A 57,671-nucleotide genomic window follows, 5' to 3' on the forward strand; every position below is an offset into this window, starting at 1 on the left:
CTAACTGCAAAAGATGGCGAGATTGACAAAGTTATCGGCTTAGAATTGGGTGCTGATGACTACGTTACAAAGCCATTCTCTAATCGTGAATTAGTTGCTCGTGTCAAAGCTCGACTACGTATTCAAATGCCAGCTAAAACTGATGATAATAATAATTCAGAAATTAAAATTGGGGACCTAACTATTCTCCCAGATGCATATACTGTTACAAAAAATGGTAAGGAAATAGAACTTACACATCGTGAGTTTGAACTGTTACATTATTTGGCTCAACATATTGGTCAAGTAATGAAGCGTGAACACTTGCTTCAAACAGTATGGGGATATGATTATTTCGGTGATGTACGTACTGTGGACGTTACAGTTCGTAGATTGAGAGAAAAAATAGAAAATAACCCCAGTCAGCCTGAATGGTTAATGACTCGTCGTGGAGTAGGATATTTCCTACGCGATCCAGAATCAGATAATAATTAAAAGCAGCTAAGTCTATTTAGACTAAACTGCTTTTTTATTATTCTTTCCAACTGAAGTATAATATAAGTAATGTTTATTAAATTTATATGGGTGAATTAATTTGAAAAAAAGATTTGGTTTCTTCAAGTCAATCCATTTCAAAATTGGGTTGTCGTTTATTCTTATTCTTGTTGTCACAATTGAAATTATTGGAGCTTATTTCGTGCGTCAACTGGAAGAGCAAAATGTATCCCAGTTTGAACAAACAATTGTTGTTACACCGTATGTGTTGTCACAATTATCTACCAATCTGACAGACAATGATTCGCATACTAGGGATAATATCAATAAAATTATTCAAGATTATGCTCGCAGTAACTCAGATGTTACGGATATTCAAGTTGTTGATAATAACAATATTATTGTGGGATCAAAAGTCGATGGTGACACGGTGGTTGGAACTAAATCATTACGTGAATCCATCGAAAAAAGTATGAAGAGTAATAAAAAAGTTACACAAATATATTATGACAAAGACCGTGGTAGCTCATATGAATTAATCCAACCTATATCATCAACCGATGATAGTACGGTAGTTGGAGCAGTATATATTCGAGCCAATATGGAATCCGTGTACTCTAGAATTAATAACATCATTGTTATTTTTCTAACCGCTTCATTAATGGCTGGATTACTTGGTGCCATAATTTCTATTTTCATATCAAGGGCAATTACTCGTCCTATTGATGAAATGCGTCAACAAGCTGTTCGTATGGCAGAGGGAGATTATTCAGGGCAGGTTAGAGTTTATTCACCTGATGAATTAGGACAACTCGCCATGTCGGTTAATGATTTATCGGTAAAGGTTGAAGAAGCTACTGAGAACTCAGAATCTGAGCGACGACGTTTGGACAGTGTTCTTTCGCAAATGTCGGATGGTGTTATCGCTACAAATAGATTAGGTAATATCACTGTTATTAATGAAATGGCCATAGAATTCTTGAATATTGAAGAAGATGTTCACAACATGATGTTGACTGATTTACTGAAGATTAGTGATGAAGTTACATTTGAAGAATTGTTAGAAAATCCTGAACCTATGGTTTTGGAAATAAATGATGCCAATGATGAGATAGACTACGCTGAAGATAATTCATTAATATTGAACGCTGAATTCTCTCTTATTCAAAGAAATAGTGGGTTTGTGAGTGGTATGGTCTGTGTTCTTCATGACGTTACAGAACAACAAAAGATTGACCGAGAACGCCGTCAATTTGTTTCCAACGTTTCGCATGAGTTAAGAACGCCATTGACTAGTATTAGTAGTTACATCGATGCTCTTAATAATGGTGCTTGGGAAAATAAAGAACTTGCCCCTCAATTTTTGAGTGTTACAGCAGAAGAAACTGATCGTATGATTCGTATGATACAAGATCTACTAAATCTATCTAGAATGGATCAGGGTAGATCAAAACTAGATAAAGAGTTGGTAAACTTTAACGAATTCTTCTCATATATATTAGATCGATTCGATATGATGCTTAAGAAACAGTTAGCAGATGCTGAGGAAGATAATAATAAAGTAGTCAAAAAATATCGAATCAAGCGAGTTATCACTAATAAAGATTTATGGGTAGAAATTGATACAGATAAAATGACTCAAGTTATAGATAACATTATTAATAATGCTATTAAATATTCACCAGATGGTGGAGTTATTACATGTCGATTGCTAGAAACTAATAAACATATCATAATAAGTATTTCCGATGAGGGATTAGGTATTCCCCGCAAGGATATAAAGAATGTTTTCGAACGTTTCTATCGAGTTGATAAGGCTCGTTCAAGACAACAAGGTGGTACAGGACTTGGATTATCAATTTCTAAGGAAATTGTAGAACAACACAAAGGTCGTATTTGGGTAAATAGTGCTGAAGGTAGAGGATCAACATTCTATATTTCTCTACCATTTAATCCAAATGAGACAGGAGGAGAGTGGGATGAGATTTAGTCGTAGAGTAGTTCAAATTTTGTTAATAATTGCTGTAGTAACTAGTATCGTCCTATCTTTCTTTGTCTGGTCAAATACAGCTAGATACCAACTTGGGAAGGATATTGATTTAACCGAGTCTTCCTCATATGACAAGGATAATATTCCAATTGATCAAATTATTAGTCCCACTCAAGTTATTTGGCATGATGGAAAGAATCAGAAACTTATCTACAATAGTAAAGAAAATATATCTTATACAATTCAAGAATCCATGAAAAAGTGGAAGATTCAAGCACCTGAGTTAGTTTTCAAAAAAGATGGTGCCAAATATCAACAAAAGATCCAGCAAAAAGATACTATCCAGTTGGTTTATCCAACACAGATTTCTGTTAATACGTTGGGTTATATATTGGGTGATAAAATTCTGCAAAAAGCTTCTGACAAAACATTTGATAGAATTATATTTACTACAAATAATGGCAAAGATCCATTTGTATATTTGGCTGACGATGATAGCTATACAGTTTATCGAGCAAAAGTTGGTAATGCATCGTCACTACCTGTATTAGATTTGGCTAAGAAGTCCAATATTAATTATGATGTTCAGTTGAACACAATGAAGCAAGGTATCAGAACATTCTTCAGAGAACCAATTAGTATGCAATCATACTCATATGTTATTACATCCAAGAATGATAGTGAGTATACTTCGCCGCTATTCTCTTCTAGTAAGTATGATATAAGTACATCGCAAAATGGTGATAACTATATTTATGCTTATGGAGATTCACTTAGACTTGAATCTGATCATTCAACAGGAGAACTAACTTTTAACGACTATAGTGACAATAGTGTTCCAAAGAATCGTTTAGACTTTTTCTTGCGTGGATATAACAAAGTTACCAAGATAGAAAGTTCGGTTTCTAATTTACGATTATTCCGTGGAAACTATAAACAAAAGAGTCTTATCTATCGTGAATATGTTGAGGGTTTCCCAATATTTAACAAAACAACATTTGGTTCAGTTAAAATCAACTTTAGTAGAGATGGTTCAACAGAAATGTTTATAAATAGAGTATTAGAAGTTCCAGTGCCATCGGATCAACAAAAGACAGAATTGAAACCTACAAGTGACATACTTACAGGGTTAGTAAATTCAGGATATCTAGCTAATGATATTGAAGATATTGAAGTTGGATATCAATGGAAGAATGAAGAAAATGCGGATAATGTAGTTGATTTAGTTCCAACTTACTACGTTAAGATGCAAGGCAAATGGAAAACATATTCAGAATGGACAAATTTATCAGCTTTGGAGGAGTAGCAAATGGATTTTAGAAGAATAGAAATAATTTTTCTTGTTGTTTTCGTTTCACTAGATGTCTTTTTGCTACTGTCTTTCAGAAGTAGTCAACACTTTTTCAATAGCGGGAGTACTGTAACATCAACATCTGTTGAAATGAAGAAGAGAAATATTTCGACAGGTAAATTAGATAGTGATCAACAATACGGTTACTATTTAGGAGCTAAACCCAGCGGAGTATTAGGTCAAAACTATAATAAATTAAAAAATCAATCTGTTACATACATTGCCAATGATGATAAAATATCAAGTAATTTAATTTCTCCATTGAATGTGAATGGTAAGAAAAAAGTTTCTGTAATAGATAATTTTATGAAGAAAGACTCAAACATATTATTTGGTGAAAAGTACACATATTCACCACAACTTTCTTCAAGTACAAAAATTGTGTATGCTCAAAATGTTTCCTCAGGAGCCATTTTTGATAAAACAGCACAATTGGTATTTACTGTTTCAGGTGACAAGATAGTTAGTTACACACAAACGTATATTCCTTCAGCTAGTGTTTTACATGAAAAATCAGTATTAAAAAGTGAAAAAGACGTAGTGGATAATTTATATACAAATTCTGAAATTCCGAATAATTCTAAGATAACTTATATAAATTTGGCGTATACTAAATTGCTAGAAGCAAACGATAATACTATTTATATACCTGTATGGTTTGTAACTATTAAAAATACAGACAACGATATAAGTAGTACAAAACAGGTCAACGCATTTACTGGTGCGATAATTAAGGATGATTCGTCGTCTATTGGAGATAATTAAATTGGATTCAAAATTAGATAATATGAAGATAAGTGTTCTTGCCAGCAGCAGTACAGGAAATGTTACGTATATCGAAACACCTCAACACAAAATTTTGGTAGATGCAGGGATGTCAGGTAAAAAGATTAAAGAGTTACTTGATTCTGTTGGCAAAAATATTGAAGAAATAGATTCGCTGTTTGTTACTCATGAACACTCCGACCATATAAAAGGAGTTGGAGTGTTAGCACGAAGATACGGCTTAAATGTTTATGCAAATGAAAAAACATGGCAAGCTATGATGCCTAAAATAGGCAAAGTAGATAGCGATCAAATTAACATTTTTGATAAAAATAAAGTTTTGAGTTTAGGTGATTTAGATATCGAGAGTTTTGGAGTATCACATGATGCGGCAGATCCACAATTTTATAAATTTCATCACAATAACAAGGATTTTGTCATTTTGACTGATACAGGTTATATCTCTGATACTGTTGAAAAAAAGATAGAAAATGCTGATGGTTATCTATTCGAATGCAACCATGATGTAGATATGTTGAGAAATGGATCTTACGCATGGTCCCTTAAACAAAGAATACTCAGTGAAAAGGGTCATCTTTCAAATGAAGATGGAGCAAGAGGGTTAATGGATGTAATTGGTGAAAATACTAAGCAAGTATATCTAGGCCACCTTAGTCCTGAAAACAATACAAAATATACAGCTCATGAGACAGTGGCAACATTTTTGAAAAATCATGATATGGCTGTTGATCATGATTTTTATTTGAATGATACTGATCCAATTATTCCAGATGATTTAATAATTCTTTAAAAAAGTATAAATTTTGAATTTATACTTTTTTTTAGTGCATAATAATATTCAAATATGTTTCATAAAAATTTCAAATTTAGATATTATTATGAATATATACTTTAAGGAGAATGTACAAATGGATAATAACAATCCTGAACGTAGATCATCAGATAAGAATCGAGGTAATTTTTTGAATTTTAAAAGTCCTTTATTTAAAACAGCTATTGTAGCTCTTATTTCTGCTATGTTAGGTGTGGGAATTGCTACTTGGGGATTCTCACAATTTTCATCATCAGTTCCTGACACAACTTCATCATCAGGTGGACCAGGTACTACTCAAGTAAGTACGGGTTCTACCAAATCGACGGGTACCATGACAAAAGCCTACAATAAAGTAGATGAAGCAGTTGTTTCCGTTGTTAATTTACAAAAGCAAAGTAAAATACAGGGAGATTCTTCTTCAATTTTCGGAGATCTTTTTGGTGATAGTAGTGACGGTGATAGCTCATCGTCTGATTCATCCGGCTCAGATAATTCGGGATCAGACTCAAATAGCTCAAATTCATCATCATCTTCAGATTCTCTACAAGAGTATAGTGAAGGTTCCGGAGTAATTTACTCTAAGGAAAACGGCAAAGGTTACATTGTTACAAATAACCACGTTGTTGATGGTTCAGATCAAATTGAGATTATTTTAAAAGATGGAACAAAATTAACAGGTAAATTAATTGGTAGTGATGCTACTACTGACTTAGCTGTTATTGAGATTGACGGAGATAAGGTGCCAGCAATTGCATCATTTGGTAATTCAGATAGTGTGCAACCAGCTGATTCAGTTATCGCTATTGGTTCACCATTAGGAAGCGAGTACGCAACTAGTGTTACTCAAGGTATAGTTTCAGCAACAAACAGAACTGTTCAAACACAGGACCAAACAACAGGACAAACAATTGGAGAAGCCACAGTTATTCAAACTGATGCAGCTATTAATCCTGGTAATTCGGGAGGACCTCTTGTTAATTCTAATGGTCAGATTATAGGTATTAATTCTATGAAACTAACATCAGGTACTGATGGTACTTCTGTTGAAGGTATGGGATTTGCCATTCCAAGTAATGAAGTAGTTAAAATTATTAACCAACTTGTTAAGAATGGTAAAGTAGAGAGACCAAGTTTAGGGATTTCAGTAATTGATTTAGACCAAATCTCAGATGATTCTCAGACATCATTGAAGGTTCCGAGTTCAGTTACACAAGGTGTAGTAGTCGCTCAAACAAATAGCGGCTCAGTTGCTAAAAAAGCAGGAATTTCAAAAAATGATATTATCGTTAAATTAGGAAGTAAGAAAATTGCCTCTGTAGCTGATTTGCACAGTGCTTTATATGAAAAATCAGTTGGTGATAAAGTGAAAATTAAGTATTATCATAATGGTAAGTTGAAAACTGCATCGGTGCATTTAACTGAAAAAACATCAGATTAAAGATAAAAGACGTGAACTTATAATAGTTTCACGTCTTTTTTTGAATAATGTTTAAGAAAAGGTTAAGAAAATTCGGGTAAATGTAAAGAATTTCTTAAGACGTTTAACACAGGTGTGAATAACTTGTGTATAACTGTGGAAAAACGTTTTTAAAACAAGGTATAATTTTATACACAGATTAGAATGATCTTGTGCATAACTAAGTAATATAAAATAAATAATAGTAATTAACGCTGATATAATAAGCTTAAAGGGCACTATTGAGAAAAACACAAACATTATTTTAGCTGTTAATAACTAATGAATTACTTTAGATATCGATGCATCACATAGATGTGAATAAGTATTGTTAAAAACTAAGGGGTAGGAGTAGATAGATGAACATTAAGATAATAACTGTTGGAAAACTTAAGGAAAAGTATTTAAAAAATGGAATTGAAGAGTATTCCAAAAGACTTTCTGCATTTTGTAAATTACAAATAGTTGAATGTAGCGATGAAAAAGCACCAGATACGCTAAGTGATGCGCAAGAAAAAATGGTTAAGGAAGCAGAGGGAGTTCGAATTCTTGAGAAGATAAAGGATAAAGAATATGTTATCTTGTTAGATCTTCGAGGCAAAGAACTGACATCTGAAGAGTTAGCAGCAAAAATAGATGATTTATCAACTTATGGAACAAGTGATATTACATTTATAATCGGGGGATCTTTAGGAGTTAGCGATGAAGTCTATCAACGTGCAGATTTTAAACTGTGTTTCGGTAAGATAACTTATCCACATCAATTAATGCGTCTCGTATTAACTGAACAAATATATAGATCTTTTATGATTAATAGTCATCGTACTTATCATAAATAAAAAATATGATCTAAACTAAAGAACACCCTGCTGGGTGTTCTTTTTGCTCTATTAATATTTTAATAATTGCGATACAATGAATTTGTGAAAGAATTCATTATATCGGGGTGATTATTATGTTTCTATTTCAAAATATATCAGGGGCAGACTTTTTAGTTTGGATACTAGTTATAGCTGCATTAATGGGCTTAAATGAACTTGCTAGGATAAATAAATGGATAGCTTTAATTTTGTTTGTTGCTGTACCAGTTATTTTAACTATTTTTGTTTGGCCTACTACTGCCGGACCAGGTAGCAGTACAGGTACCTGGTTCCACTGGGTTAAAGTGTATTCTGCGTTAGCAGGATGTTTAGGATTTATGGCATTAAGATTTATACCATCATTGCAAAATAACAAGTGGTATTTATTATTCCCACCAATTATTTTAAGTGTAAACATTCTTGAAGCAGTTATTCGAGATTTCCAAGTTTATGGTATGCATGGAATGATTGACGGTGTATTTATGAATGGTGGTGCCTGGAATATAATGAACGGTATTGCTGGTATTCTAAACATTATTACAATTACGGGCTGGTTTGGAATATTTATTAGTAAAGATAAGCAAAAAGATATGATTTGGCCTGATCAAATTTGGCCTTGGATAATCGCTTATGATTTATGGAACTTTGCGTACGTTTATAATTGTGTTGGTGATCATTCATTTTATGCAGGAGCAGCATTGCTAATCTCATGTACTCTAGCAGCTTTCTTTGTAAAAAGAGGTACATGGTTACAAGCTCGTGCTCAAACGCTAGCATTCTGGATGATGTTCACAATGTCGGTTCCAGCATTTGTTACAAGTTCTCAATTTGCAGTAAAGAGCAGCCATTCTAATGCAGCATTAATGACAGTTAGTTCGATTGCATTGATTGCAAATATCTTAGTTCTAATTTTAAATCTATATCGTATTTACAAGTTTAAGAAAAATCCTCTTAAGGATGATATTTATAAAGGAACAAAATCATATGACGATGTTGTTGCTAATAATTAAAAAAGCTACCCAATTGGGTAGCTTTTTTAATTTATTTATTATGACTTTGAATTGAATCAAAAATGTATTGAACAAATTTCTCACGATTTACATCTTCTAGTACTTCAATGTTTTTATCATCTGGAGCATATACACGTCTATCAGGATAAGTCATACCACGGAATTGATCATTAGTAAGACTGACTTCAATATTGAATTTTTCGCTCTTGGTGAATAGTTCTGGAGCAACTAGACTTATTACTGCGCATGCATCATGTACCGGAATTTTAGTCATTCCTTTTTCGCGTTCAGCTGATGCGTAGAAGTCTAAAATAGCACTAGCCATTTCACCAGTTTTGCCAAGATTTTTTATTTGTGATATTTCATCCATTGTTAGATAGGCTTTATTTTCAGTTAAGTTAAGACCAGAAAGAGTGATTGGCAATCCTGAGTCAAAAACAATTTTTGCTGCTTCAGGATCAACATAAGCGTTGAATTCAGATGCTAGTGTGATATTTCCTTGTTCAATTGATCCACCCATAACATAGATATGTTCAATTTTTTCAGCAACTTTTGGGAAAGTTTTAAGAAGTAAAGCAACATTTGTAAGAGGACCAGTGGCAACAATATTTACTTTTTCATCTGAATTAGTAATTTCTTCATTCATGAATGTTATAGCGTTGTCACTAGCTATAGGATAGTCCAAGCTATTTTCAGGAAATTGATATCCGTCCATTCCAGTTTTTCCATGAATTTCTCCAGCTGTTTCAATTTCTTTTACTAAGGGATTACTTTGTCCCATAGCAATTTTAGTGTTGGATCCTAGGAAAGTAAGTAGCTTTTGAGCATTCTTTGTCACTTTATCAAGTTGTACATTACCACCGATAGTAGTTACTCCGATTAGATCAGCAGCTTCAGGATGAGCAAGTAAAACAGTCAACGCAATAGCGTCATCAATACCAGGATCGCAGTCCATAATTACTTTAGTCATTACTTCTTACCTCGCAATATTTTTATTTTACTCACTAAGTATATCATTGGAGATTGATAAAATACTAACAAACTAGCTTTTAATGTTATGAGAAATATTTTTTGTAATAAATCAAAAATTGGATTATATTGTATTTATAATTTAATAATTGGGGGCTTTAATTATGACAAAAGTATTGATATTGGGCGCTGGGGGCAAAATAGCACAAATTGCCGAAGAACTATATCTTGATCAAACAGATTTTGATTTACGATTGTATTTAAGACATCCTAACAAATTGTCTATTGAAGAAAGTGATCGCGTAGAAATTGTTGAAGGCGATGCTTCTGATAAGAATAGTTTGTCCAATGCTCTGAATGGAGTAGATATCGTATATGCTAATGTAGCAGGAGATAATATAGAAGAACAAGCTAAATCTGTCGTAGAATCAATGGACAATTCTGGTGTTAAACGTTTGATTTGGATATCAACACTTGGTATATACGATGAAGTTCCAGGTGAATTTGGTAAATGGAATAATAATATTTTGGGATCATATATCACAAAATATGCAGCAGCGGCCAAAGTTATTGAAGAATCGGATCTCGAATATACTATTATTCGTCCTGCATGGTTGACTAATAATGATGAGGTTAACTTTGAAGTTACCCATCGTGAGGATACATTTAAAGGTACAGAAGTATCCCGTAAGTCTATTGCTCAGGTAGTCGTTGATACAACTAAAAATCCTAGTGATTACGTTCGTGATTCAATTGGTGTGAATAAACCTAACACTGACGGAGATAAGCCATCTTGGTATTAAAAATATAAAAAACCCACTCATTAAATTGAGTGGGTTTTATTTTGTAGATTATAAATGATTCCCCAGATTGAAGGGATTAACATGAGTCTAAACGATAGAGCAGCAGTTATTGTCAAAATAATTGGCCAAACCATTGAATAGTTACGATGCAGATTAAAAATTGCAAAGAAGCTAAGAACTTGAAGTGCAATCATAAAAAATCCTATCAAACAAACGACAAAAATTAATACAGACATTTCAGTAGCTGTAAATGTTCCTTTATCACCATTTGCCAGAGCTAATCCTACAATTAATCCTATTAAAATAATAAAAGCAGTTTCAATTCCCCATATAACGTATCCGGTAATCTGAACAGCTGTTGTTTTTGGTTTCATGACCAACCTCGCTAATAAATATTAAACTCATTTTATCATAGTACTTCTAATTTATGATTCTTTTTCAGCAGATAAAGGTTGAGATTTGAAAAATAGAAAGAATATAAAACCTATTAAAATTATTAAACCAAACAATATAATTCCATATAGATTAAAGTTGAATGCTATAAGTGATAACCCTAAAGAGGGTCCTAGAGAATAACCAATATTACCAAATCCATTATTTAATGTGAATGCCGTGGATTTTTGTTCAGGTGAAACAGATTTACCTATCAGTATTTGAATTCTTGGGCCTATCATTGATTCTCCAACACCTAGCAGACTTCCGACAACAATTGAGAGTATTAGAACATTCTTAATTAAAATAAATCCAATAATTGCAAGAAGGTATAGAACTAGACCTATAAAAATTTCCAATTTATATTTCTCGTATTTTGCAAAAGTCATTACAATTAATTGGGAAAGCAACACTGATACAGTAAGTGAAAGCATCATGTATGATAAGTATCTGGCTCCATTGTTACTTATGGCTTGTAAATGAATAGCAAAAGAAGAATCGTATTGAGTTTCTATGATGAAATATAGTAAATAAATTGAAGCTAGTAGTAGGAAAGTATGATTCTTTAGCACACTCCAAAAAGTGTTTTTCAGAATATTTTTATTATCTTTATCAACCTTTATTATTGTGTAATCAATTAGAGATACTGGAATTAGCGCAATAAATAAAAGAACAATGTAAAGTATGAATGGTTTAGAGCTTTTACCACCACCGATTAAACTACCAACCAGAGGACCTATTGCTCCAGCTAGATTGGCTAACCAATAACTGGTCATCATGGCTCTATCTGACTGTTTACCTGGCAGACTTGACAATAGTGTTTGATAAATAGGATTGTAAATACAAAAACCTAGACCTACTAGGCAAGCGCTTAATGCTAATCCGTAAAAACTTTGAAGTAAGGTATAACCTGAGAATCCCACGATTATTAGGAAGAATGAAATAAACATAATTAGTTTAGGGGAATATCTATTTAGTAGATATGAAATCAGAGGACTAGCAATAAATGATATAAATGATGGGATACCTAAAATTATTCCGATAAGCGTTAATTTCATGCCTCTGTGTTGAAGTAGTAACGTTAAAAAAGGAAGTGAAAAGAAATTACCAAAGGTAATAATGAGGTTTAGTGTAAGTGGTAAGGTTACATTCTTATTTGTAAAGTCTTTCATTTTTCTCCCCCTAATAGTTATTCAACTGTAGGCTAACACTATCATACATCATTTCAATTATTAAGACTTCTCTAATAAAATAAACATAATGCTAAATAGCTATTATTTAGCTAATTCAAATGTCCACAAAAAAAGAGTAATTACTAAAAATTAGTAATTACTCTTTTTTATATAATAATATTTATTTATAAGTCTCTATCTTTATTCTGCGGTTTTTTGAACAGAAGCTAAGATTTTTCTTGCGATAGGCCCTACTAAAAGTATTTGTAAAGGTAGAGCAAGAATAAGATTGAAAATCCAGATATGTAGGTATGATAGTAAGATATTGCTACCAAAACTTTGTTGCATAACCATTCCAAATGCTGACATGATAGTTACCATTCCTAGAACCATCATAGTTGAGATAGCTAAAGCAATACGGATTTGTTTTTGTTTCATATAATCAGTAATCATGTGTTTGAAAAATATATGTTTAACTGTTGGTCCAACAATTATCAAATCTACAGCACCAGCAAAAATTAATGCTAGAGGGTATCCCTTCAATACTTCCATGACATATCCATCGCTAAATCCATCATTCAGTGCAATGTTATAACCAGCCATGACTAAAACCATCAAGCCGGCCATCACAAGAGTAAATAGTAATTCTTCTTTTAAATTTCTTGGCATTTTAAAACTCCTTATTTATTACTAGATATCTAGCCTAGCATAAATAAAAAATCCTCGTAAGTTATTTTTTTCATTCTTTTTGAGATCTGTTTTTAATATTATAAATATAAGTGCTAATTGTAATTATGCTATACAATATTTATGCTCAATTCTCGTCATTTTGCTGATCTGTTTTTGTTGATTCAATAGGTTTTTTATGGTAATCATTGTATATCCAACCAGATACACCAATTATTACTAGGGGTATGATTTGAAAAAATGTAATGACACCCCAAACTATTAAAATTATAGGATAAATAAAACTATAGTTTTTATGCAACAAAGTTATTAGAATTAGAGGTACTACAAGTATAACAATGATCATTTCCACCCAAAGCCATAAATATGGATTGGGTGAGGCCGCTACTGACATTAATGATGCAATGAAGCCGATATATAGAGCGGGCCCCCCGATTACTAAAAAATAGATGTAACTCAAATTTTGAATGATTGATCTTTTGCTGTTTTCGATAATTTTGTCCTCGTACATAATATTTTATTTAATATAATTTTTATTATATAACAATATTATTAGTGATAGAATGAAAAAACCAATACTGGAGGTATTATTATGACATTACCAAATTTTGATGAAAAGTTAGACAAGTATGCTAAATTAATTACACAAAATGGTGTAAACGTTCAACCGGGACAAACCATAATACTATATATTAGTGTTAATCAATTGAAATTAGCTAGAAAAATTGTTGATCAAGCTTATCAACTAGGTGCTAATGAGGTTGTAGTTGAGTGGAATGATTCAGAGATTACAAAGGGTTTTTTGAATCACGCTAGTGAAGATCGACTTCAAAATCAACCTGCATATGTTTCTCAAAAGGCAGATCAGTTGATGGAAAAGAAGGCTTCAAGAATATCTGTATTATCGGGTGCACCAGATGAACTTAAGGATGTTGATTCTAAAAGATTATCAATGTATCAGAAGTCACTGGGAGAAGCTTGGAAATCAGTACGTAAATCAACTCAAAATAATGATATTAGCTGGTTAGTTGTAGGAGCAGCTGATCAAGAATGGGCAAAAAAAGTATTTCCAGATCTTTCTTCAGAAGCAGCAGAAGATAAGTTATGGGAAGAAATATTTAAGACAACTAGAGTGGATCAAGACGATCCAGAACTAGCATGGGATAAACAAATCTCTACTTTAAATGAAAAAGCAGATTGGTTAAATAAACATCAATTTAAAGCATTAAAATATAAGTCAGCTAAAACTGATATAACAATCGGTTTACCAAAGAATCATCTTTGGGAGGCTGCTGGAACTAATGATATTTCAGGCAATTTCTTCGTTCCCAATATGCCAACAGAGGAAGTCTTTACCTCGGCTGATAATCGAAATATTAATGGAGTAATTAGTTCTACGTTGCCATTAAGTTATTCTGGAAGTCTGATAGAGGGAATCCAATTAACATTTAAAGATGGTAAAATTATTGATTCCAAAGCTGACACTGGAGAGGAAATTTTAAAAGATCTTATTGAAACTGACGCTGGAACTCATTCATTAGGTGAAATATCACTGGTACCTCAAAAATCTCCAATAGCAGAGTCAGGAATTATTTTTTATAATACTTTATTCGATGAAAATGCATCAGATCATGTGGCGATAGGTGCCGCATATCCATTTAACATTCAAGGTGGTACCAAGATGTCAGATGAAGAGCTCGGCGAGCATGGTATGAATGTATCTCAAACACACGTAGATTTTATGGTAGGGTCTGATGATATGAACATTGATGGTATTTTAGAAGATGGCTCAGCAGTTCCAGTTATGAGAAATGGTAACTGGGCTTAAATAACACTTGAAAAAATAAAGTTATCCATTTATACTATTAAGGTTAGTAACATTCAAGTAAGAAAGGGAGGAGGGATTTTCGATGTCACAAAATAATCATAAAGGTATGACAGGTCACCGCCGTCCCGTAAACGCACAGAACGGTACAGATCGTCAAAAGAAAACTTTAGAAGTTATCAACTTTCTAAAGAGTCGCGATGAAAAAGCTTCAAAATAATTTCCTAATTGGAAAATAAAACACGATGTTTGATTAATTCAAGCATTGTGTTTTTTTATATATTAATCTCATATTTATTAATCTGAAGGTGTGGTATTGTTTTACTTATAAAACAAGACTTTTTGTATTAGAAGGTGTTGTAGATGATTAGTTTTCTAGGTTTATACCACGATATAGTAGGATATTTAGTTTTGTTAAGTATACTTTTGCTCGTAGGGTTTATACTTTATGAGACTATTCCTAGTTTTAGAAGAGTTATTAAGAAATTTGGACCTGATGAAGTTTTCATATTTGTTTTTATATTCCAACATGTTTCGTATATTATTTTAAAGATATTTCATATTATCTAATGAGAGGTAAAAATGATAATTTTTATGGCACTTTTGCTGTCTACTGTTATATCAGTGATTATATATAGATACAATAAAGAAAAAAATCTAAATTTAAATGTTATTTTTTTTGTTGCTATGATAGTGCTTATCATCATTACAAATTTGTTTAAATAAAAGAACTCAACACAATTAAGTGTTGGGTTCTTTTTATTATATTAATAATACCTGTAATAATTGACAAAGTAACGATTACAAATTACGATTTAACTAACAATTCTAATTAATTTCTAATTTTTAGAATGAAAGGTGGAATAATTATGGTAAAAGCAGATGCAAATAAAATAGATTGGAACAACTTAGGTTTTAATTATATGGACTTGCCATATCGTTACTTGGCACATTATAAGGATGGAGAATGGCAAGATGGAGGATTGACTGAAGATAGTACCCTATCTATTAATGAGGGTTCTCCGGCAATTCACTATGGTCAACAGGCGTTTGAGGGATTGAAGGCATATAGAACTAAAGATGATAAAATTCAATTGTTCCGGCCAGACCAAAATGCTAAAAGATTACAAAAATCATGTCAAAGATTGTTAATGCCGGAATATCCTGAAGATAAGTTTGTGGAAGCAGTAAAATCAGTGGTTTCAGCTAATAGAGATTTTGTACCTCCATATGGGACTGGTTCGACTTTGTATATTCGACCATTAATCATTGGTGTAGGTGAAAATATCGGATTAAGTCCAGCTTCTGAATATATTTTTACTGTATTTGCTATGCCGGTTGGAAGTTATTTTCAAGGTGGTTTAAAACCAGTCAATTTTACAACTTCTAAACTGGATCGTGCAGCTCATCGAGGTACTGGTCAAGCTAAAGTTGGTGGTAATTATGCTGCAAGTCTATTGCCTGAGGAAGACGCAAAAGGTAGAGGTTTTGCGGATTGTGTCTATCTAGATCCTCTAGAGCATAGATATATTGAAGAAGTAGGAGCGGCCAACTTTTTTGGTATTACTAAAGACAATGAATTCAAAACTCCTATTTCACCATCTATTCTTCCAAGTATAACTAAGTATTCATTGTTGTGGTTAGCTGAAAATAGACTCGGTATGAAAGTTTCTGAAGAAAAAATTGATATAAATGAATTAGATCAATTCAAAGAAGCAGGTGCCTGTGGGACAGCAGCTGTTATCTCACCAATTGGTGGAATAGAACACGACGGTAATTTCCACGTATTTTATAGTGAGACAGAGGTAGGACCAGTTAGTCAGAAACTATATGATACTTTAACAGGTATTCAATTTGGAGATGTGGAAGCACCTGAAGGTTGGATTCAGACTGTATAGAATAATTTATTTATGATATTATTTTATTAATACATTTGGGCAGGGGATTAATATATGAAAAAATTGAATAGGGTAGTTTTATTAGCTTCATTTTCTACAATATTGTTATTGGGGCAACCAGTATCAACTTACGCACAGAGCACTGAGCAAGATAGTTTTGCATTTACTGAAAGTACTAAGACATTACTGTCATCAGAAAATACAAATTCTAGTGGCTACTTAAGAGTTAAGTCTTGGGGAGCAATGGAATATTCATACTTATCTGATTCTAATGATGTAAACCAATTGGGGACTATTTTACCCAGTGGTTCAGAATGGAAATATTCTAGCACTGTCGTGGTTGATGGTGTTACATATTATCAAATTGCGACTGATATTTGGTTGAACAGTAATGATTCAACTACATATGATCCAAGTCAAAGTCCGGCATATCAGAATCCATCTGGAATGTATCAGATACAGTACACTCAAATACAACCGCAAGGAAATGTAGGATACGATTTATATAGTGGTGTAGAAGGTGTTAAAGTAGCTTTGGTAAGAGGACATTTTGGTTTATCAAACAAGCACACTATTTATGATAGCGCCTGTATTAATGCGGTAAGAAATCTTCAATCTCGAGTAGGTTTACCTGTTACAGGAATTACAGATCTTGCAACATGGAAAGCTATGGGATTTTCCGAATCAGATTGGTATGATATAGATTCTTATGTGGCTCCATTAGCTATAAATAAACAATCAACAAGAAGTGATTATGTGGAAGCAATGATTAATCAAGCAAGACAATACTTAGGACAACCTTGGTATTCAGGTGGTTCAAGCTATCCATATTATGGCGTTGATTGTTCAGGTCTAGTTACTCAATCACTATATGCTGCAGGAATTGATACATCAGGATATTCATCTATCCAACATGCTCAACCAGGAAATGAATGGAATTCTAGGTTGATGTGGCAAGATAATAATTTTCAATCAATTAGATTTGCTGATCGACAAAGAGGAGATTTGATATTCTTCACTGATCCCAGCACTGGTGTGATTTGGCACGTCGGAATTTTATTAGATGGAAATACAATGATTGATTCATGGCCTTCAAAAGTCCAAATTTCAAGTATTTGGTCTAACAGAGGAAACATTGCAGGTGTTAAAAGAGTATTTTATTAATTAAAATAAAAAAGAAGTTGCCATTATGGCAACTTCTTTTTTTGTATTTATTTAGGTTTTACAATATTTTCAGGTTGTTCACCAGAAATTAATTTTTTGCTAGAGTCAAATGCAACAGTAATCATGTTATAAACAGCTGTTTCTGTATAGAATGCATTGTGAGGTGTGATGATAACGTTAATTCGTTCTGCAAGATTCTTGATATCCGGATCAGAAATATTTTCAATACTACCTATTTTTTTACCAAAGACAGTATTTTCATTGTCCAATACATCAAGTCCAACTCCGGCAATTTTACCAGAATCTAGTCCCTTGATAAGAGATTTTGTGTTAATCAGTTCTCCTCTGGCAGCGTTTATAATGAAAACTCCATCCTTCATTTTGGCGATGGATTCGTCATTAATCATATATTTGTTGCTATCAAAAAGAGGAACGTGCAAATCAACAATATCAGAAATTTGATAGAGTTCTTCTAGACTTTCAACATATGTACCATATTTTTTGAAATTGTCTTTTTCAGAAACATCATAACCAATAACTTTGCTACCCATACCGTTAAACATTTGAGCAGCGACTTGTCCAATATGACCTGTACCAATGATACCAACAGTTTGTTCTCTAAGTTCCTTACCAATAGTAGGGGCCCAAGTGAAGTCACCTTCGTCAAATTTTCTGTCCACTTCTGGAACTCTTCTTAATAATCTTCCGGCAAGAAGTAAAGCGTGTTCAGCTATTGCATATGGAGAATAGACAGGAACATTAGTTAATGTCATATCTAAATCAGATAGATCTTGAAGATTAAAATTATCATATCCTACATTTCTAATTGAGATATATTTAATATTAAAACTAGTTAGCTTTTCTAGTGCAGCACGTTCATATGGAGTAGTTTGTAAAGTAACAACTCCATCACTTCCTTCTGCTAAGGCAGCAGTTTCAGGTGTGAGTGTCTTATCCGTGTATTGAACTTCTACATCAGGATTGTTGTCAATCCATTGATTTAATGCATGTAATTCGTCTTCTCTAATTCCATATCCAAATATTTTCATACTTTACCTCCGAAATTATTTATTACCAGTGTCGTATCTACTTAGAATATAAATAGCAAATACAACAATAACAGCACCTAGAATTTCTATAAAGTTAACGTCATAACTTAAGAATAGAATACTTAGAATAAGTGTGACAAATGGTTGAACAGCATCTGTAATACTTACAGTGGCTGCAGTTGTATATTTTGTACTGAATACCATTAGTAAGAAAGCACCAACAGTACCGATTAAAATAACAGCACAAACACCTATAATAGCGTTTGTTTCCATCTTTGGTGGGTTGACCCATATGGGACGAATGCAATTAAATATAATACCAGCAATCAACATACCCCAACCAGTGATTAGCAAACCATTATACTTTGCAATTAGCTTTTGAGGAATAACTACATATAAAGCAGCAGTAGCACCAGATGCGATACCCCAAAGTAGTGAACTAACAGGTATTGAAAGATGACTGATATCTCCTCGAGTAATTAAAAGAACAACCCCAATTAATGCGAGTACAAATGAAATTACGTCTACACGAAGTACTTTTTTGTGGAAAAACAATACAGCTCCAACCATGATAAACAATGGTGATAAGTATTGCAGAATCGTAGCTGTAGATGAATTACCAGTTTTAATAGCATAAAAGAAGGTATACATATTAGCTAATAATCCAAATACTGAAAACGCCACTAAAGTGAGAGTGTCTTTCCAATTTTTAAAAATAGCGAAGAATTGGTTCTTTGGTAATACGAATAAAGAAATCACCAATAATAGAACTCCCGCTACGGTAGTTCTTGTTCCAATAAACCAAACAGCAGGTAACTGGAAATCCTTGGCTACCAATTGCATTACAACACCGGAAATACCCCAAAGAGATGAAGCAGCAAATGCAAGCCAAAATCCCCTACGCAAAGTACCGGAAGTTAATTTGTTCTTTTCTTCCATAATAATTCCCCTTTTAATAATAAATTCTTATTTTCTATTATACCTACAACATTAAATATTTGGCTAATATTATTTATAGGATACAGAATATCACTAATAATAATTTAATTGTAGCATTACTTACCTTAATTGGTTTTTCTAGCGATTCGAAAAATAAAAAGCTTAACTATATTCTACATAGTTAAGCTTTTTATATTAAAGATTTTTATCCATATTAAATGTAAGTTTAGATAAGGTAATTCCTTTAGTATAAAGTTGACCAAAGAAATCATGAACTTTATTTTGTACTTCTTCAGTTAATTCATTGTTTTTCTTTGTAAGGAAGGCTGACATTTCATCAGGTGATTTTGTTGCTGCTTCTTCGTCAGTTTTTGCAATGAATGTTCTGAATTCTTGTTTCAAATCTGTTAACCAATCAATATCATCTTGAATGAATTCTTTATGATGAGATTCAACTAGAACAGCCAATGAATTGAACATCCAGTAAGCATCTTTGAAATTGAATTTTAAATCGGTATCTCGATATGATTCATGTGTTTCATCCATATTTGTGTAGAATGGCACAAATGGAGTGAATGTAGGGTATCCAAAACAGAACCACATAATAGCAGCATATTCTTTGGGTACATCATTTCTAATTTGTAAAATATGAGAATTCTGAGTTCTATTTAGACCGATAGGTCGGTAACGATATTTATCTTCATCAGAACCTGTACCTAGTGGATCATATTGAGTTTCATTGTAATGAGATCCTAGTACATACTCTATATCTTCAACTGTAATTTTTTTATCTGTCTTCATGATGAATGGTAATTCGCCATCTTCTGGATCTTGAATAATTTCAGGATTAAAGTATCTTTGACCATACCATACACGAGAAGTATTGTAGTGACGGTCTTTCATATTATCTGTACCAAATATATGACGGAAATTCCATCCAGTTTGGTCAGTGTTAAGATGATATTTTTCAACGAATTCTTGGATACCATCTGACCACATAAATTGTTCTGAATCATCAAAATCAACTTGTTGAATAGAAACACGATTTGCTGCTATGGCATAACTGTCATCGGGAATACGTTGAGCTACCCAGTGATGACCAGTAACAATTTCCATATACCAAACGTCATCTTTATCACTGAATAAAACTGAGTTTCCAGCGGGAGATCCGTATTCTTTAATTAAGTTACCTGTTCTTTGAACGGCTTCTTTGGCTGAATCTACATATGGAAGAACCATTCTCACAATAGTATCTTCGTCCATACCATCAACTTCTAGTGGATCATATGCCAATGCACGTTCATTACCATATGTACTTTCAGTAGCTGACATTGCTACGTTTACTCCGTTAATACCACTTTCGTCATAGTAACCATGTTTTTTATAATCAACATTGGGAACAGCTGGCCACTTATGACCATTTGCTGGAATGGGAGCTTCAAATTTATTTAACCAAGATTTAACAGTACGTCCTTCTTCACCTTTTACTTCAGGATTCATGACAAAACTGTGTGGTGAAACTGCTAAAAATGTATCATCATTTCTAGCAATCATAGTAGAACCATCAATACTAGCATTCTTTCCAACTAAAATTGTTGTACAAGCATCATCTAAATGATTTTTTTTCATTTTTAAACTTCCTCCTAATCGACACTTTCATATTATCACATTAAATTTGAAATGAATTTGTTTTCATTTGATTAAGTCATTCAATCCTTTCTGAAAAAGTGATATAATTTTCAAAACTTAATGTTGGAGGGGACTATGGATATTCGTAACGAGGAACCACAGCAATCCTTTGGTAAGAATCTTATTTTAGGATTTCAACATCTATTTGCAATGTATTCGGGAGATGTGCTTGTACCACTTTTGGTCGGTGCTGCATTAGGATTTACCGCTAAACAAATGACATATTTGATTTCAGTGGATATATTCATGTGTGGGGTCGCTACGTTACTTCAACTAAAAAGAACACCACTTACGGGTGTCGGATTACCCGTTGTTCTAGGTGCGGCTGTTCAGTATGTAACACCGTTACAAAATATAGGTAAGCATTTTGGACTTGCCTATATGTATGGCTCTATTATTATTGCAGGAATTTTTATAATGGTAGTAGCCAAGTTCTTTGCGAAACTAAAGAGATTTTTCCCACCAGTTGTAACTGGTTCATTGATTACATTAATTGGATTTACTTTGATACCAGTTGCTTTTCAAAATATTGGTGGTGGAGATCCAACTGCCAAAAATTTTGGAGATCCAACTGATTTAATCCTAGGATTCTCTACAGCATTACTTATTTTAATTATCAATGTTTGGGGTAGAGGATTTATCAAAAGAACTGCTGTTTTAATTGGAATTCTTGCCGGTTCACTAGTGGCCGCCGGATTGGGAAAAGTAGGAATAGCAAGTTTTAATGATGCTAGTTGGTTCCAAATACCACGACCATTTTACTTCGATGTTCCCAAGTTTGAATGGTCATCGTCATTAATTATGATTCTAGCTGCTTTGACTTGTATGATTGAATCTACTGGTGTTTTCTATGCTTTAGCTGAGATCACTGATAGAAAATTAGATGAATCAGATTTACAAAGAGGTTATGTATCTGAAGGATTAGCTGCTGTTTTAGGTGGTATCTTTAATACATTTCCATACTCAACATTCTCAGAAAATGTGGCCTTGGTTAGATTATCTGGAATTAAGAGTAAAAAACCTGTGTATTATTCAGCATTCTTACTTATAATACTAGGATTGATACCTAAGATAGGTGCAATTGCAACTATGATACCTACATCTGTACTAGGTGGGGCCATGTTAATTATGTTTGGTACTGTTGGTGCTGAAGGTATTCGTATGTTATCAAAAGTTAATTTAAATAACGATAATATGTTAATAATTGCAGTAGCTATTGGTTTAGGATTGGGAGTTACAGTTCAACCAAATCTACTTCATTTCTTACCATCAACTTTACAAACTATTTTAAATAACGGTCTTGTAATTGGTAGTTTTGCAGCAATAATTTTAAATATATTCTTTTCAATGGGTAAGAAAAAAGAAGCTTAATGTTTTATTATTAAGCTTCTTTTTTTATTAATTAATTATTCCTATTAACTACCCACAATGTTCATAATTAATTCAAAAAATCCCGATATACTTGGTTTCAAGTTAATAAATAGAAATTAAAAACATAGACAACGTAAATCGAGAGAAGGACTTAATTATGAAAAATTTATTTAACAAGTATTATTATCCAGCAATGGTAATTAACAAGATGGACACAAATATTACAATAAAAATTGCTGCAACTGATTTAAATGCTGATGTACAAGATAGTTTAAATGAAGCTACTGCTGAAATTTCAGAACGCATGGAAAGAATTCAAGAAGAGTTTTCACTAACTAATCCAACTTCAATGATTAATAACTATAGACATGGTGAAAACTATGATCTTGTAAACTCACCAGACTTTCAATCTATCTATTCAAAAGCAATTTTTATCCAATCAGTTACAAAAGATGCTTATTCAGCTTTTGGTGAAAAAGAGTATAATCCATCAGATATAATCGTTTCTTGGGCTATGGAAGACACATTTAACAAGTATCTACGTCCTTTATTAGTTAATAAAAATATTGTAGGTATATCTATGAATGCTGGCAGTGATATCAAATTTGCTACAGATCCTGACAGTGAATTCCAGTGGGGTGTTCAAATTAAAGGATTTGAAGATGCTAGTGAATCAGTAGAATATAACGTAGAAAACTTATCAATTGCTACCATTAGTGGTGAACCTGATTTAACAAATTATGAATATGATCAAAATACTACTTTGGAACAAGTAACAGTCTTGGATCTAGATGCAGCATTTGCACACGTATGGGCAACTGTAGGTATGTCACTAGGATTTGAAGAATTCCTTGCAGTTATAGTTGAAAACAAACTTTCTGGCGCTATGATTGATAAAGATCATGGGTTAATATCATTTAACGATGGTGTTACAAGTTTAGTAAAACAAGCATCATAAAAAAAGATCACCTAGAAGGTGATCTTTTTTTAGTCTTCAATATGTGAAACTGAATCGCGATATCCCTCAGGATTTCCATACCAATAGAAATCACCATACCAGATTGCACGTTTTTCTATATTGTAATTGTTAATTTCTTGAACATCTTCATCTGACAATTCGAAGTCAAAAATATCAGCGTTTTGTTTGATACGGTCTTCATGAATTGACTTAGGAATTGTAATAATTCCACGTTGCAAATCCCAACGAAGAATTACTTGAGCAACTGTCTTGTTATACTTATCTGCAAATTTTTGTAGACGAGAATCATTGAGAACAGATCCACTACCTAGTGGAGACCATGCTTCAAGATAAATATTGTTTTCATCACAGAATGCTTTGATATCATCTTCTTGGCATAGTGGATTGAATTCCATCTGATTAACTGCAGGTTTGACAGAGCCATGTTTCAAGATATCTTTCATACGAATAATGTCAAAGTTAGATATACCAATAGCTCTGGCTTTGCCTTCCTTGTAGATTGTTTCCAAAGCACGCCAAGTATCAAGATATTTATCAGTTACTGGCCAGTGAACCAAAAGCAGGTCAACATAGTCAACTTGCAGTGCTTTCAATTGTCCTTCAAAGTTTTCTATGGCTGAATCGTAACCTTGATCACCGTCATATATTTTTGTAGTTAAAAATATATCTTCACGGTTTAGATTATTATCTGCAATAGCCTTTTTAAGACCATCACCTACACCAGCCTCATTTCCGTATTGCTTGGCAGTATCAATGGCACGATAACCATTGGCAATTGCCCATTGGACAGATTGTGAGGCATTCTTATTACTTGTTTGCCAAACACCCAAGCCAAATTGAGGCATTTGCACACCGTTATTTAAAGTTACTTTTGAATCAATTGATAATGACATATGAATATCCTCCTTGATATCTTAATTCTACATTAATATTCAAATAATTCATAAAAAATTATCCTCAAATAATAATTAGAATAATTAAATATAAAATTAGCCTTGATAATGCTATTATGTAAGTGCTTTCTATATTTGAAAGGAAGGGTATGTTCATGAAACAACAATTTTTAAATGATAATGAAATAAAGTCTGAAATAATCAATCTTTCAGCTATTTTAAACTTACCAAAGGGAACTGAAGAATTTGTTAGTGATGTTCATGGTGAGTATGATGAATTTGTTCATATTCTTCGTAATGGTTCGGGTAATACAAGACAAAAAATATCTGAGATATTTACAGGACAATTAACTGAGGAAAATCAGAAGAAATTAGCCTTTCTTATTTACTATCCATCTGAGATTTTATCTAAAACAAAAAGTGAATTTACATCAGAGGATAGATTAGTTCAGTGGTATTTAAATACTTTTAATGAACTAATACAGTTATTAAAGTACACTGCCAAAAAATACACACGTTCTAAGGTTAGAAAGGCTCTAGATGCAGATTTTGTTTATATCACAGAAGAATTATTATATGTTGATAGAGCTGAGGCAACAAAGAATAAATATTATTTTGATGTAATGGATAGTATTATCAAATTGGGTATGGCAGACCAGTTCATCATTGCCACTTGCCATACAATTCAGGCACTAGTGGTTGATCATATTCATATCATAGGGGATGTCTATGATAGAGGTCCTCATCCGGATCTCATTATTGAGCATCTAATCCATCGAAATGTTAAAGTCGATTTTCAATGGGGTAATCATGATATTCTCTGGCTTGGTAGTGCATCAGGTTCAAAGCTTTGTGTAGCTAATCTTGTCAGAATAAGTTCGCGATATGATAATTTAAATCTGTTAAATGAAGCTTATAACATCGATACGTCAAAATTGGAAAAATTTGCTGTAGAAAATTATAAACCTTTGGACTCATTCAATCCAAAATCAGATACAGGTAAGACTATCGATGCAGAAATACAAAACATTGATAATTGTGTTCAGCAAGCTATGGCTATTATTCAATTTAAGCTAGAGGGTCAGGCAATAGACCGTAGACCTGAATTTAAAATGGAAGACCGTAAATTATTGGAAAAATTATTTGATGACGGTCAAAAAATTAAGATTGCTGATAGAATTTATTATATAAAAAATGGCTGCTTTCAATTAGTTGATCCTGATAACCCGTATCAATTAACAAAGGGTGAACAAGAAATAATCGATGATCTAGCTAAGCAATTTATTAGTTCAGTTAGTTTGCGCAGACACTTACAGTACATGGTAGAACATGGTTCTATGTATTTAAAAAATAACGGCAATCTTCTAATTCATGGTTGTGTTCCAGTTGATAAATCTGGAAATATGCTTCAATTTCAAATGAATAATCAAGTTTACTCAGGTCGACAACTATTCGATTATTTTGAACAAAACATATTTAATAAATTTGAACATCCCTCAGTTGATGATTCTATTCAATCGGATTTGATTTGGTATCTTTGGACAGGGAAGTTATCGCCATTGTTTGGTAAATCAGCTATGACTACTTTTGAGAGATACTTTATAGAGGATAAGGATTTACATAAAGAACATAAGAATCCCTATTATTCATTGAGAAAAGAAGAATGGTTCGCTGATATTTTGTTTGATGAATTTGATTTGGATAAAGAACAAGGTCATATTATTAATGGTCATACCCCTGTAAAAATTGGTAATTCACCAATCATGGCAAATGGCAAAATTTTTGTTATCGATGGTGGTATGTCGAAACCATATCAAAAAACCACGGGAATTGGAGGATATACCTTATTATCTAATTCCTTTGGATTACAACTTGTAACGCATGAGCCATTTACAACACGCGAAAAGGCAATTCAAAACATGACTGATGTTGTATCAACTAAAAGAGTGATAGAACAATCTGTTAAAATGAAGACCGTTAGTGATACTGATAATGGTAAGAAATTGAAAGCACAAGTTGATGAATTAATTAATTTATTGGCAATAAAAAAAGAGTAACCTTAAAAGGTTACTCTTTTTCTTCTGATCTAGCTTCTTTAGGAAGTATTAGGTTCAGAGCGATTCCAAATATTGTAGCAACACCAATACCACTAAATTGGAATGAGCCAATTTGAAGCATTGCATTACCAATACCAATAACTAGAATGACGGAACCAATCATTAAGTTACGTTTTTGAGAAAAATCTACTTTGTTGTCTATTAGTATTTTTAGACCATTTGAAGCAATAACACCGAATAGTACGAAACTGATACCACCAATTACTGGTCCAGGAACTGTCTGTATTAATGCACTTAGTTTACCAACAAAACCAAATACTGCTGCAAAAACAGCGGCACCGATAATTACATATACACTGTATATTTTATTGACGGCCATAACACCAATATTTTCACCGTAAGACGTAATAGGAGGACCACCAAGCAATCCAGCAACAATAGAAGCAGTACCGTCACCGGCTAATGTTCTATGTAATCCAGGATCTTTGAAGAAGTTTCTATGTGTCAATTCATCAAGCACCATGATATGTCCCAGATGTTCTGCCATTGTGACAAAAGCAAGAGGAGCAAAACTTAAAATTGCACCCCAATAAATTGTATGAGGAGTGTAGTTAATAAAAGGAATTTCAAAACTTGGTAATGCAAACCAAGGAGAACTAGCAACTTTAGAGAAATTAACTACCCCAAGTATCACTGATAGTAAATATCCTGAGATAATACCTAATAAAATAGCGATGTTACTCAAAAATCCCTTTAAGTACATGTTGAAAAAAACTGTTGTTATCAACGTGAACATGGCAATTCCGAAGAATTTTAAATCGTAAGTACCATTATTCATTGTAGAATCTGTAGCAGCTGATCCAGCTAATGCTAATCCAATAACAATCACTATCGGACCGACAACGATAGGTGGTAAAGCTTTATCTATCCAACCATATCCAACAAAACCAACAAGTAATGCAACAATCAAGTAAACAGCACCAACGGCAATCGTTCCTTGTGCAACTGCAGGAAATCCAACAGTTTTCATCAATGCAATACTAGGAACAATGAATGAAAAACTGGAACTCATATATGCAGGAATTCGTCGTTTTGTAATTAGAATATGCAATATTGTTCCTACACCAGAACTAAATAACGCAATACTTGGATCTAATCCTACCAACAGTGGAACTAAAACTGTTGAACCAAACATAGAAAATAAATGTTGAAGAGATAGGATAAACCAACTACCTAGTGGCGGCTTATCATAGATATCAAGAACTGCATCTGGATTACGATAATTCTTATCATTTGTGTCCATAGTTAAAATCTCCCCCAAAAAGTGTAAAAAAAATAGCCTTTTATCCCGTGAAAATACGACATAAAAAGCCTAAGTGTTTTCCTTGTTAGTCTCACGGGACTACGTTAAAGGACTATATAATTTTAATTAACTATAGACAATTTTTTAAACATTGTCAACAAAACGAAAAAAGAACACCAAGGGGAGTGGTGTTCTTTTAAATATATAATATATAAATTGTATTTGGGATTAAATATGTTATAGGGGGGGTAGAAGAGTTATTAGCTCTTCTATGGTTATTAATATACAGGTTAACTATGAATTATATATATAATAAATGTGAATAATTTGTGAAGATTGTAAATATAATTAATCCAATAAAAAAATACCTCAGGGGAAAGGTATTTTTAGGGGAATATATTATTATAGGGGGGAATATTACATAGAAAGAGGTGCTTGTGTATCTCTTATCTATGGTTACTATAATAATGAAATAGTTTGAAGTAATTATTTTGAAAATATGAATTATTTATGAATTTTATTTTTTTCTACGGTTATTAATTTGGTGAATTATTATAGTAATAATAATTGATACAACTAGTACACCAACAAATAACATATTTGGAACTTCAATATCAATCATTGGAATTGATAAGAACAATTTGATAGAAATAAATAAAATTAAGAAGTATGCCATTCCTTGTAATTCGGGTACTCTACGCATAAGACCCATAATAAGTTCAGCGATACCTCTCATTGCTAGAATACCGATCATACCACCTAACAAGACAATTACAGGATTATCAGAAATAGCAAGTGCAGTCAGAACGGAATCTATTGAGAAAACAATATCCATAAGTTCGATTGAAATAACAACTTGCCAGAAGTGAGAAATCTTTAGATATTTGTAAATACCTTTTGTTTCATGAGGCTTTATATCTGCAGGATCAACTTCTTTGTTACGGTGAATAAAATGACTAACAAATAGATAAAATAGGTATAGTGCACCAAAGGCCTTAATCCACCAGAAGTTAATCAAGTAAACACCGATACCGATAACTAAAAATCTAAAGATATAAGCACCAATCAAACCATAGAACAGTGATTTTTCTTGTTCACTTTTTGTCTTAAGAGTTTGAGTTTGGGTTGCTAGCACCAGGGCGTTATCAACGGATAAAATACATTCCATGATAACCAATGATAAAATAATTAACCAGTCATTCCCTGATTCAATAACAGTCTTCCAATTTTGTAAATCAAAAAATGGAGAATACATATCTATAATTGCATTCAATTAGTGTGCTCCTTTTATAGTAATATCTATATTTTACTATAAAAAAAGAACTTCCGAAGAAGTTCTGCTCAAATTTTATATTTTATTATGATGGCATAAATGTTGAATAAATTAACCAAACGTTCAATATTGTCAAAATAATTGCGACAGCATAACCAAGGTATTTCATCCAAGCATCATTTTTAAAATTACCCATTAATTTTTCATTACTTGAAAAGGCAATAAGAGGGAAAATGGAGAATGGAAGAGCAATACTTAGAAATACTTGTGAGAATGTAAGTAGTTCTTCAATTTTGGCTTCATTCCCTCTGAAAATAATAGCAAATGCTATAACAGGAATAATAGAAAGTAGACGAGTAACCACACGTCTTACCCAAAGCTTCATTTTTAAGTGAATGAAACCTTCCATAACAATTTGTCCTGATAGGGTACCTGTAATTGTTGAATTTTGACCAGATGCTAGTAGGGCAATGGCAAATAATGTACTCAACAGTGGACTTGCAACAGCACCGGCAATTTTAGGGTTTTGTAAAGCATTGTACAAGTCTACAAAACGACCAAGGTCACTGTTTGTACCATAGAATAAAGCAGCACCAAGTAGAAGTAATAAGACGTTAACTACGAAGGCTAATGTAAGTTGAATGTTAGAATCCCATGTTGAAAATCTAACTGCACGTTTTACACTATCCTCATCGTTTTTATCATATTTTCTAGCTTGAGATATTGATGAATGTAGGTATAGATTATGGGGCATAACAGTAGCACCAACAATACCAAGTGATAGGTAAAGCATACCTTTGTTTTGGAAAATCTTGGGTTCAGGGATAAATCCTGTCATTAATTCACCAAATTTAGGTTGTGCAAGTAGTACTTCGTATAGGAAAATTCCTAAAATTAGCACGATAAGTGCGGCAACGATGGCTTCGATTTTTCTGAATCCCAATTTCATAAGAACAAGTAGGAGTAGGACATCGAATGCGGTAATTATTACACCCCATAGAATAGGGATGTTAAATAACAGCTTGAGGGCAATGGCAGAACCAATAATTTCGGCGATATCTGTCGCCATAATTGCGAGCTCTGTGACTATCCAAAGCATAATACCAACATTTTTTGATGTACGCTCTCTTGTTAATTGAGCAAGATCTTTACCAGTTACAATACCGAGTTTAGCAGCCATGTATTGTAGTAACATAGCGATCAAACTGGATAGTAAGATAACGGATAGTAATGTGTATTTATATTGTGCACCACCGGCAATTGATGTAACCCAATTACCAGGATCCATATATCCAACAGCTACAAGAGCTCCTGGTCCACTGTATGCTAATAAAGTTTTGAAGAAACTTGCATCAGTTGGAACTTCAACAGTGTTGTTGATCTCTTCTAGAGATGGGCCATTAGCATGTTGAATAATACTTTCGTGTTTTGATTTATTTTCACTCAAGGTTGTCCCCTCCTTTAACCTCTATCATAATAACACTTTGTTAAAGATAATTAAATATATAAAACAAAAAAATTAGGCTTGCTTAACTTAATCGTAAATATTATTTATCAATACTATTTAGATTATGAAATTTTATCCGAATGTTCAAATTGTAACAATCAATCAGACTTTATTGGTAAATTTATTGTTAATAGTTACTAAGTCATTTAGAATAAGGATTAAAGAGGAGATTAATCATGACAATATTTTTAATCGTAATTGATATATTTTTCTTACTCGGTGGTTTATATAGTGTCTATTGGCAGTCTCAAATTGAGATACGGTCAATATATAAAATATCAGCTTTAATATACACTGTTCTTATAGGTGCTTTCCTATTAGTAGGTATTGATGCGAATATACTATATATAATTATGGTAGCTGAATTCCTTGCGTCAGCATTGGTAGGTGGCATAGGTGGCTTAGGAACAAGAAAGATTATAGCCAGTGGCTTCTTTTCTGGAGCTATAAACTACTCTGATATTCAAAGAGTAACTATTATCAGTGTTAATTTAAATGATAAACCAAAATCATCAGTTATTTTTCAAACTAGTAGATTAAGACAAATCAATTTAAGCTTTAACCGGTCATATCAAGAAATCAGATCTTTCTTAGATACTAAGTTAAACAAAGACGTAGAAGTTGAAGTAATCGATAACATAATATAAAAAAGACATCCCATTGGGATGTCTTTTTTTTAAAGTATTGGAGCCAGCAATCTTGAGAATCTTTGTTTGAATTTTAACCATGGACTTTGTTGATCGACAATTTCTTGAGTTAATTCATGAGACACTTCGAGATCATTTAAAAATGAATTCTTAATTTGTTGCGCAACATTTGTATCATAGAAAAAGGCGTTCATTTCAAAGTTTAATTGATAACTTCGATAATCATGGTTCATTGATCCAACAGAACCGTATTTCCCATCAATCACAGAAGTTTTTGCATGTAAAAATCCATTTTCGTAAGTGTAGACTTTTACACCATATCTAATTAATAAGTTTGCATAGTATTGTGTTGCACGGTAGATGAACGCATGATCAGGCATACATGGAATCATTATTCTAACGTCAATTCCTGATCTAGCAGCAATAGTCAAAGCAGTGAACACTGCATCGTCAGGGGTAAGGTATGGAGTTTGAAGCCAGACACTTTCCTTTGCTTTCATGATCATATCAATGAAACCATCTTTTAAAATTTCCTCGTTGTTGTCAGGACCATCAGCAACAATTTGAATTGGTATATTTGCATTTTTATTAGAGCGATCTCTAGGGAAATATTTTTCTGAGAAAGGTAATTTCTCATCTCTTCTAGATAATGATGCATTCCAATCCATAAAAAATCTTTCTTGAAGTAGTAATACAGCTGTACCAGAAATTCTAGCATGAGAATCACGCCAATATCCAAATTTTGGAGATTTACCTAGGTACTCATCACCAACATTAAATCCCCCAATGTAGCCAATATAACCATCAATTATTACGTTTTTTCTATGTAAGTGATAGTTTAGTCGAGTTTTTGAAATAGAGTTTTTTGCAGTGATAAATTGTACTACTTCACCACCAGCTTCTTTTAGAGGATTGAAGTAACTAGGTTTTGTATGTGTAGATCCCCATGGATCATAGAGCACGCGGACTTCTAATCCTTCATTGGCTTTATCCACTAGTAAAGATAAAAGTTGATCACCAATATCACTATCGATAAAGGCATAATATTCAACGTGTACTGTTTCTTTAGCAGCACGAATGTCAGCAAACATCTTCTTGAATTTTTCTTTACCATCAAAAATCAATTCAACTTCATTATGATGTGTAATTGGTGTTGTTTCAGTTTTGTTGAAGAAATTAACAACAGAACTAGCATACTTTGTTTGATCCGTTGCAGAATTTAATTGAATACTGTTCTGATCGGTGACAGCCATCTTTTTAACTTGTTGAACACCCAAGTATTCCTGACTAGTAAAGTTAAATAGCTTTTCTCGAGCAATTCCACGTCCAAAAAAAGCATATAAAATAAAACCAACACCTGGTAGTAAAACTAAGACCAGAATCCAAGCCCAAACTGTAACAGTGCTTCTTGGTTTAATAAAAACAGTTATTAAAGCAACAACCGTATTGATAATAAGTAATGCAACAATAATTCCAATGATCCATAAACTAATCATAAATTTCTCCCACAATACACCCTATAAAAAACAGGACTTGGTTGAAAAAACATCAAGTCCTGTATAAATATTTAATCACGATTATTATTTAATCACGATTATTAAATAATAAAACTAGTCTCAATAATTGAAGAATACTTGATAGTGCCGCTGCAACATATGTAAGTGCAGCAGCTGTTAAAACTTTTTTAACCTGTGATACTTCTTCGTTATCAATCAGACTACTAGAACCCAATATTCTGACAGCTCTACCTGAAGCATTAAATTCAACGGGCAGTGTAACAACTTGGAATAATACCACAATAGCAAATAGCCAGATACCAACAGTTATCAAAGTCATATTCATGCTGAATAAAATACCGATAAAAATAAGTGGAATTGAAACAGTACTTCCAATATTTACAGCTGGTACTAAGAAAGATCTAAGTCTCATAGGTATATAGTTCTTTTGATCTTGGATAGCGTGTCCACATTCGTGAGCAGCAACGCCAATTGCGGCAACAGAAGTAGAATCATGTGTTGACTGTGATAAGTTTAATGTTTTATCACGGGGATTATAGTTATCTGTTAATTCACCAGCAATTTCGTTTATTTCAACGTCTTGTAAACCAGCATTATCCAGAATGTATCGAGCAGCTTCAGCACCTGATATATTCTGCTTACTCTTAAACTTATCATATTTATTGAAAGTGGTTCGTACATATATTGAGGCCCATAGTGATATAACGATACCTATGATAACCAAAATATACGTTGGATCAAAAAATCCAAATCCATAGTATCCCATAGTAATTAACTCCTTATATTTAAATTGTTTGAAAGTAGGTCTTTAGACTCTTCACTACTGTTTATTAAATTAATATTGACGATGGAAATTTGTTCTTTTAAAAAATAAATAAGTCGATCAATAATTTCGTTTTTTTCATCGTAATTTAAATTATTACTTAAAATTATCGATAAATCTCCAGACTTTGTAGAGAAATCCACATTTGTTAGATCGATTAAACTAACAATAACTTGATTTTCTTTTTTGGAAACAATCCAAGTGATAGATTTTTTTCTCATTAGAGTTTTGGAGCGCTGACTTATAAATTTTATTGTAGCATCTTTGTTTAAATTGAGGAATTTTTCTACATCTATCAATTTGTATGAAGTAGGGAATTCCCAAGTGAAGTTGTCAGTGATGATTGGATGATATGAACTAAGTTTATTTTCCATAATTATATATAATAACTTATAAATGTGAATTTTTAGTAAACAAATTTGTTAATCAGTCTTAAGACATTTGAATCGTCGTGAAGTAGTGAATGTTCGGCATTTTTCCCAGAAACTGGATAATCTACAAACTCCATAACTTTAGGTGATAGGATGTAGTTGATTGATTTGGCAGATGTTACAGAGATATATTTGTCACTGTTAGAGTAATTTTTTAAATTACCATATATATTGAGAACTCTCATCTCATTAGAAATATTTTTTCTATTTATGTACATTCTCATGTACGTGGGGCTCATGAAGGCAGGTCGACCATTTTGACCTAACTGGTTAACATTAGGTAAATCTCCTAAGCCAATTATGCCATTGAATGGACCAGCAATAAGAACCAGATTTTTTATTTTAGGAAGATATGTAAGCTTTTTTTCACGCATCTCTGCCAAGACAAGTGCAACTGCACCGAGTGAGTGACCCACAGCATGATAAGTTTCAAAGCTATATTTTTTTTTCAAATCAAAAACAAGATTTGAGAGCCATCGTGCCATTAGATTGCTACCTATGATTTTGTTTTTGAAAACAACTTGAACAATTGGGTATTTATCTTTGGTCCATTTTCCCTCATAAGTTATTTGTCCTAAAGTATTAATAGTTGCCTTCAAGTATTCTTTTTTGTTGTTATATTTTAAAGCTGATTTTACCAAGTTCTCCGTTGTATAATCGCCACCGCGAAATCCATGAACATAAAGAACAGGGTATTGATTAATTTTCATACCGTCACCCCTATAATTATATTATTATATACGAATAAACAGAAAATGAGTCGATAGAGGAAATAAAATGCAAAAATATTATGCAGTTAGAATAGGAAAGAATCCTGGAATTTATAACACTTGGGCAGAATGCAAGGCACAAGTAGATGGTTTTGTTGGAGCAAGATATAAAAGTTTTACAAGTTTATCAGAGGCGGAAGACTTTATAAAGAACGATACGTATACTCCAAAAACTAAGAAAGAAACATCGAAGAAATTTGAATATTCTAACTTGGACGATTTTGAGTTGGTTGTTTATACAGATGGTGGTTCTAGAAATCACGGCAATGTTAAGGGTGGTCATGTATTATCATCAGATAAAGCTGCATGGGCATACTTAATAAAAACTTCTAACGAAAAAATAGAAGATAGCGACGGTGAATTTGGTGCAACGAATAATAAAATGGAAATTACTGCACTAATTGAAAGTATCAAAAAAATAAATAATCTAGAATTAAACGACAAAAAAGTAATATTTATTCTAGATTCTCAATATGTTTTAAATGCTATTATCAAAGGCTGGTTAGTTAGCTGGAAAGCAAATGGTTATAAAAAATCTGATGGCAAAGTACCTGCTAACTTGGAACTTTGGAAAGAACTAGATGAATTACTTCCAACCATTCCCAACAAAAGTTTTGAATGGACAAAAGGCCATGACAATGATGCAGGTAATAACCGAGTTGATGAATTATTAAATTTAACTATGGATAGAATGTAAACTATAACTGAATTGATCTATACTTATTAATATAATAATTAAGGGGTATGGGGATATGAAAAAAAGAAACATAATTATCACTGTTTTTGTGTTAATTATATTGCTTATAGTAGGTTCTTTAAGTTATGTTTATGGAAATCAGGATACATCGGTTAAATATCATAATTTAAGTACATCTTTAACAAAAAACACTAATGATATATCTATAGATGGTGATAGTTCTGATATTTTAATCACTCTTATTGATAATAAAAAGAATTCCAATTTAGATATAAGTGGTTATTTCAATGAAAATACTATAAAAAATGATTCGTATAAAAAAGTTGAAGGTTCCACAATGAAATTAAATTTCCCAGTACCTAGAAAGGGAACATTTCTATTTGGAACAAAGATAGATAATCGATTAAAAATAACTATTCCAGTAGATAAAGAGGAACTAAATAAGATTTCTATTCAAACTATGGGTGGAGATGTTGAAGTTGTGGATAAAACAAGTAGTAATGTTACAAAATCAAATAAAGTAAAATTTGATATCTCAACTGATGGTGGAGATGTAACTATGCCAATAGACAATCCTCTTGTGGATTCCGTGAACATTGATTCATCAGGTGGTGATGTAGATTTGATGAATAAAAAAAATAGAACAGTATCATCGGATTACGATTTAAGTGGTGGAGATTTGACAGGTAAATATAAAGAAAGTGATTCTGATAATAGTGTCAAATTAGTTATTTCTCTAGACGGAGGAGACTTAGATTTAGAAAAATAAAAAACCTAGCATATGCTAGGTTTTTTTATTTTAACTAAATAGTCCTTTGAAGAATGAAACGATACCGTCCCACATTTTTTGAACGAAGTTTCGATTCTCTTGAGTATTTAATTTATTGAAAATGTTTTTTGCCTGACTAGTAATATCAGAACTTAATTTTTGAGCTTGATCTTTAAAGTTAGAATCTTTTAAAGCACCAGAATCTCTAATTTGAACCATCAAATTAATAATTTGTTGCTTTTGGTTATCAGTAATAATATTTTGTAAGTTATTTTGTTGAAGATTGTTATTAACAATTGTTGTTATTTGGTTAACTGTAATGTTGCTACCTTGTTTTGCCATGTCAGATTTAATTCCTGCAATAGCATTGTTTAATTGTTCATCAGTGTAACCATCTTTACCATCATTTGCTTGGGTAATAGAACTTAAAACACCAATTTCCTTTTGTGCAGCGTTGACTTGAGATTGATTCAATGAATTACCATTTTGTGCATAGGCAGCATATATTCCTGCTAAAGCACCTGAACCATCAATCTTTGTTGCAGATGTTACGTAGATATTTGCATCAGTAATACCAGCTGTTAACGCAGCATTACGGTATTGGTCAGCAGAGATTGTAGTTATATTGTTAGAACCATTGTAATTAACTATTGATACATTGATACCTGAGCCGGAAGATGTTTTTTCAATAACAGCTGAAGACCAGACACCAGAGTTAGAATTAAAGTTACTTCCACTAGGATTTAGGTATGTAACTAGAGTGTTACCAGTAACTGTAAGAGTATTATAGTTACTTGAACTTATCTGAGACTTCAATACATCAATAGTTCCTTGTCTTTGGCTAGATGTAAGTGAAGTACCTAGTGTCATAACAGGTTCATCTAAACTGTCAGCTTTTGCTACCTGAGTAAGTGGAGCAAAAAGTGAAATTGTTGCTAACATAGCTAGAAAGAGAATTTTAAATTTTTTCATGATAATTCCTCCTATACCGATATTAAACCAAAAAAATGTGAATTTTTATAGAAATTAAAAATTATCATAAATCTAGTTTAGTAAAATAGTGATTTCAGTTGAAATATGCTATTCTATAGTTTCTAGGATTTCTCGCTTATTTGAATTTATAAAAAAAGAAAGAAGGATTTACAAGTGAAAATTGTTGTTCTTTCAGGTGGAAGAAGTACAGAACGTAACGTTTCTTTATCATCTGGTGTAAAAATTACTAATGCATTAAGAAGTAAAGGTCATAAAGTTGCATATGTGGACTCATTCTTAGGATTGGATATTCCAGAAAGTGAATTAGCTGGTTTATTTACAAGTGAAGCTGAAGACGAAACTAATTTAGTTATTTCAGATGAAGTTTTAACAACTGAGAAGATTAATGCACTAAGAACTGACGGTTCTACAGAATTGTTCGGTAAAAATGTTCTAAAAATTTGTCAAATGGCAGATATTGTTTACATGGGACTACATGGTGAAGATGGTGAAAACGGAAAAGTTCAAGGAGTTTTCGATGTTTTCAATATTAAATATACAGGTAGTGGATCACTAGCTTCTGGTATTGCTATGGATAAGAAATTTTCTAAGGAAGTTTTTGTTCAAAGTAATTTACGTACAGCTAAATATACATCAACAAAAACAAGCAATATCAATGCAAGTGACATACCATTTGGTTTCCCAATGGTTGTAAAACCTTCAAACGGTGGATCAAGTGTTGGTACACATATTATTAAAGATGAATCTGAACTAAAAGAAAAAGTTGCAGATGCACTTAGATTTGATAAGGAAGCTCTACTAGAAGAATTCATCGAAGGACGTGAATTTTCTGTTGCAGTAGTAGATGGCGAACCACTACCAGCTGTTGAAATTACAGTAGATACAGGTTGGTACGATTTCCAACACAAGTTTGTTGAAAATTCAGTTACTCACTTTATAACTCCTCCAGAATTGGATGAAAACTTACATAGAGAAATGCAACAAATGGCATTGGATACATTTGAAGCACTTGGTATGGAAAACTATGGTAGAGTTGATTTCCTAATGAAGGACAATGAAATTTATGTAATGGAAGCAAATACACTACCAGGTATGACTCCATTATCATTGATGCCTCGTGAAGCTGAAGCTGCAGGCATCTCATATGCTGATTTATGTGAAAGAATAATAGATAGCAAAGTTAAAATTTACGCATCAAAATAAATCAAAGTCGCAGGAATGCGACTTTTTTATTTTATCCAAAAATTTATAAAGGTTCGTTGTGGTATAGACCATTGAAAGCTGTTATAATATTACTAGACAATTTAGAAGGAGAACCGTAATGACATATTATATTCACGCGAAAAAATTCTTTCTACCAAATAAAACAGAGGTTGGCGGATATTTAGAGGTAACTGACTCTGGTAAATTTGGCCAATACTTCACAGAAAATAACAAACCAAATGGTGAAATCGTTGATTACTCTAACCAAATGATTGCACCAGGTTTAGTTGATACTCATATTCATGGATTAGTTGGCAATGATGTCATGGATAATGATTGGAATAAGATTAACGAAATGTCTGAAGGTTTATTGCAAGCAGGTGTTACATCATGGTTGCCTACAACTTTGACAGCAACAAGAGAACAACTTAATGATGTATGTAGAACTATTGGTGATAATTATCAATCTGTCACTGGTGCTAAGATACAAGGAATTTATTTTGAAGGACCATTCTTTACAGAAGAACATAAGGGAGCTCAAAATCCTAAATACTTCACTGATCCTGACGTTGATGCTTTCAATGAATGGCAAGAATCAGCTAATGGTATGATTAAAAAAATAGCAATTGCCCCAGAACGTAAGGGTTCAGCTGAGTTTACAAAAGCTGTAGCTTCTGACGATGTTGTTGTTTCACTAGGTCATTCATCAGCTACATTTGATCAAGCCAAAGAAGTAATCGAAGCAGGAGCTACTATGTTTACTCATGCATTTAATGGTATGAGTGGATTCTCTCACCGAGATCCTAACATGGCAGGAGCCGCTATGACACTTAATGGAATTTACGATGAATTAGTTTGTGATGGACACCACGTCCATCCTGATGCAGCACGTGCAATTATTGAATTGAAAGATTCAGAGCACATTGCATTAATAACTGATTGTATGAGAGCTGGCTTGATGCCAGATGGAGACTACGTTCTTGGAGAATTACCTGTATATGTTGCCGATGGTCAAGTTCGCTTGAAAGACGGAGATAACCTTGCAGGAAGTGTTCTACAGTTGAAGCAAGCTATAAAAAATGTTGTAGATTGGAATATTTCAACTCCTGAAGAAGCTGTACGCATGGGGGCACAAACTCCAGCAGAGAGCTGTCAAATAGATGATAAATGTGGAATGATAAAAGAGGGCAGAGATGCAGATTTTATTGTTTTAGATGAAGATATGATTTTAACAGAAACATATTTAGACGGTGTGTCACGTTACAAAGCATAAAAAAAGAGAGCAACTTAGTTGCTCTCTTTTCTTTGGTGCCAGTCCACTGCTACCTAGACTTGCACTTAAGTGTTGAGGTTTTTGGTAGAAGTAGAATGTATATCTTGTATTTTAGGGGTTTGAAAGATGGGTATCAGCCATATACTCATCTTTCAAAAAAAATTATAGTTCATATAATAAAGTAGTAAAGTCATTTGATTAAAGCAAAAAGCAAGCCATTAGGCTTGCTTTTTAATTTTTCGATGAATAGTAAATGAAAATACAAATGTAATTAATGAAGTGGCTAATAAAATATAATAACTGAATCCGAATTTTGGACTATTGAGAACTGGATTACCTGTAAACATATTGGCATCAAGTCGGTGTGTTGCAAATATAACATAAACTATTATATAAATAACAGTTGGCAAGAAGCTAAATATTTTTACCATTCGAATACTAAATTTACTATTAAATCCTACAAATAGAATTATTATCATTGGAGAAATAAAGCAAATTAATTGAAGTGCTGAAGACATATTTTGGGCAGTAGCCGTATTAATACCTAAATTTACGCCAACGCTATAAACATTAGTTATAATATTTTTTATTGAAACCCCATTTAAAAATGGTCCTGTTACTGAAGCAATTAGTCCAACAATTGCAAGAACAATAGAGATTTTTTGATAGATAGATCTCTTTCTGTCTACTTTGATTTCTTCAATATGTTGTTCGCCATTTTGATAACCGTTGGCAGATGAATCGTTATTATTCTTCTGTTTACGTGGCTTATCTTGTTTGAAACGCTTGTTAATGCCTGTTTCTTTACCATGGGATATTTGTGCAAATAAGAACCATGCGATAACTGCGGCGGCTATAAAAACATAACCATAGTTTCTACGAACTAGCATTAATACAGCTGCAATCACTACAATAAACAATGATATATAGCCATTAGCTGTGGCAAAATTCCACATATTTTTTATTAGACCACTATCTTCGTTGGTATTTTCAGGTGTTGCAGTATTTTCTTTTGTTGGTTCTGCTTCTAGATGAACTTTTTTATTACTGTTAAAATCATTTGGTACAAAAGCACGTGTAGCATCTAAATCAGGATTAGGATTGCTGTGATTTTGTTGTTTTGATCTTTCTTGTGCCATCTTTTGCGCAGGTGCTTGTTGAAGAATCGGTTTTACAGGTTCAGAGGTTACTTTTTGACTGTCATTTTCATGTGCAAGTTCTTCTTCTAAAGCGCTAAGTGAGACTACGGAATCAGTTTTATCATCTTGTTTATTATTTATATCTTTTTTGAGCGGGAGACCACAGTTATCACAGAATTTTTGTTCCGCGGTAATGGGGTGACCACAATTTGGACATACCATGTCATACCTCCAATTTTTATGAATACTATATATTATAAATCTTTTGTAAAGATATATATAGAGTCTTAATTATACAAAAAAAGCTCAGCAATTGCTGAGCTTTTTTTATTCACCAGTTAGTGAGTCACGAGGGTCTAATTTAGCTGCACGTCTTGATGGTGATAACGCTGCAATGAGACTGATAATAACACTGACTAAAATACCAAATATAGCATTTCCTGCACTGATAGAAACGATCGAAGCGTTGATTGAAGATCCGTTTGTAATCGAGTTAATCAACCATTCTAGTAGGAATGCAATAATCGTGGCAAATAGTCCTGATGAAAGACCGATTAGGAATGATTCAGATATGAACATATTTCTAATATCTTTCTTACGAGCACCAATTGCTCTCAAAATACCAATTTCTTGTGTACGTTCTGAAACAGAAATATTTAGAACTACAATAATCATAATTGCTGAAACTATTAGTGAGATGGCAGCAATACCTGCAAGTACATAGAATGCTAATGAGATATAAGTATTTAGTGTATCAACGATAGCACCTGCACCTGTAATTGTGTATGATTGTTTTTCTTTGCCTTTTTCTGTGTGTGTAAATGATTTAACTTTATTTTGTACTGCTTTAACATTTTGAGTTTTATCAACTGAAAGAGTTACAAAGTTAGGTTTTATATCAGTGTCTACTTTTTTACCAGCTGCTTGTAATGTATCAAAGCTGATAGCTGAGGATCCTGATTTAATTGTACCTGAAACTTTTACGTCTACTTTAATTTGAGTTGGTTTACCACTGTTATCCATGGTATTCAAGTACATTGTAACTGTCTTGCCAATAGCTTTTTTCTTGTAATCTTTACCAAATAACTTTTTGGCGTCAGATGTTAATAAGATTACTTCATTCTTGCCGGGTTTTTTACCTGCGTTTATATCAGAAGTTTTTTCAACAGCATTCCATGTTTGGAAGAATTGCATTGTTGTATTTTTCTTACCATAGTAAATTTTTGGTGATTGAGCAAAGTAAGATTTTTCAACCTTAGATACATTATCTATTTTGCCTAATTCTTTAATATCTTTATTAGACATATTTATAGATGAAGCATCTGCTGAAGTTTGGTTGACATTTTTTGTTACTTGCACAGCAGTAGGATTGATCTGACTTGTAATTTGGTCATTGATATAAGATGTTATACCATTTCCCAGTCCTAACATGAATATGACTGAAAATATACCTATAGCGGCACCAATGATAATTAAAATATTTCTACCTTTGGTGTAAAGCATATGCTCCCAAGCAAGTCTAAAAGTATCACCAAAGTTCAGGTGACTGATCTTGTGATCAGAAGTTTTTTCAGTAGCTTCATACTTGTCTCTGATACTCTCGTCAGAATCAATTTGTCCATCAGCCAGGTGGACAATTCTTGTACCATAGTCAGCCACTTGTTGTGAGTGAGTAACGGCAATAACAAGTTTGCCTTCCTTTGCGATGTCATCTAGTATCTTCAATACTTCTTCAGTATTCTTTGAATCAAGAGCGCCTGTAGGTTCATCAGCAATAATAATTTCAGGGTCATTTGCTAGAGCACGAGCAATAGCTACACGTTGTTTTTGACCACCTGAAAGTTGGTTAGGGTGTTTTTCAATATGTTCTGAAAGACCAACCTTAGCAAGCAATTCCTTGGCACGTTTAACTCTATCAGCTCTGGAAAGTGAGGACATTTCCAAAGGAACTAACACATTTTCTAAAACTGTTAAATGACTAATCAAATGGAAACTTTGGAAAATAAATCCGACAGTTTTACTACGATATTCATCGAGTGCTTTGTCAGAACCTTTCTTCAGTGAGTTTCCATTAACTAAAACATCACCTTCAAATTGAGAATCTAATCCACCAATAGTATTTAGTAGGGTAGTTTTACCACCACCAGATTCTCCTAAGATAGAAACAAATTCACCACGGTCTAGTTTAAGATCAATTCCCTTTAGGACTTTGAACTCTTTTTTACCGAGCGTGAAAGATTTTTGGACGTTTTTAAGCTCTAATATAGTCATTTTTTCTCCTCTATGAGTAAAACTATTTATGAAAGCATATTATATCTATTTTATTAATTTAAGTAAATATTTTTTAACTTATTTAGTTTATTTTGATTAATGTTCAATGCTTTATCCAAGTATTCCTCAAATGAGCCATAGTAATGATCAATTGCATCAAAAACAGAACGGAAACTATCCCAATCTGCCTTTGTCATATTCATTTTACTTATATCTTCATTTCCATGCTCGTCATTCAATAATTTTGCGATTGTTGCAGTATCTGAGTACATCAAATTAGTTAGTAGGTAATCTCTGGTAATTGTTTCACTGTCAACGCCGAGTGCACGTAATATAAGCATAGCGGCGATACCAGTTCTATCTTTACCTGCTGCACAGTGAAATAGTAATGCTTGATTTTCCTGATCATTTTTTAAAAGAAGATCAAATAGGTAACTGTAAGCTTGTTGCCCTTTTTTGTCCAAAATTACACTTTGATAGATGTTACCTAAATATGACGGAGTATTATTAAGTGCTGAGGCTAATTTATCACCGTTTCCCTGCAAAGGGTAAACTGAATCGTAAAAAATTTTATAAAAGTCAGTTTCCACATCAGGACTAGTTAACTGCTCTTGATCAGAACGAAGGTCAACAACATACTTTAATCCGTAATTTTTTAAGAAATTCAAAGAATCATCATCTAATCGACTGATGTCTCCAGAACGAAGTAATTTATTTTTTTTAATTGTTTTTCCATCTTTAGTTTGATAATCTCCCAGTTCTCTAAGATTTATGGCTCCTGGGATGTTCAAAATTCGTTTCATTATTATTCCTCCGGTTTGCTTGAATCTAAGCTTTCGAATAAAATAAGTACAAGGTGAAATTATGGAAAATATAAAGATCTCTATAATTATGACAATTTACAATGTTCATGATTATTTAGAAAAATCTATCGAGTCTATCATAAATCAAAATAACTCAAATTTTAACTTAATTATGGTTGATGATTGTTCTACCGATGGGTCATCAGAATTGGCACAAAAATACGCAGACAAGTATGATTTTATTCAACTTATAAAACATTCTGAAAATAGAGGTGTTTCGGCAGCTAGAAACACAGGTATGGATAATGTAGAGACAGAACTTATTACTTTTGTTGATAGTGATGATTGGGTAGAAGAAAATTATGTAGACTACTTTTTAAGACAATTTAAAGATAATGATGTAGACATGGTTACTTGCGGGTTCACCATAGAAAATGGACTAGGGAAGAGTAAACCTAAATCTACAAAAGAAATATCTGAGATTATAGATCGAGAAGAAATGATAAAGAGAATAACAAAAATATCAGATATTGTTATGGGGTACACTTGGAATAAAGTCTACAAAATGAGTATTATCCAAGAAAATAATCTTAGATTCAGTACAGACTTGAATTTGATGGAAGATCAAGTTTTTAATGTAGAGTATAGTAACAATGCTCAGGAATTTTATATAAGTAGCATTCCTCTATATCATTACGTGAATCGTAAGGATAGCATTACCAAAAAATTTGCAGTTGATAATGTTAAAGATGTTGGCTTGGCAAAATTGAAGGTATATCAACTAACAAAAAAAACCACAGAAAATTAATCTGTGGTTTTTTTTATTACATTGCGTCGTATGCTTCTTGGAATAATTGTACAATTTCTTCTTTTGAGGCTTTACGAGGATTTGAAAAGGCATTTCCATCTTTAAGAGCATTTTCTGCCATTAGTTCGAAATCTTTAGGGTTGGCACCAATTTCTTTAATACTACGAGGAATACCAACATCATCATTCATTTGTTGCATGGCATCAATAGCTACTTCTGCGGCCTCTCTAGTTGAAAGTCCATCAATGTTTTCTCCCATTGCCACAGCAAGGTCAGCAAAACGATCAGGACATGCGATAATGTTAAATCTTTCAACGATTGGAAGTAGGATAGCACAACATACACCGTGTGGTGCGTCATATTGTCCACCTAATTGATGAGCCATTGCATGAACATAGCCAAGGTCAGCATTGTTAAATGCCATACCACCAAGCATTTCTGCTTCGACCATTTTTGTTCTAGCTTCTAGATTGTGACCATTAGCAACAGCTTCACGCAAACTTTCTTCAACAAGACGAATTGCTTGTAGACATTGACCATCAGTAATGTCATTACGGTTTTCAGAAACATAAGGTTCGATAGCTTGAACGAATGTATCCATACCAGTAGCGGCTGTTAGTCCCTTAGGAACATCAAGCATAAGTTTTGGATCATTAAATGATACTAGTGGAACATTTCTCCATGAAACAACAACGAATTTAAGGTGTGTTTCTTCATTTGTAATAACACAGTGACGTGTTAATTCAGAAGCTGTACCAGCAGTTGTGTTGACAGCCATTAGAGGAGGTAGGGGATTTTCTAGTGTTTCGATACCAGCTAAACTAGTGATATCATCGCCGTTGCTAAGAATAATACCAGTACCTTTACCACAATCGTGAGCTGAACCACCACCGACAGTGATAATACTGTCACAATTGTTATCTAGATATAATTTTTTTGCAGCTTCAATGTTTCTAACTTTAGGATTAGGTTCTACACCGTTAAAGACAACGTAGTCCACTCCAGCTTTGTTTAATGAATCTAGAGTTTGATGTACTGGACCATTTTCAACTTTTTCTAGAAAGCTGTCAGTAACAATCAAAACCTTTTTCATATTTAGCATCTTGGCACGATCACCAATTTTTTCAATAACACCTGGTCCAAAAAAGTTAACACTAGGCATTAGGAAATCAAAATTTTCTTTCATGATAAACCCCTTTATGTGAAATTTTATACAAGACAATTATACTTCTAAAGGGCTTACAAATAAATAGTTATTTTACACTTTGCTCATTTTTTCATTAATGTATGATATATAAAAAGACTAACTTTTTATAAAGTTAGTCTTTTTATAGTTTCTTTTCTATATTGTAAGGAATAGTACTTTTATCATCCGAATTCTCTTTTTTGTCGTTTTCAAAGTAAATAGAAAAACTCTTATCGTTATTAACATTTTTAGCGACAATTATTGTTGAAGATGTGGGATTTTTCATTTTAAAAATTTCTGCTGATTTCATTGCACCTTCAAAATCATGAGAATTGGCAATTGCATCTCCGGGATTGAAAAATACTCTTTCAGTCATAATAATCACTCCTTTTAGTTTCTTAGTTTCATTATAGCAATTTCAGGATACTTTTGTGAAATTTAAAACAAAAAACCTCTACAATTTGTAGAGGTTTTTATATTAAAGTTTTTCCATACTGAATGTATTGTTAAATGTTCTTACAGAAACCATGATTAATATGATAATAAATGCAATACCACCAACAGCTAATAGTCCTAACTCGTTTTTAAGAATATCTGCATGGATACCCGTCAAAATATTCATAGAGACTGAATAGTTGTATGTCATTGGTAATAGATATGAAATAAATTTATAGAATACTGGAAGTGTTGCGATTGGCATAATAGCTCCAGAAATAACTGTTTGTACCAATGCAAGAGGCAAGTTTATTACGATACCTATTTGACCGAGTAGTAAGGTGAAGATACTTACTACTTGACCTGATATGAAGGTCATGTATACCGTTTGTAGATACAATAGCCATCCGTCACTTGCAGAAATTCCTGTGATTAGTTTGAATGTAAGTACTCCGATTGTTGGTGCTAGGATAGCGATTATAGCTAAAGTAGCTTCGTAGTAACCAAATGTCTTCCATTTTGATTTACCCATATCGATGAATGAATTAAATTGTGAACGTAGTAGAAGTGTACCTGTTACAACTGAGATAAATGCACCTAGTGATATAAACATAGCACCCAATATTTCAGATGATTTTGATTCATTTTTATTAATATTTGTATTTGTAGATGTTACTGAGTCAGAAACAATTAAGGATGAAGCTTGTTTTTCAATTTGTGTTTCTACAGAAGAAGTAGCTTTAGATTGAACTTCTGCCATAGCAGTTGGGCTTTGTTCTATTGCTGGATTAGCAGCAACTTCTTTTTGAACAGCTTGCGTAACTAAGGCAGTACCTTGTTCTTGCATCAAAACTTTAGTTAATACTGCAATATTAGTCTTATTAGCAACTGTCTTGTTAAGACTGTCAGTTACTGAAGTTTTGATTTCAGAAACTACACTATTTGTTGTTTGGTTATTTGAAGAGTTTTGGTAAAAGTGAAGGTTAATTGCCTTACCATTAGCAATGTTAGTTGATGCATTCTTAGGAACTACTAAAATCATTGTTGTATCATTGTTCTTTAGATCTTTCTTGGCATTTTTCAATGAAGATGTATTTTTAACCTTAGGAACATTTTTTTGCTTGTTATATGTGTCTTCCAGCTGATTAACAAGTGTCTTACCATATTTAGAAGTATCCTTATTGACAATAGATATATGTAAGTCGTCTAGGTTATCTCTAAATGTGTTATAAGCAGGTAGATAAATAACTGCCATGATCAATTGATAAAACATGGCAAAGATAATCGTAGCGATAGTCAATCTTGAAAATAAAAAATCTTTATAATTCATAGCTTGCCCCCAAAATTTATTTTTTGTTATGTATCATTTACATAGAACTCTAATTTTAATACAAAATCAAGAATTATTAACTCATTTTACAAAAAAAAAAGTGCACGAATATGAGTCCTGTATTATTTTTAAATTAAGTGTGGTTTGTAGTCAAAAAGTACTAAAAAAGTGTAAAATATAATTATCAGTTTAAATTCAATTCGGAGGGAACCTGATGTCAAATATATCTGAATTAGATAGTATTGCATTACTTTCTTTAAACGGAAATCAGCCTTTGGCTAAGAGAATTTCTGAGTATATGGGAATTCCACTTTTAGATGCTTCTGTATCACACTTTAGTGATGGTGAAATCAATATTCAAATTAACGAATCTATCAGAGGTAAGAGTGTCTACATCATTCATTCTGTTTCAGACCCTGTTAATGATAATTTGATGGAACTATTGATTGCTGTAGATGCACTGCGCCGTGCTAGTACTGCCGATATAACATGTGTTTTGCCATATTTTGCTTATACACGTTCAGACCGTAAATCAAGATCCAGAGAACCAATTTCAGCTAAGTTGTTTGCTGACTTACTAGAAATGGGTAAGGTTGATCGAGTTGTTACGTTGGATATGCACGCTGATCAAATACAAGGATTCTTCGATATCCCTGTAGATCACTTACGCGCAATGTCTATCTTTGCTTCATATTTTGATGATAAGGTGGCTGATACAGATAATATTGTATTTGTAGCACCTGATCATAACTCAACAAAGAGAGCTCGATCAGTTGCTGAACTATTTGGTACACAAATAGCTATCATTGACCAGAGATCATCAAATCAATCTATAGATGTTCCTAATATTATTGGTGAGGTTGAAGGTAAGGATTGTGTTATTATGGACGATCTTATCGATACAGGTACTCGAATGATCAATAGTGCAAACGCTTTAGTAAAAGCTGGTGCTAAGAGTGTCAAGGGTGCTGCAACGCATCCTATCTTCTCACAAGGTGCTGCATCTAAACTACAGGACTCAAAACTGGAAGAAGTTGTAGTAACAGATACAATTGTGATTCCTGATGATTGTCTATTTGATAAGTTGACAATCTTATCAGTTACAAAACTTTTGGGAGATGCCATCCATAACGTGGAAACAGATCAATCTATTCATCCACTATTTGAAGTTGAAGATAAATACATCAAGCTAAAATAAAAAAAACCTACAAGTTTACTTGTAGGTTTTTTTTATAGTTTAATTCTAGAAAAAACACGTCTTCCTAATGTTTCTCTCATGAATACAAATAATGGCCAAGCAATTAAAGATAGAGATATGAATAGGAATGTGTAGGCTAAATCTGTAATAGATTGAAGATTGAATATTCGATTTCCAAAAGTGAAGGTTACTAAGAATAGAATCATGGACAAACCAATCATCGTCTTTTTTCTATTTGTTAACGGTGTACTAATTGCAAGTAGTGCACAGTAACCAATTATTCCTATAGTAAATACAGAAAGTGTAGATGTTGTTAAGGAATATAATCCTATGTGTCTACCTACTGTGCTAATCAGAGTGATTAAAATAATATTGCATAGCGCAGCAGGTAGGGCAATTTCTAAAACATTTCTCATGAATCTTCCGGCAGGTGGTGTGTAGTTTGGTTCTAGTGCAAGTATAAAGCTAGGTATTCCTACTGTTAGTGCGTTTATTGGGGTTAGTTGAGCTGGTTGGAATGGATATCCAGTCCCAATAGCAATAAAGATCAATGTTAGCACAACAGAATAGATAGTTTTTATTAAATAAAGAGAAGCAACACGTTCAACGTTGTTAATAACACGTCTTCCTTCATTGAGCATGAAAATCATTGAGTCAAAATTTTTGTTAAGTAAAACAAAATCAGCGCTGGCTTCTGCCGCTTCACTTTCACCAGCTATAGCGATACTACAGTCAGATTTTCTCATTGCCAAAACGTCATTGACACCATCACCAGTCATACCAACAGTTAATCCATTATCTTGCATAGCAGAAATCAGATCAGCTTTTTGATCTGGTTTAACACGACCAAATACTTGATAATCTTTTACTAAATCATGATAGTCTTCATCAGTGACACTACTCATATCAATATATTTTTCACTACCTTTAATTTTTGCTTGTTTGGCAACGTTGGAGACTGTTACTGGGTTATCACCAGAAATTATTTTCAAATTAATACCTTGATTTACCAAATAATTGAATGTAGAAGTGGCACTCTTTCTAACTTCATCGGCAATCATTATTAATCCCAGTAAATCTTGAATATCATTGTTTTCATATAATACGGCTATTACTCGAAGACCATCAGAAGTATATTGTTCTATCTCTGATTTTAGATCACTATCCATATTTTTGATGATAAACTCTGGAGCTCCCATTATGTATCTTTGGGTAGGGGATGTTTCAAAACCTGATAATTTTGTTTCTGATGAGAATGGAATACTTTCTGTAGAAATTATGCTGCTAGTTTCTGATTTTAATTTTTTGATAGCCGCTGCTGTTGCGTTAGTTTCATCGGTTACTTCAATGATTTTAGTAGCAATTTGTTTTAGTTCAATTTCAGAGTAGTTATTAAATGTTTTTAACTTAGTTACTTTTAAATTTCCTGTAGTAATTGTTCCGGTTTTATCTAGACATAGGGTATCAACTCTAGCTAAAGTTTCAATTGCTGATAGCGAACGGACAATTATTTTTTTTCTTGTTAAATTATATGCAGCTGTAGCCAGAGCTATTGATGTTAATAGAACAAGTCCTTCTGGGATCATTCCAATAACCGAAGCACTGGTACTGATTATTGATTGAGCAATATCGCCATTTTTTACAAACGTTCTGATAAATAAAATCAATCCTAGAGGAATTATCGTGTAAGTTAAGACCTTAATGATACGGTTGATCATTTTCATCAGTACACTGGTTTCACGTTTTTCTTTACCAACGGCTGAAGAAATTTTAGAAACAAAGCTATCGTGACCAACTTTTGTAAGTTGAATAGTAGCGTTTCCTGCAATTGCAAAACTTCCAGAAAATACTTCTTGATCTATTTGTTTAATAATTGAGTTAGATTCACCTGTAATACTAGATTCATTAACTTGGAATCCGTTAGTAGTTCTGATTATTCCGTCAGCAGGGATTGTATCGCCACGACGCAATAGAACTAGGTCATCCTTAACTAGTAACTCAATAGATGTTTGTATTTGTTTACCATCCCGAATTACATCGTACATCTGCTTGTGTACTAAGTTGATCTTGTCGACAGTAATCTTTGCACGAATTTCTTGAAAACTACCTATTAGTATATTAGCTAAAACAGGCCCTAAGAATAGCAAGTTTTTGTATGAACCTGTCCAAAAAATCAGGACAGCAATAAACAGATTCAAGAAGTTAAATAGCGTAAAAACATTATCACCAATGATACGTGGAATCGATCGGGAAACATTTTTTATTTGAACGTTGGTTTGACCATCTTGAATTTTTTGTTTTACTTGGTCAGTTGTTAGACCAGTTCTCAAATCTGTTGGAGTAATCTTATTTTGAATTTCTGACATAGAAGTACCCACATAGTGATTTTATTTTGAAATTCTATTATACTCTTATTCTATATGTTAATTGAAAAAAAGTGAAATGAGGATGACAAGAATGAATAACATATTTTTTGATTTAGATGGAACAATTATTAATTCTGAAAAGGGAATCATGGGTGCTCTAAAGTATATGTACACAAAAACTGACGGTTTTGTGCCTCATGATGATGATACATTGCGAGCTTTCATTGGACCAACTTTGTCAGAATCATTTAAAAAATATGATAATTTAGACTTTGACAATCCTCTTTCTCAAGAGAGATTTAAAGCTTTCAAAGAATACTATCAAGAAAAAGGAGTATTTGATTACTCTGTCTATGACGGTGTTTATGAAATGATGGAAAATTTGAAATCTCAAGATAAAGAAATTTTCATTGCGACATCCAAACCAGAAGTGGAAGCTAAGAAAATTATTGATCAACTAGATATGAAAAAATATATTCGTCACGTATTTGGTGCAACGGACGATGAAAAGACACGTTCTCTAAAGGCTGATGTAATTTCATATGGTATGAGGAAAACATCTGTGGACCTTAATTCTGACAACTTAGTAATGGTTGGTGATCGATCAAGTGATATTATTGGTGCACATCAAAATGATCTAAAAGCTATAGGAGTTACATATGGTTTCGGAAATGCTGAAGAGTTGTCAGAAGCACATTCTGAGTGGATTGTTAATTCACCATTAGAAGTACCTGAAATATTTAAAAAATAACATTTCGTTTGAGCAGAATCTTTTATTTTAAAATAGCTTACTACTATAATTAATCTATTAAATAAAAGAAGAGGCATAATGATTATGAAAATTAATATAAGTGAAGAAGCAAAAACAAAGTTAGCTAAATATGGAGATGACAAAAATATCCTTATTGACCTAGACGATGGCTTTGGTAAATTTTCAGGGACAGGTGATTGTGCACTTATTACAAAATTTAGAGTTATTATTGTCGATAAGAACGAAGATTTAACTGACTATCCTATTGAACTGGATAGTGATCTAGGTACTATATATTTCAAATCAACTGCTAGTGATTTTTTGAAATCTGATTTGAAATTAGAAGTAAATCTAAAAAATCAATTGCTTGTTTTGAAGAGTGATTTTGAAACATTAGATAACGCTGTAAATATTGTAGATATTGCAGCTGTTAAATAAAAAAAGCTAACTGAGAATTCTCAGTTAGCTTTTTTTTTATTGTTCATTGTCATCTAATGAAACAAGATTGTCTTCATCAATAATTGCCTTAGTATTAACTTTAACCTTAAACCAATTAACAAATCCATGATCAAAATCGATTACCTTAAGATCAAAGTTATCAATTTTAATTTCGTAATCCATATCCAAATCAGAATACTTTTCAATTAAGTAACCACCGATTGTGATGATGTCTGATTCTTGGAATTCAGGAATACTTGTCTTAAAGTATCTTTCAAAATCGTATAGCGTTGTTTTACCTGAAACGTTGTATGTACCGTCATCGTTTTTAATAATGTATTCATCAGAAACATCATCAATTTCATCGTTGACGGTTCCAAATAACTCTTCATAGATATCTTTATCAGTAACAATACCACTTGTACCACCGTATTCATCAACAACGATAACAATTGGAGTTTGTTTTTGAATCATTTTTTCAAGAATATCTTGGATAGGCATAGTTTCTGGAACAGTATTAACTGATCTTAAAATTCTACTGATACCAATGTCACCATCTACCTGATGTTGACGAACGATATCATATGAATAAATGTATCCTAAGATTTTATCTTTATCATTATCAGCCACAACAGGGAATCGAGAGAATCCTTGTTGTAGATAGTCTTTCAATACGTCATCTACTTTATCAGTGATATCAACGACATATAGACTAGTACGATCAACCATGATATCTTTGGCAACTTTGTCGTTTAGTTCAAAGGCACGTTGCATGAAAAGAACATCATTTTGATCCATGTCACCATTCTGAATAGAAGATTTAGACAATCTCAAAATTTCAGATTGAGTATATGCTTCACTTTCTGGAGCATCAGGATTTAATCCGATCAAACGAATAATTCCACTAGCTGAAACATTTAATAGCCAAACAAATGGGTATGATGCCAGATGGAACAATCTTAGTGGATTTACTACCCACATAAGTGTTCTCATCGGCATATCGATAGCCACATTCTTGGGAACAATTTCTGTTAAAACAACTTCTAGATATGTAAGTAAAAGAACACCAATGATAGATCCAACTACATGAAGTCCACCAGCGGAAGAAGATAAGTGAATAATTCCAAAGAGATCAACAAGTAGAAACTCAATGGTACTTTCACCAATCCAACCTAGGATAATACCACAGATACTAACTCCGACCTGTGTTGTTGAAAGATATTCGTTTAGATTATCAATCATGTGTAAAGCACGTTCTAATTTTTTTGTAGAGCCACTAGTTGCAATGGCATCTTCTACTTGGCTATGGCGAGTTTGCACAAGTGCGAACTCAGCGGCTACGAAGAAGAATGCAAAAGCAAAGGTTATTAGAATGATTATTAGGTTGATGCTTATCGTCGAACTAGACAATATTATAAATCTCCTTAATTGTGATTATTTATGCATTATACACCAAATTAAAAACCGACAATGTCGGTTTTTATAAAATTATTTAGATTCTGAGAATGTCTTGAATGTATAGCTATAGCTAGGATGTTCTTCAGAATTTAAATTATTAATAGTAACTTGATATTTTGAATGTGAGTCAATTGTAACATTATTTGGTGGTAAAAAGCTGATAACATCAGATGCAAAAACATATGATCTATCATTGATTGGTTTTACATTTCCAGAAGTTCCATCCGACAGATTAGTTACTGTAATTTCAGTATTATCTGTAACAATATTTCCGCTTTCTTTAGCAAAGCTGATTGACCAAGGAATATTTGTAGATCCGGTGGCATCTTCTAACTCTTCAAATGGAAATACACCACTATTGGGATATGTAACGATATCTTTTTGTAAATCATTAAATGTATCAGCTACATTATTAACGAAGATGTTTTCGTATTGTCTTCCATTGTTAGCAATTGTGATACCAATACCAACACTGCTCAATTGTGGAGAAAGGAACCATGCGCGATGTCCTGTGTCTAGCCCATCAATGTTTGTATTATCAATTACCAGTTCCTTTATAGGTTCAGATAATGTTCTTGGATATCCAAAATATAGGTTACTGTTTCCAGTTGCATATACAGCTTGATTCCAATATTTATCATTAATATTATTTTGCTGTTGAGTGTTGGCTAAAAAGTGTTGACTTAAAAATGGATTGGACAAGCTAGCGGCCATGACAGAACTAGCTATCTGAGATTGGTTTGATGTGGTTTTATTTAAAGTGACAGCGTCAAGACCACTTAATTTACGATAATAATTAATCCAATTTAAAGTTCCATTTATAGCGTTATCAGAAAGAATGCCAGGCTGAAAATTTTGCGATAACAACGGTGATGTTTGATATAGATTTGCTTTGTTATATGTTTTATTATCTAATGAATTATAGCTATTTTGAATATCGGCAATTTGGGTTTTTTCTTCGACGGTGTAAGAAGTATCTTCAGCAAATACAGTTGATGTGTTAGAGATGTTTGCTCCAAAAGCCAAAACTATGATAAATGTCGTAATAACTCTACTGAATTTTTTCATCTATATTCTCCATTCTATAGATGTAATTATATCAAAAAATATAAAAAAATATGTAGCGTTGTGAAAAAGTTATTTACAATTTGTAGAACGTTATTATATAGTAAAAAAGAATAAATATATTTTTAATAAAGTAGGGGGATTCATTTTGGCAACATCATCAGAAGAGAAATTTATTAAACCAGGTGAAGCAGCAGAAAGTCTTGAAATAAGTGTTGCTACACTTAGAAAATATTCTTTAATTGTTGAAAAAGTTACAGATAATGGAAACTATTTCGAAAGAAACAGTCAAAGAAATCGTTTATATTCAAAGAAAAATATTTCAGACTTTAAGAAACTTATCAAAGAAAGTCACAAACCAAAGGTTAAGCTAGAAGACGCTGCCAAAAAAGTTTATGATGTTTCGGCAAAACCTGAAAAGAAAGCAGTTAAGAAAACTACAACTGCCAAAAAATCAGCTGCAGCTGCTAAGCCTTCAAAAGAAACTACATCTGCTCCTAAGAAGAAATCACCAACAGTCAAGGAGCTAAAGGCACAGATTGAAGAACTTCAAGCAGCAAATGAAAAGCTTCGAGAAGAAAATGACAATCTATCTATGATGTCAAATGATAAAAAAGCTGATGATGAAAAATATCAAAATTATATTGAAAAATTAAAAAATATTGAACGTCCTGAAAATTCAGAAGAAGATCCTAAAGACGCTGAACAGTCTAGAGTCAACCATCTCAAGACTTTAGTAAACATGCAAGTGAGCGAAGAAAAAAAGGGTCGCTGGTGGGACAGATTTCTTAAATAGTCCAAAAGCGTGAACAATTATAATTGTTTGCGCTTTCTTTTTTTGTAAATGTATATAATAATAAGTCCTATAAGAACACGGAGGCGAACTAATGGCTAAATTAGCAATGATTGGATTAGGTAAAATGGGAATCAACCTTACAGAAAATCTGATTAGAAATAATAATGAAGTTGTAGCATTTGATCTAAATGAATCTTCAGTAGAAGAAGCGGGTCAGAAAGGTGCAATTACTGCTAAATCTTTAGAAGACGCAATTAGTAAGTTAGAAACTCCAAAGATAGTTTGGGTAATGTTACCAGCCGGAGCACCAACTAACAATACTATTGAATCTTTAAGCAAGTTATTATCTAAAGACGATATTGTAATTGATGGTGGAAATTCATTTTATAAAGATTCATTAGAGCATAATAATATTTTGTCATCAAAGGATATCAATTTCTTTGATGTTGGAACATCTGGTGGAATGAGTGGTGCTAATCATGATGGGAACTTTATGATTGGTGGAGATAAAAAAGAAATTTTCGAGACTTATTTGAAACCTATTTTTGAAGGCATTGCTCAAAAAAATGGATATTTATATACAGGACCTGCTGGAAGTGGTCATTACTTAAAAATGGTTCATAACGGTATTGAATACGGCATGATGCAGTCAATAGGTGAAGGATTCGAAATATTGGAAAAAAGCCAATTTGACTATGATAATGAAGCGGTTGCTAGAGTTTGGTCAAATGGATCTGTAGTTAGAAGTTGGTTAATGGAACTAGCTGAATCTGCATTTGCGAAAGATGGTAATCTAGATGACATTAAAGGAGTTATGCACTCATCAGGTGAAGGACGTTGGACATTAGATGAATCTCTAAATCTACAAGTTGCTGCACCTGTTATAGCAATGTCATTGATTATGAGATATCGTTCTCAAGAAGATGATACATTCACTGGTAAAGTTGTTGCGGCATTGCGCAATGAATTCGGTGGTCATGAAGTTGATAAAAAATAGGAGATAGATTAATGGAATATATCATAGGTGCTGACATAGGAACAACAAGTACAAAAGCAGTTTTATATGATATGAAAGGTAACGTTATTGCATATGCAAATAAGGGTTACCAGTTGTATCAAGACGAACCGGGCATGGCTGAAGAAGATCCTGATGATATTTTTGAAGCGATAATCGATGTTTTATCTCAAGTTATGCGTAAGGGAAAAGTTAAACCAGACGAATTGAAGGGTGTATCCTTTAGTTCAGCAATGCACAGTTTGATACTGATGGACGAAAATGATGAACCACTAACACGTGCCATCACATGGGCAGATAACAGAGCTGCAAAGTATAGCGATCAGCTAAAAGAGAATGGACTTGGCAAAGAAATTTATGCTAAAACAGGAACACCAATTCATCCTATGGCTCCGCTATCAAAAATACTTTGGATCAAAAATGAAAAACCTGAATTATTTTCTAAAACTAAGAAATTTATTGATTTAAAGACATATGTATTTTTCAAGTTATTCGGTGAATATAACATGGAATATTCTATTGCATCAGCAACAGGAATGTTCAATATCTTTGAACTAAAATGGGAACCACAAGCTCTAGAAATGTTAGGTTTATCAGAAGATAAATTACCTAACTTAGTTGAACCTACTGATAAAATTTCTGGAATTGATCCAAGTTATGGAAAGGTTACCGGAATCACAGCAGATGTTCCATTTATATATGGAGCAAGTGATGGTGTTTTATCAAATCTAGGAGTTA

At 32.8% G+C, this 57,671-nt stretch carries 53 protein-coding genes (2 of these 53 only partly in view); 28 read left to right on the plus strand and 25 right to left on the minus strand.

Translation table 11 applies throughout. The annotated features are described in order from the left end of the window. From yycF to EKN01_RS00355, 8 genes are all read left to right on the plus strand, one after another. Positions 1-474, plus strand: the 3' portion of a protein-coding gene (gene yycF / locus EKN01_RS00320) for a response regulator YycF (protein ID WP_099974192.1). It extends 234 nt beyond the left edge of the window; the window shows 474 of its 708 coding nt (coding positions 235-708); the start codon falls outside the window, past its left edge; it ends in the stop codon at positions 472-474. Positions 475-574: 100 nt separating this feature from the next. Beyond that, positions 575-2,464: a cell wall metabolism sensor histidine kinase WalK gene (gene walK / locus EKN01_RS00325; protein WP_129044497.1), complete on the plus strand. Its 1,890-nt coding sequence runs from the start codon at positions 575-577 to the stop codon at positions 2,462-2,464. Beyond that, entirely contained in the window at positions 2,454-3,770 is a 1,317-nt protein-coding gene (locus EKN01_RS00330) for a YycH family regulatory protein (protein WP_129044498.1), read from the plus strand. The genes walK and EKN01_RS00330 overlap by 11 nt, the downstream gene beginning before the upstream one ends. Before the next feature lie 3 nt (positions 3,771-3,773). Further along, the gene (locus EKN01_RS00335) at positions 3,774-4,580 is read left to right on the plus strand and encodes a two-component system regulatory protein YycI (RefSeq protein WP_129044499.1); all 807 of its coding nucleotides are present in this window, start codon (positions 3,774-3,776) and stop codon (positions 4,578-4,580) included. Next, on the plus strand, positions 4,552-5,391 hold the full coding sequence (locus tag EKN01_RS00340; protein ID WP_099974196.1) for an MBL fold metallo-hydrolase: 840 nt from the start codon (positions 4,552-4,554) through the stop codon (positions 5,389-5,391). Before EKN01_RS00335 ends, EKN01_RS00340 begins: the two co-directional genes overlap by 29 nt. 118 nt (positions 5,392-5,509) lie before the next feature. Next, complete coding sequence (locus EKN01_RS00345) at positions 5,510-6,853, plus strand: S1C family serine protease (protein ID WP_129044500.1); 1,344 nt, start codon at positions 5,510-5,512, stop codon at positions 6,851-6,853. A gap of 377 nt (positions 6,854-7,230) precedes the next feature. Further along, entirely contained in the window at positions 7,231-7,710 is a 480-nt protein-coding gene (gene rlmH / locus EKN01_RS00350; protein WP_099974198.1) for a 23S rRNA (pseudouridine(1915)-N(3))-methyltransferase RlmH, read from the plus strand. 116 nt (positions 7,711-7,826) lie between these two features. Beyond that, positions 7,827-8,741: a DUF5692 family protein gene (locus tag EKN01_RS00355; protein ID WP_129044501.1), complete on the plus strand. Its 915-nt coding sequence runs from the start codon at positions 7,827-7,829 to the stop codon at positions 8,739-8,741. 31 nt (positions 8,742-8,772) lie between these two features. Here EKN01_RS00355 and EKN01_RS00360 read toward each other — a convergent pair whose 3' ends face one another. Next, complete coding sequence (locus EKN01_RS00360) at positions 8,773-9,711, minus strand: nucleoside hydrolase (protein ID WP_129044502.1); 939 nt, start codon at positions 9,709-9,711, stop codon at positions 8,773-8,775. 163 nt (positions 9,712-9,874) lie between these two features. On the opposite strand from EKN01_RS00360, the gene EKN01_RS00365 reads away from it, so the two are divergent. Further along, complete coding sequence (locus tag EKN01_RS00365) at positions 9,875-10,513, plus strand: SDR family oxidoreductase (protein WP_129044503.1); 639 nt, start codon at positions 9,875-9,877, stop codon at positions 10,511-10,513. Positions 10,514-10,533: 20 nt separating this feature from the next. Here the strand turns inward: EKN01_RS00365 and EKN01_RS00370 are convergent, their stop codons facing one another. The 3 genes from EKN01_RS00370 to EKN01_RS00380 all read right to left on the minus strand — a co-directional run bounded on the left by EKN01_RS00370 (position 10,534) and on the right by EKN01_RS00380 (position 12,786). Then, on the minus strand, positions 10,534-10,887 hold the full coding sequence (locus EKN01_RS00370) for a hypothetical protein (protein WP_129044504.1): 354 nt from the start codon (positions 10,885-10,887) through the stop codon (positions 10,534-10,536). 51 nt (positions 10,888-10,938) lie between these two features. Next, entirely contained in the window at positions 10,939-12,117 is a 1,179-nt protein-coding gene (locus EKN01_RS00375) for an MFS transporter (RefSeq protein ID WP_129044505.1), read from the minus strand. Positions 12,118-12,318: 201 nt separating this feature from the next. Next, positions 12,319-12,786 carry a DUF2798 domain-containing protein gene (locus EKN01_RS00380; RefSeq protein ID WP_129044506.1) on the minus strand — a complete coding sequence of 156 codons (468 nt, stop codon included), beginning with the start codon at positions 12,784-12,786 and terminating at the stop codon, positions 12,319-12,321. 610 nt (positions 12,787-13,396) lie between these two features. Here EKN01_RS00380 and EKN01_RS00385 point away from each other — a divergent pair. The 4 genes from EKN01_RS00385 to EKN01_RS00395 all read left to right on the plus strand — a co-directional run bounded on the left by EKN01_RS00385 (position 13,397) and on the right by EKN01_RS00395 (position 17,691). After that, positions 13,397-14,632, plus strand: coding sequence for an aminopeptidase (locus EKN01_RS00385; RefSeq protein ID WP_129044507.1), 1,236 nt, complete (start codon positions 13,397-13,399; stop codon positions 14,630-14,632). Between the two features lie 82 nt (positions 14,633-14,714). Further along, entirely contained in the window at positions 14,715-14,849 is a 135-nt protein-coding gene (locus EKN01_RS07950) for a hypothetical protein (protein WP_277750442.1), read from the plus strand. 649 nt (positions 14,850-15,498) lie between these two features. Beyond that, positions 15,499-16,527, plus strand: a complete 1,029-nt coding sequence (locus EKN01_RS00390; RefSeq protein ID WP_129044508.1) for a branched-chain amino acid aminotransferase — start codon at positions 15,499-15,501, stop codon at positions 16,525-16,527. 54 nt (positions 16,528-16,581) lie between these two features. Then, positions 16,582-17,691 carry a C40 family peptidase gene (locus EKN01_RS00395; RefSeq protein ID WP_129044509.1) on the plus strand — a complete coding sequence of 370 codons (1,110 nt, stop codon included), beginning with the start codon at positions 16,582-16,584 and terminating at the stop codon, positions 17,689-17,691. Between the two features lie 47 nt (positions 17,692-17,738). On the opposite strand, the gene EKN01_RS00400 is transcribed toward EKN01_RS00395, so the two are convergent. From EKN01_RS00400 to EKN01_RS00410, 3 genes are all read right to left on the minus strand, one after another. Further along, positions 17,739-18,740, minus strand: a complete 1,002-nt coding sequence (locus EKN01_RS00400; RefSeq protein WP_129044510.1) for a D-2-hydroxyacid dehydrogenase — start codon at positions 18,738-18,740, stop codon at positions 17,739-17,741. Positions 18,741-18,755: 15 nt separating this feature from the next. Further along, positions 18,756-19,679 (minus strand): DMT family transporter, encoded by a 924-nt coding sequence (locus EKN01_RS00405; RefSeq protein ID WP_099974212.1) that lies wholly within the window; start codon positions 19,677-19,679, stop codon positions 18,756-18,758. A 195-nt stretch (positions 19,680-19,874) separates the two neighbouring features. Next, a complete protein-coding gene (locus EKN01_RS00410; RefSeq protein ID WP_129044511.1) occupies positions 19,875-21,308 on the minus strand; it encodes a C69 family dipeptidase in 1,434 nt (477 codons plus the stop codon). A 135-nt stretch (positions 21,309-21,443) separates the two neighbouring features. On the opposite strand from EKN01_RS00410, the gene EKN01_RS00415 reads away from it, so the two are divergent. Next, positions 21,444-22,739: a nucleobase:cation symporter-2 family protein gene (locus tag EKN01_RS00415; RefSeq protein ID WP_129044512.1), complete on the plus strand. Its 1,296-nt coding sequence runs from the start codon at positions 21,444-21,446 to the stop codon at positions 22,737-22,739. A 157-nt stretch (positions 22,740-22,896) separates the two neighbouring features. Then, a complete protein-coding gene (locus EKN01_RS00420; RefSeq protein ID WP_099974215.1) occupies positions 22,897-23,697 on the plus strand; it encodes a hypothetical protein in 801 nt (266 codons plus the stop codon). Between the two features lie 29 nt (positions 23,698-23,726). Here the strand turns inward: EKN01_RS00420 and EKN01_RS00425 are convergent, their stop codons facing one another. Next, positions 23,727-24,611, minus strand: coding sequence for an aldo/keto reductase (locus EKN01_RS00425; RefSeq protein ID WP_129044513.1), 885 nt, complete (start codon positions 24,609-24,611; stop codon positions 23,727-23,729). A 149-nt stretch (positions 24,612-24,760) separates the two neighbouring features. Between EKN01_RS00425 and EKN01_RS00430 the strand changes: the two genes are divergently transcribed. Next, entirely contained in the window at positions 24,761-26,668 is a 1,908-nt protein-coding gene (locus EKN01_RS00430) for a fructose-1,6-bisphosphatase (RefSeq protein WP_129044514.1), read from the plus strand. 10 nt (positions 26,669-26,678) lie between these two features. Here EKN01_RS00430 and EKN01_RS00435 read toward each other — a convergent pair whose 3' ends face one another. The 3 genes from EKN01_RS00435 to EKN01_RS00445 all read right to left on the minus strand — a co-directional run bounded on the left by EKN01_RS00435 (position 26,679) and on the right by EKN01_RS00445 (position 30,691). Continuing rightward, the gene (locus EKN01_RS00435) at positions 26,679-27,971 is read right to left on the minus strand and encodes a uracil-xanthine permease family protein (RefSeq protein WP_129044515.1); all 1,293 of its coding nucleotides are present in this window, start codon (positions 27,969-27,971) and stop codon (positions 26,679-26,681) included. A 517-nt stretch (positions 27,972-28,488) separates the two neighbouring features. Next, positions 28,489-29,244 (minus strand): TerC family protein, encoded by a 756-nt coding sequence (locus tag EKN01_RS00440; RefSeq protein ID WP_129044516.1) that lies wholly within the window; start codon positions 29,242-29,244, stop codon positions 28,489-28,491. An 85-nt stretch (positions 29,245-29,329) separates the two neighbouring features. After that, a complete protein-coding gene (locus tag EKN01_RS00445; RefSeq protein WP_099974272.1) occupies positions 29,330-30,691 on the minus strand; it encodes an Nramp family divalent metal transporter in 1,362 nt (453 codons plus the stop codon). Positions 30,692-30,927: 236 nt separating this feature from the next. Between EKN01_RS00445 and EKN01_RS00450 the strand changes: the two genes are divergently transcribed. Then, positions 30,928-31,398 (plus strand): hypothetical protein, encoded by a 471-nt coding sequence (locus EKN01_RS00450; RefSeq protein ID WP_129044517.1) that lies wholly within the window; start codon positions 30,928-30,930, stop codon positions 31,396-31,398. Between the two features lie 29 nt (positions 31,399-31,427). On the opposite strand, the gene cls is transcribed toward EKN01_RS00450, so the two are convergent. The 4 genes from cls to EKN01_RS00470 form a co-directional block, all read right to left on the minus strand. Continuing rightward, positions 31,428-32,894 carry a cardiolipin synthase gene (gene cls, locus EKN01_RS00455; RefSeq protein ID WP_129044518.1) on the minus strand — a complete coding sequence of 489 codons (1,467 nt, stop codon included), beginning with the start codon at positions 32,892-32,894 and terminating at the stop codon, positions 31,428-31,430. 88 nt (positions 32,895-32,982) lie between these two features. Next, positions 32,983-33,681 (minus strand): zinc metallopeptidase, encoded by a 699-nt coding sequence (locus EKN01_RS00460; protein ID WP_129044519.1) that lies wholly within the window; start codon positions 33,679-33,681, stop codon positions 32,983-32,985. 5 nt (positions 33,682-33,686) lie between these two features. After that, positions 33,687-34,112 carry a hypothetical protein gene (locus EKN01_RS00465; protein ID WP_129044520.1) on the minus strand — a complete coding sequence of 142 codons (426 nt, stop codon included), beginning with the start codon at positions 34,110-34,112 and terminating at the stop codon, positions 33,687-33,689. A gap of 32 nt (positions 34,113-34,144) precedes the next feature. Beyond that, positions 34,145-34,879, minus strand: coding sequence for an alpha/beta hydrolase (locus EKN01_RS00470; protein WP_129044521.1), 735 nt, complete (start codon positions 34,877-34,879; stop codon positions 34,145-34,147). 67 nt (positions 34,880-34,946) lie between these two features. Between EKN01_RS00470 and EKN01_RS00475 the strand changes: the two genes are divergently transcribed. Both EKN01_RS00475 and EKN01_RS00480 read left to right on the plus strand, forming a co-directional pair. After that, positions 34,947-35,636, plus strand: a complete 690-nt coding sequence (locus EKN01_RS00475; RefSeq protein ID WP_129044522.1) for a ribonuclease H family protein — start codon at positions 34,947-34,949, stop codon at positions 35,634-35,636. Positions 35,637-35,691: 55 nt separating this feature from the next. Then, on the plus strand, positions 35,692-36,405 hold the full coding sequence (locus EKN01_RS00480; RefSeq protein ID WP_129044523.1) for a DUF4097 family beta strand repeat-containing protein: 714 nt from the start codon (positions 35,692-35,694) through the stop codon (positions 36,403-36,405). Between the two features lie 30 nt (positions 36,406-36,435). On the opposite strand, the gene EKN01_RS00485 is transcribed toward EKN01_RS00480, so the two are convergent. Continuing rightward, positions 36,436-37,377, minus strand: coding sequence for a DUF1002 domain-containing protein (locus EKN01_RS00485; RefSeq protein WP_129044524.1), 942 nt, complete (start codon positions 37,375-37,377; stop codon positions 36,436-36,438). Between the two features lie 174 nt (positions 37,378-37,551). Between EKN01_RS00485 and EKN01_RS00490 the strand changes: the two genes are divergently transcribed. Together EKN01_RS00490 and nagA are read left to right on the plus strand one after the other, a co-directional pair. Then, positions 37,552-38,601, plus strand: coding sequence for a D-alanine--D-alanine ligase family protein (locus tag EKN01_RS00490; protein WP_129044525.1), 1,050 nt, complete (start codon positions 37,552-37,554; stop codon positions 38,599-38,601). A gap of 118 nt (positions 38,602-38,719) precedes the next feature. Beyond that, complete coding sequence (gene nagA / locus EKN01_RS00495) at positions 38,720-39,874, plus strand: N-acetylglucosamine-6-phosphate deacetylase (RefSeq protein WP_129044526.1); 1,155 nt, start codon at positions 38,720-38,722, stop codon at positions 39,872-39,874. Positions 39,875-40,092: 218 nt separating this feature from the next. Here the strand turns inward: nagA and EKN01_RS00500 are convergent, their stop codons facing one another. The 3 genes from EKN01_RS00500 to EKN01_RS00510 all read right to left on the minus strand — a co-directional run bounded on the left by EKN01_RS00500 (position 40,093) and on the right by EKN01_RS00510 (position 44,087). Further along, positions 40,093-41,235: a zinc-ribbon domain-containing protein gene (locus EKN01_RS00500; RefSeq protein ID WP_129044527.1), complete on the minus strand. Its 1,143-nt coding sequence runs from the start codon at positions 41,233-41,235 to the stop codon at positions 40,093-40,095. Positions 41,236-41,340: 105 nt separating this feature from the next. Next, complete coding sequence (locus tag EKN01_RS00505; RefSeq protein ID WP_129044528.1) at positions 41,341-43,284, minus strand: ABC transporter ATP-binding protein/permease; 1,944 nt, start codon at positions 43,282-43,284, stop codon at positions 41,341-41,343. 53 nt (positions 43,285-43,337) lie between these two features. Further along, positions 43,338-44,087 (minus strand): tyrosine-protein phosphatase, encoded by a 750-nt coding sequence (locus tag EKN01_RS00510; RefSeq protein ID WP_129044529.1) that lies wholly within the window; start codon positions 44,085-44,087, stop codon positions 43,338-43,340. A 61-nt stretch (positions 44,088-44,148) separates the two neighbouring features. Here EKN01_RS00510 and EKN01_RS00515 point away from each other — a divergent pair, with 61 nt between their 5' ends. After that, positions 44,149-44,895 carry a glycosyltransferase family 2 protein gene (locus EKN01_RS00515; protein ID WP_129044530.1) on the plus strand — a complete coding sequence of 249 codons (747 nt, stop codon included), beginning with the start codon at positions 44,149-44,151 and terminating at the stop codon, positions 44,893-44,895. A gap of 16 nt (positions 44,896-44,911) precedes the next feature. Here the strand turns inward: EKN01_RS00515 and EKN01_RS00520 are convergent, their stop codons facing one another. The 3 genes from EKN01_RS00520 to EKN01_RS00530 form a co-directional block, all read right to left on the minus strand. Further along, positions 44,912-46,081 (minus strand): iron-containing alcohol dehydrogenase, encoded by a 1,170-nt coding sequence (locus EKN01_RS00520; protein WP_129044531.1) that lies wholly within the window; start codon positions 46,079-46,081, stop codon positions 44,912-44,914. Positions 46,082-46,223: 142 nt separating this feature from the next. Continuing rightward, the gene (locus EKN01_RS00525) at positions 46,224-46,457 is read right to left on the minus strand and encodes a hypothetical protein (protein WP_129044532.1); all 234 of its coding nucleotides are present in this window, start codon (positions 46,455-46,457) and stop codon (positions 46,224-46,226) included. Between the two features lie 102 nt (positions 46,458-46,559). After that, positions 46,560-47,846 (minus strand): ABC transporter permease, encoded by a 1,287-nt coding sequence (locus EKN01_RS00530; RefSeq protein ID WP_129044533.1) that lies wholly within the window; start codon positions 47,844-47,846, stop codon positions 46,560-46,562. A gap of 214 nt (positions 47,847-48,060) precedes the next feature. On the opposite strand from EKN01_RS00530, the gene EKN01_RS00535 reads away from it, so the two are divergent. Beyond that, positions 48,061-49,044: a ribose-phosphate diphosphokinase gene (locus EKN01_RS00535; RefSeq protein ID WP_099974290.1), complete on the plus strand. Its 984-nt coding sequence runs from the start codon at positions 48,061-48,063 to the stop codon at positions 49,042-49,044. A 32-nt stretch (positions 49,045-49,076) separates the two neighbouring features. Here EKN01_RS00535 and EKN01_RS00540 read toward each other — a convergent pair whose 3' ends face one another. Beyond that, positions 49,077-51,410: an HAD-IC family P-type ATPase gene (locus EKN01_RS00540; protein WP_129044534.1), complete on the minus strand. Its 2,334-nt coding sequence runs from the start codon at positions 51,408-51,410 to the stop codon at positions 49,077-49,079. A gap of 91 nt (positions 51,411-51,501) precedes the next feature. Here EKN01_RS00540 and EKN01_RS00545 point away from each other — a divergent pair, with 91 nt between their 5' ends. Further along, positions 51,502-52,161: an HAD hydrolase-like protein gene (locus tag EKN01_RS00545; RefSeq protein ID WP_129044535.1), complete on the plus strand. Its 660-nt coding sequence runs from the start codon at positions 51,502-51,504 to the stop codon at positions 52,159-52,161. An 84-nt stretch (positions 52,162-52,245) separates the two neighbouring features. Next, positions 52,246-52,599 (plus strand): iron-sulfur cluster biosynthesis family protein, encoded by a 354-nt coding sequence (locus EKN01_RS00550; protein WP_164966336.1) that lies wholly within the window; start codon positions 52,246-52,248, stop codon positions 52,597-52,599. 36 nt (positions 52,600-52,635) lie between these two features. On the opposite strand, the gene EKN01_RS00555 is transcribed toward EKN01_RS00550, so the two are convergent. Together EKN01_RS00555 and EKN01_RS00560 are read right to left on the minus strand one after the other, a co-directional pair. Further along, positions 52,636-54,009 carry a hemolysin family protein gene (locus EKN01_RS00555; RefSeq protein WP_099974296.1) on the minus strand — a complete coding sequence of 458 codons (1,374 nt, stop codon included), beginning with the start codon at positions 54,007-54,009 and terminating at the stop codon, positions 52,636-52,638. A gap of 78 nt (positions 54,010-54,087) precedes the next feature. After that, complete coding sequence (locus tag EKN01_RS00560; RefSeq protein WP_129044537.1) at positions 54,088-55,125, minus strand: CAP domain-containing protein; 1,038 nt, start codon at positions 55,123-55,125, stop codon at positions 54,088-54,090. A gap of 145 nt (positions 55,126-55,270) precedes the next feature. Between EKN01_RS00560 and EKN01_RS00565 the strand changes: the two genes are divergently transcribed. The 3 genes from EKN01_RS00565 to gntK all read left to right on the plus strand — a co-directional run. Next, positions 55,271-55,918, plus strand: coding sequence for a hypothetical protein (locus EKN01_RS00565; RefSeq protein WP_129044538.1), 648 nt, complete (start codon positions 55,271-55,273; stop codon positions 55,916-55,918). 91 nt (positions 55,919-56,009) lie between these two features. Beyond that, positions 56,010-56,915 carry a phosphogluconate dehydrogenase (NAD(+)-dependent, decarboxylating) gene (gene gnd / locus EKN01_RS00570; RefSeq protein WP_129044539.1) on the plus strand — a complete coding sequence of 302 codons (906 nt, stop codon included), beginning with the start codon at positions 56,010-56,012 and terminating at the stop codon, positions 56,913-56,915. Positions 56,916-56,926: 11 nt separating this feature from the next. Then, positions 56,927-57,671, plus strand: partial view of a gluconokinase gene (gene gntK / locus EKN01_RS00575; RefSeq protein WP_129044540.1) — the start only. Its footprint extends 794 nt past the window's final position; 745 of the gene's 1,539 nt are visible here — the first part of the coding sequence; the start codon lies at positions 56,927-56,929; its stop codon lies beyond the right edge, outside the window.

Source organism: Companilactobacillus metriopterae (genome assembly GCF_004117915.1).
GTDB classification, from domain to species: Bacteria; Bacillota; Bacilli; order Lactobacillales; family Lactobacillaceae; genus Companilactobacillus; species Companilactobacillus metriopterae.

Coding starts and splice junctions, on each gene's coding strand:
- EKN01_RS00535 (WP_099974290.1), top strand. CDS start 48,061: ATGTCAAATATATCTGAATTAGATAGTATTGCATTACTTTCTTTAAAC.
- EKN01_RS07950 (WP_277750442.1), top strand. CDS start 14,715: ATGTCACAAAATAATCATAAAGGTATGACAGGTCACCGCCGTCCCGTA.
- EKN01_RS00345 (WP_129044500.1), top strand. CDS start 5,510: ATGGATAATAACAATCCTGAACGTAGATCATCAGATAAGAATCGAGGT.
- EKN01_RS00365 (WP_129044503.1), top strand. CDS start 9,875: ATGACAAAAGTATTGATATTGGGCGCTGGGGGCAAAATAGCACAAATT.
- EKN01_RS00430 (WP_129044514.1), top strand. CDS start 24,761: ATGTTCATGAAACAACAATTTTTAAATGATAATGAAATAAAGTCTGAA.
- EKN01_RS00485 (WP_129044524.1), bottom strand. CDS start 37,377: ATGAAAAAATTTAAAATTCTCTTTCTAGCTATGTTAGCAACAATTTCA.
- cls (WP_129044518.1), bottom strand. CDS start 32,894: ATGATTAGTTTATGGATCATTGGAATTATTGTTGCATTACTTATTATC.
- EKN01_RS00530 (WP_129044533.1), bottom strand. CDS start 47,846: ATGAATTATAAAGATTTTTTATTTTCAAGATTGACTATCGCTACGATT.
- EKN01_RS00475 (WP_129044522.1), top strand. CDS start 34,947: ATGCAAAAATATTATGCAGTTAGAATAGGAAAGAATCCTGGAATTTAT.
- EKN01_RS00375 (WP_129044505.1), bottom strand. CDS start 12,117: ATGAAAGACTTTACAAATAAGAATGTAACCTTACCACTTACACTAAAC.
- EKN01_RS00515 (WP_129044530.1), top strand. CDS start 44,149: ATGGAAAATATAAAGATCTCTATAATTATGACAATTTACAATGTTCAT.
- EKN01_RS00425 (WP_129044513.1), bottom strand. CDS start 24,611: ATGTCATTATCAATTGATTCAAAAGTAACTTTAAATAACGGTGTGCAA.
- EKN01_RS00405 (WP_099974212.1), bottom strand. CDS start 19,679: ATGGAAGAAAAGAACAAATTAACTTCCGGTACTTTGCGTAGGGGATTT.
- EKN01_RS00335 (WP_129044499.1), top strand. CDS start 3,774: ATGGATTTTAGAAGAATAGAAATAATTTTTCTTGTTGTTTTCGTTTCA.
- nagA (WP_129044526.1), top strand. CDS start 38,720: ATGACATATTATATTCACGCGAAAAAATTCTTTCTACCAAATAAAACA.
- EKN01_RS00505 (WP_129044528.1), bottom strand. CDS start 43,284: ATGACTATATTAGAGCTTAAAAACGTCCAAAAATCTTTCACGCTCGGT.
- EKN01_RS00520 (WP_129044531.1), bottom strand. CDS start 46,081: ATGAAAGAAAATTTTGATTTCCTAATGCCTAGTGTTAACTTTTTTGGA.
- EKN01_RS00480 (WP_129044523.1), top strand. CDS start 35,692: ATGAAAAAAAGAAACATAATTATCACTGTTTTTGTGTTAATTATATTG.
- EKN01_RS00550 (WP_164966336.1), top strand. CDS start 52,246: ATGAAAATTAATATAAGTGAAGAAGCAAAAACAAAGTTAGCTAAATAT.
- EKN01_RS00370 (WP_129044504.1), bottom strand. CDS start 10,887: ATGAAACCAAAAACAACAGCTGTTCAGATTACCGGATACGTTATATGG.
- EKN01_RS00465 (WP_129044520.1), bottom strand. CDS start 34,112: ATGGAAAATAAACTTAGTTCATATCATCCAATCATCACTGACAACTTC.
- EKN01_RS00400 (WP_129044510.1), bottom strand. CDS start 18,740: ATGAAAATATTTGGATATGGAATTAGAGAAGACGAATTACATGCATTA.
- EKN01_RS00385 (WP_129044507.1), top strand. CDS start 13,397: ATGACATTACCAAATTTTGATGAAAAGTTAGACAAGTATGCTAAATTA.
- EKN01_RS00545 (WP_129044535.1), top strand. CDS start 51,502: ATGAATAACATATTTTTTGATTTAGATGGAACAATTATTAATTCTGAA.
- EKN01_RS00560 (WP_129044537.1), bottom strand. CDS start 55,125: ATGAAAAAATTCAGTAGAGTTATTACGACATTTATCATAGTTTTGGCT.
- rlmH (WP_099974198.1), top strand. CDS start 7,231: ATGAACATTAAGATAATAACTGTTGGAAAACTTAAGGAAAAGTATTTA.
- EKN01_RS00500 (WP_129044527.1), bottom strand. CDS start 41,235: ATGGTATGTCCAAATTGTGGTCACCCCATTACCGCGGAACAAAAATTC.
- EKN01_RS00390 (WP_129044508.1), top strand. CDS start 15,499: ATGGTAAAAGCAGATGCAAATAAAATAGATTGGAACAACTTAGGTTTT.
- EKN01_RS00415 (WP_129044512.1), top strand. CDS start 21,444: ATGGATATTCGTAACGAGGAACCACAGCAATCCTTTGGTAAGAATCTT.
- EKN01_RS00470 (WP_129044521.1), bottom strand. CDS start 34,879: ATGAAAATTAATCAATACCCTGTTCTTTATGTTCATGGATTTCGCGGT.
- EKN01_RS00420 (WP_099974215.1), top strand. CDS start 22,897: ATGAAAAATTTATTTAACAAGTATTATTATCCAGCAATGGTAATTAAC.
- EKN01_RS00355 (WP_129044501.1), top strand. CDS start 7,827: ATGTTTCTATTTCAAAATATATCAGGGGCAGACTTTTTAGTTTGGATA.
- EKN01_RS00340 (WP_099974196.1), top strand. CDS start 4,552: ATGATTCGTCGTCTATTGGAGATAATTAAATTGGATTCAAAATTAGAT.
- EKN01_RS00510 (WP_129044529.1), bottom strand. CDS start 44,087: ATGAAACGAATTTTGAACATCCCAGGAGCCATAAATCTTAGAGAACTG.
- EKN01_RS00360 (WP_129044502.1), bottom strand. CDS start 9,711: ATGACTAAAGTAATTATGGACTGCGATCCTGGTATTGATGACGCTATT.
- EKN01_RS00460 (WP_129044519.1), bottom strand. CDS start 33,681: ATGGGATACTATGGATTTGGATTTTTTGATCCAACGTATATTTTGGTT.
- EKN01_RS00380 (WP_129044506.1), bottom strand. CDS start 12,786: ATGCCAAGAAATTTAAAAGAAGAATTACTATTTACTCTTGTGATGGCC.
- gnd (WP_129044539.1), top strand. CDS start 56,010: ATGGCTAAATTAGCAATGATTGGATTAGGTAAAATGGGAATCAACCTT.
- EKN01_RS00450 (WP_129044517.1), top strand. CDS start 30,928: ATGACAATATTTTTAATCGTAATTGATATATTTTTCTTACTCGGTGGT.
- EKN01_RS00410 (WP_129044511.1), bottom strand. CDS start 21,308: ATGAAAAAAAATCATTTAGATGATGCTTGTACAACAATTTTAGTTGGA.
- EKN01_RS00525 (WP_129044532.1), bottom strand. CDS start 46,457: ATGACTGAAAGAGTATTTTTCAATCCCGGAGATGCAATTGCCAATTCT.
- EKN01_RS00435 (WP_129044515.1), bottom strand. CDS start 27,971: ATGGACACAAATGATAAGAATTATCGTAATCCAGATGCAGTTCTTGAT.
- EKN01_RS00540 (WP_129044534.1), bottom strand. CDS start 51,410: ATGTCAGAAATTCAAAATAAGATTACTCCAACAGATTTGAGAACTGGT.
- EKN01_RS00330 (WP_129044498.1), top strand. CDS start 2,454: ATGAGATTTAGTCGTAGAGTAGTTCAAATTTTGTTAATAATTGCTGTA.
- EKN01_RS00395 (WP_129044509.1), top strand. CDS start 16,582: ATGAAAAAATTGAATAGGGTAGTTTTATTAGCTTCATTTTCTACAATA.